The 53,750-nt window shown below is 40.9% G+C and carries 45 protein-coding genes (1 of these 45 only partly in view); 26 read left to right on the forward strand and 19 right to left on the reverse strand.

Features of this window, described 5'->3' with window-relative positions; translation table 11 throughout:
* Positions 1-124 carry the final stretch of an RNA polymerase sigma factor gene (locus tag BFP75_RS19760; protein ID WP_094998008.1) on the forward strand. The gene continues 371 nt to the left of window position 1, outside the view, so the window shows 124 of its 495 coding nt (coding positions 372-495); its start codon lies beyond the left edge, outside the window; it ends in the stop codon at positions 122-124.
* A gap of 3 nt (positions 125-127) precedes the next feature.
* Positions 128-778 (forward strand): hypothetical protein, encoded by a 651-nt coding sequence (locus tag BFP75_RS19765; RefSeq protein WP_099547049.1) that lies wholly within the window; start codon positions 128-130, stop codon positions 776-778.
* 1 nt (position 779) lies between these two features.
* Here the strand turns inward: BFP75_RS19765 and BFP75_RS19770 are convergent, their stop codons facing one another.
* Both BFP75_RS19770 and BFP75_RS19775 read right to left on the reverse strand, forming a co-directional pair.
* A complete protein-coding gene (locus BFP75_RS19770) occupies positions 780-1,586 on the reverse strand; it encodes a lysophospholipid acyltransferase family protein (RefSeq protein WP_099547050.1) in 807 nt (268 codons plus the stop codon).
* Positions 1,587-1,610: 24 nt separating this feature from the next.
* Complete coding sequence (locus BFP75_RS19775; RefSeq protein WP_099547051.1) at positions 1,611-2,252, reverse strand: NUDIX hydrolase; 642 nt, start codon at positions 2,250-2,252, stop codon at positions 1,611-1,613.
* Here BFP75_RS19775 and BFP75_RS19780 point away from each other — a divergent pair.
* Complete coding sequence (locus BFP75_RS19780) at positions 2,251-2,967, forward strand: peptidylprolyl isomerase (protein WP_099547052.1); 717 nt, start codon at positions 2,251-2,253, stop codon at positions 2,965-2,967. The genes BFP75_RS19775 and BFP75_RS19780 overlap by 2 nt on opposite strands.
* Positions 2,968-2,971: 4 nt before the next feature.
* On the opposite strand, the gene BFP75_RS19785 is transcribed toward BFP75_RS19780, so the two are convergent.
* Both BFP75_RS19785 and BFP75_RS19790 read right to left on the reverse strand, forming a co-directional pair.
* Positions 2,972-3,577 (reverse strand): trimeric intracellular cation channel family protein, encoded by a 606-nt coding sequence (locus BFP75_RS19785; RefSeq protein ID WP_099547053.1) that lies wholly within the window; start codon positions 3,575-3,577, stop codon positions 2,972-2,974.
* Between the two features lie 3 nt (positions 3,578-3,580).
* Entirely contained in the window at positions 3,581-4,297 is a 717-nt protein-coding gene (locus tag BFP75_RS19790) for an RDD family protein (RefSeq protein ID WP_099547093.1), read from the reverse strand.
* Between the two features lie 33 nt (positions 4,298-4,330).
* Here BFP75_RS19790 and BFP75_RS19795 point away from each other — a divergent pair, with 33 nt between their 5' ends.
* From BFP75_RS19795 to BFP75_RS19820, 6 genes are read left to right on the forward strand one after another with little or no spacing between them, the layout of a single operon-like run.
* Positions 4,331-5,308, forward strand: coding sequence for a stage II sporulation protein M (locus BFP75_RS19795; protein ID WP_099547054.1), 978 nt, complete (start codon positions 4,331-4,333; stop codon positions 5,306-5,308).
* Positions 5,289-6,170 carry a hypothetical protein gene (locus tag BFP75_RS19800; protein ID WP_099547055.1) on the forward strand — a complete coding sequence of 294 codons (882 nt, stop codon included), beginning with the start codon at positions 5,289-5,291 and terminating at the stop codon, positions 6,168-6,170. The genes BFP75_RS19795 and BFP75_RS19800 overlap by 20 nt, the downstream gene beginning before the upstream one ends.
* Position 6,171: 1 nt before the next feature.
* On the forward strand, positions 6,172-6,909 hold the full coding sequence (locus tag BFP75_RS19805) for a DUF4129 domain-containing protein (RefSeq protein WP_099547056.1): 738 nt from the start codon (positions 6,172-6,174) through the stop codon (positions 6,907-6,909).
* On the forward strand, positions 6,902-8,122 hold the full coding sequence (locus BFP75_RS19810) for a DUF4350 domain-containing protein (RefSeq protein WP_099547057.1): 1,221 nt from the start codon (positions 6,902-6,904) through the stop codon (positions 8,120-8,122). The genes BFP75_RS19805 and BFP75_RS19810 overlap by 8 nt, the downstream gene beginning before the upstream one ends.
* On the forward strand, positions 8,112-9,110 hold the full coding sequence (locus tag BFP75_RS19815; RefSeq protein ID WP_099547058.1) for an AAA family ATPase: 999 nt from the start codon (positions 8,112-8,114) through the stop codon (positions 9,108-9,110). The genes BFP75_RS19810 and BFP75_RS19815 overlap by 11 nt, the downstream gene beginning before the upstream one ends.
* Complete coding sequence (locus BFP75_RS19820) at positions 9,111-10,442, forward strand: DUF58 domain-containing protein (RefSeq protein ID WP_099547059.1); 1,332 nt, start codon at positions 9,111-9,113, stop codon at positions 10,440-10,442.
* 3 nt (positions 10,443-10,445) lie between these two features.
* On the opposite strand, the gene BFP75_RS19825 is transcribed toward BFP75_RS19820, so the two are convergent.
* Positions 10,446-10,913: a hypothetical protein gene (locus BFP75_RS19825; protein WP_123803515.1), complete on the reverse strand. Its 468-nt coding sequence runs from the start codon at positions 10,911-10,913 to the stop codon at positions 10,446-10,448.
* 229 nt (positions 10,914-11,142) lie between these two features.
* Between BFP75_RS19825 and BFP75_RS19830 the strand changes: the two genes are divergently transcribed.
* The 6 genes from BFP75_RS19830 to BFP75_RS19855 all read left to right on the forward strand — a co-directional run bounded on the left by BFP75_RS19830 (position 11,143) and on the right by BFP75_RS19855 (position 18,211).
* Positions 11,143-11,856, forward strand: a complete 714-nt coding sequence (locus BFP75_RS19830) for a pirin family protein (RefSeq protein WP_099547061.1) — start codon at positions 11,143-11,145, stop codon at positions 11,854-11,856.
* A 119-nt stretch (positions 11,857-11,975) separates the two neighbouring features.
* Positions 11,976-13,073 carry a Gfo/Idh/MocA family protein gene (locus tag BFP75_RS19835; protein WP_099547062.1) on the forward strand — a complete coding sequence of 366 codons (1,098 nt, stop codon included), beginning with the start codon at positions 11,976-11,978 and terminating at the stop codon, positions 13,071-13,073.
* Between the two features lie 164 nt (positions 13,074-13,237).
* Complete coding sequence (locus BFP75_RS19840; RefSeq protein WP_099547063.1) at positions 13,238-14,968, forward strand: tetratricopeptide repeat protein; 1,731 nt, start codon at positions 13,238-13,240, stop codon at positions 14,966-14,968.
* A gap of 29 nt (positions 14,969-14,997) precedes the next feature.
* Entirely contained in the window at positions 14,998-15,672 is a 675-nt protein-coding gene (locus BFP75_RS19845; RefSeq protein WP_099547064.1) for an SCO family protein, read from the forward strand.
* Positions 15,673-15,723: 51 nt separating this feature from the next.
* Complete coding sequence (locus BFP75_RS19850) at positions 15,724-17,919, forward strand: transferrin receptor-like dimerization domain-containing protein (RefSeq protein ID WP_099547065.1); 2,196 nt, start codon at positions 15,724-15,726, stop codon at positions 17,917-17,919.
* A 64-nt stretch (positions 17,920-17,983) separates the two neighbouring features.
* Entirely contained in the window at positions 17,984-18,211 is a 228-nt protein-coding gene (locus BFP75_RS19855; protein WP_099547066.1) for a putative signal transducing protein, read from the forward strand.
* Between the two features lie 138 nt (positions 18,212-18,349).
* On the opposite strand, the gene BFP75_RS19860 is transcribed toward BFP75_RS19855, so the two are convergent.
* Positions 18,350-19,279, reverse strand: coding sequence for a DUF1080 domain-containing protein (locus tag BFP75_RS19860; RefSeq protein ID WP_099547067.1), 930 nt, complete (start codon positions 19,277-19,279; stop codon positions 18,350-18,352).
* 226 nt (positions 19,280-19,505) lie between these two features.
* Between BFP75_RS19860 and BFP75_RS19865 the strand changes: the two genes are divergently transcribed.
* Positions 19,506-22,910, forward strand: coding sequence for a HEAT repeat domain-containing protein (locus BFP75_RS19865; RefSeq protein ID WP_099547068.1), 3,405 nt, complete (start codon positions 19,506-19,508; stop codon positions 22,908-22,910).
* An 81-nt stretch (positions 22,911-22,991) separates the two neighbouring features.
* Entirely contained in the window at positions 22,992-23,513 is a 522-nt protein-coding gene (locus tag BFP75_RS19870) for a DUF5004 domain-containing protein (RefSeq protein ID WP_099547069.1), read from the forward strand.
* 25 nt (positions 23,514-23,538) lie between these two features.
* Here BFP75_RS19870 and BFP75_RS19875 read toward each other — a convergent pair whose 3' ends face one another.
* Together BFP75_RS19875 and mnmA are read right to left on the reverse strand one after the other, a co-directional pair.
* Entirely contained in the window at positions 23,539-24,483 is a 945-nt protein-coding gene (locus tag BFP75_RS19875) for an NAD(P)H-dependent flavin oxidoreductase (RefSeq protein ID WP_099547070.1), read from the reverse strand.
* Between the two features lie 45 nt (positions 24,484-24,528).
* Complete coding sequence (gene mnmA, locus BFP75_RS19880) at positions 24,529-25,719, reverse strand: tRNA 2-thiouridine(34) synthase MnmA (RefSeq protein ID WP_099547071.1); 1,191 nt, start codon at positions 25,717-25,719, stop codon at positions 24,529-24,531.
* 344 nt (positions 25,720-26,063) lie between these two features.
* Between mnmA and BFP75_RS19885 the strand changes: the two genes are divergently transcribed.
* The gene (locus BFP75_RS19885) at positions 26,064-27,932 is read left to right on the forward strand and encodes a fasciclin domain-containing protein (RefSeq protein WP_099547072.1); all 1,869 of its coding nucleotides are present in this window, start codon (positions 26,064-26,066) and stop codon (positions 27,930-27,932) included.
* A gap of 303 nt (positions 27,933-28,235) precedes the next feature.
* Here BFP75_RS19885 and yidC read toward each other — a convergent pair whose 3' ends face one another.
* The 3 genes from yidC to BFP75_RS19900 form a co-directional block, all read right to left on the reverse strand.
* Positions 28,236-30,089 (reverse strand): membrane protein insertase YidC, encoded by a 1,854-nt coding sequence (gene yidC / locus BFP75_RS19890; RefSeq protein ID WP_099547073.1) that lies wholly within the window; start codon positions 30,087-30,089, stop codon positions 28,236-28,238.
* Positions 30,090-30,154: 65 nt separating this feature from the next.
* Positions 30,155-31,792 carry a CTP synthase gene (locus BFP75_RS19895; protein ID WP_099547074.1) on the reverse strand — a complete coding sequence of 546 codons (1,638 nt, stop codon included), beginning with the start codon at positions 31,790-31,792 and terminating at the stop codon, positions 30,155-30,157.
* Between the two features lie 50 nt (positions 31,793-31,842).
* Positions 31,843-32,085 (reverse strand): DUF3820 family protein, encoded by a 243-nt coding sequence (locus BFP75_RS19900; protein WP_099547075.1) that lies wholly within the window; start codon positions 32,083-32,085, stop codon positions 31,843-31,845.
* 127 nt (positions 32,086-32,212) lie between these two features.
* Here BFP75_RS19900 and BFP75_RS19905 point away from each other — a divergent pair, with 127 nt between their 5' ends.
* Complete coding sequence (locus BFP75_RS19905; RefSeq protein ID WP_099547076.1) at positions 32,213-33,082, forward strand: hydroxypyruvate isomerase family protein; 870 nt, start codon at positions 32,213-32,215, stop codon at positions 33,080-33,082.
* 116 nt (positions 33,083-33,198) lie between these two features.
* Here the strand turns inward: BFP75_RS19905 and BFP75_RS19910 are convergent, their stop codons facing one another.
* Genes BFP75_RS19910 through guaA form a run of 3 tightly spaced genes read right to left on the reverse strand, consistent with a single transcriptional unit; the run spans position 33,199 to position 37,537 of the window.
* Entirely contained in the window at positions 33,199-33,723 is a 525-nt protein-coding gene (locus BFP75_RS19910) for a DUF922 domain-containing protein (protein ID WP_240531852.1), read from the reverse strand.
* Positions 33,724-33,780: 57 nt separating this feature from the next.
* Entirely contained in the window at positions 33,781-36,003 is a 2,223-nt protein-coding gene (locus BFP75_RS19915; RefSeq protein ID WP_099547077.1) for a LysM peptidoglycan-binding domain-containing protein, read from the reverse strand.
* 1 nt (position 36,004) lies between these two features.
* Positions 36,005-37,537 carry a glutamine-hydrolyzing GMP synthase gene (gene guaA, locus BFP75_RS19920; RefSeq protein ID WP_099547078.1) on the reverse strand — a complete coding sequence of 511 codons (1,533 nt, stop codon included), beginning with the start codon at positions 37,535-37,537 and terminating at the stop codon, positions 36,005-36,007.
* Positions 37,538-37,611: 74 nt separating this feature from the next.
* On the opposite strand from guaA, the gene BFP75_RS19925 reads away from it, so the two are divergent.
* Positions 37,612-38,337 carry an SIMPL domain-containing protein gene (locus tag BFP75_RS19925; protein ID WP_099547095.1) on the forward strand — a complete coding sequence of 242 codons (726 nt, stop codon included), beginning with the start codon at positions 37,612-37,614 and terminating at the stop codon, positions 38,335-38,337.
* Between the two features lie 392 nt (positions 38,338-38,729).
* Complete coding sequence (locus BFP75_RS19930; RefSeq protein WP_099547079.1) at positions 38,730-39,272, forward strand: pyridoxamine 5'-phosphate oxidase family protein; 543 nt, start codon at positions 38,730-38,732, stop codon at positions 39,270-39,272.
* Positions 39,273-39,280: 8 nt separating this feature from the next.
* Here BFP75_RS19930 and BFP75_RS19935 read toward each other — a convergent pair whose 3' ends face one another.
* Entirely contained in the window at positions 39,281-40,651 is a 1,371-nt protein-coding gene (locus BFP75_RS19935; RefSeq protein ID WP_099547080.1) for a pyridoxal phosphate-dependent decarboxylase family protein, read from the reverse strand.
* 69 nt (positions 40,652-40,720) lie between these two features.
* Entirely contained in the window at positions 40,721-42,325 is a 1,605-nt protein-coding gene (bshC, locus tag BFP75_RS19940) for a bacillithiol biosynthesis cysteine-adding enzyme BshC (protein ID WP_099547081.1), read from the reverse strand.
* 259 nt (positions 42,326-42,584) lie between these two features.
* Between bshC and BFP75_RS19945 the strand changes: the two genes are divergently transcribed.
* The 4 genes from BFP75_RS19945 to BFP75_RS19960 all read left to right on the forward strand — a co-directional run bounded on the left by BFP75_RS19945 (position 42,585) and on the right by BFP75_RS19960 (position 48,974).
* On the forward strand, positions 42,585-45,035 hold the full coding sequence (locus tag BFP75_RS19945) for a M14 family metallopeptidase (protein ID WP_099547082.1): 2,451 nt from the start codon (positions 42,585-42,587) through the stop codon (positions 45,033-45,035).
* A gap of 18 nt (positions 45,036-45,053) precedes the next feature.
* Positions 45,054-45,248 (forward strand): DUF4177 domain-containing protein, encoded by a 195-nt coding sequence (locus tag BFP75_RS19950; protein WP_099547083.1) that lies wholly within the window; start codon positions 45,054-45,056, stop codon positions 45,246-45,248.
* A gap of 152 nt (positions 45,249-45,400) precedes the next feature.
* Positions 45,401-47,764, forward strand: coding sequence for a DUF2339 domain-containing protein (locus tag BFP75_RS19955; protein ID WP_099547084.1), 2,364 nt, complete (start codon positions 45,401-45,403; stop codon positions 47,762-47,764).
* Entirely contained in the window at positions 47,748-48,974 is a 1,227-nt protein-coding gene (locus BFP75_RS19960) for a DUF3999 family protein (protein ID WP_099547085.1), read from the forward strand. The genes BFP75_RS19955 and BFP75_RS19960 overlap by 17 nt, the downstream gene beginning before the upstream one ends.
* Before the next feature lie 63 nt (positions 48,975-49,037).
* Here BFP75_RS19960 and rimO read toward each other — a convergent pair whose 3' ends face one another.
* The gene (gene rimO, locus BFP75_RS19965; protein ID WP_099547086.1) at positions 49,038-50,345 is read right to left on the reverse strand and encodes a 30S ribosomal protein S12 methylthiotransferase RimO; all 1,308 of its coding nucleotides are present in this window, start codon (positions 50,343-50,345) and stop codon (positions 49,038-49,040) included.
* A gap of 126 nt (positions 50,346-50,471) precedes the next feature.
* Here rimO and BFP75_RS19970 point away from each other — a divergent pair, with 126 nt between their 5' ends.
* Complete coding sequence (locus tag BFP75_RS19970; RefSeq protein WP_240531853.1) at positions 50,472-51,584, forward strand: serine hydrolase domain-containing protein; 1,113 nt, start codon at positions 50,472-50,474, stop codon at positions 51,582-51,584.
* A 9-nt stretch (positions 51,585-51,593) separates the two neighbouring features.
* On the opposite strand, the gene BFP75_RS19975 is transcribed toward BFP75_RS19970, so the two are convergent.
* The gene (locus BFP75_RS19975; protein WP_206073585.1) at positions 51,594-52,721 is read right to left on the reverse strand and encodes a P1 family peptidase; all 1,128 of its coding nucleotides are present in this window, start codon (positions 52,719-52,721) and stop codon (positions 51,594-51,596) included.
* Between the two features lie 149 nt (positions 52,722-52,870).
* A complete protein-coding gene (locus BFP75_RS19980; protein WP_099547088.1) occupies positions 52,871-53,491 on the reverse strand; it encodes a DUF998 domain-containing protein in 621 nt (206 codons plus the stop codon).
* Positions 53,492-53,750 lie beyond the last annotated feature (259 nt).

The raw sequence follows: 53,750 nt of genomic DNA on the forward strand, positions 1-53,750 counted from the left end.
ATTTATGTATCTCGAAGACAAAAACTATACGGAAATCGCAGAAACATTGGGTATTACAGAGGTGAATGCCCGTGTAAAGATGAACCGTATCAAAACAAAATTAAGAACCATTTTGAACCCCTAGGTTATGACGGATGAGTTGGACTTATTAAAAAGGGATTGGCAGAAAAAGGAAGTAAACCTGCCCAAGCTTTCCTATTCAGACATTCATAAAATGATTTGGAAGAAATCTTCTTCTATCGTTAAATGGATATTGATTATCAGTATTTTGGAATTTGCCCTGCCCCATTTGCTGTATCTTCTTCCATCTATGCAAGAAGGAATGGAAGTTTATAGGAAAATTGGTGTGTCCAAGTATTTATTTTGGGCATCCGTAATAACCTATGCGGTAATTTTTTATTTCATCTTCCAATTCTACCAGAGATTCAAGGAAATTTCAGTATTGGATAGCTCAAAAAATCTAATGCGTAAAATCATAAGAACAAGAAGAACGGTAAAACATTATGTGATTTTTTCCCTTTCGATGGTACTGGTAAACGTTTTAATCATGGTCGTTGGAATTGCCCTGAGTGATAGCGTTCTCAGTGCTTTTCCAGAATTAAAGGATAAGCTTGGACACATCTCTCCAGACAATTTAAAAGTCACCTTGATGTTATCGGTTGGAATTTTTGGGATAGTATTGACCTTTTTTATGGGAGGTGTTTATTTTCTTCTTTACGGATTACTGCTAAGAAAACTGCACAAAAATTATAGGGAGTTGAAGCAGTTGGAATTATAAGCTAACTACTTTTCCAACGTCTTTGTTGGTTCTCTTCCTCATAGGCCAGCAACTCCTCTTTGGAAATGACTTTTAAGAAGGAAGGGTGCTGTTCAATGGCATATTCCAATTTCTCTATGATGGATTCCGTCGACTCGTTTTCATAATCGATTTCCAACGGTTCTTTGATGACCATGGATTGCAAAATCCCTTTCTTTTTGACCCGTAGCCCCTTTTTATCAAAGGAGCGTCTAAAACCATCGATAACTACGGGAACCACTATGGGCTTGTATTTTTTTATGATATGGGCCGTACCTTTTCTAAGGGGTTTCCAAGCAGTGGTGGTTCCTTGGGGAAAGGTAATGACCCAACCGTCCTTAAGTGCAATACCAATATTGGAAATATCGCTCATTTTTACCTGTCTGTTCACTTCTTTGCCCTCAGACCTCCAAGTTCTTTCTACGCTGATAGAACCAGCATAGGCCAAAATCTTCGTCAGTAGGCTTTTTTTCATGGTTTCCGCTGCGGCGATGTAATACATATTGAGCTTGGGCTGCCAAATATAGCCTACATTCTTTATCGAATCCTCCCTACCGCTTAAGCTAGCGTTAAAAACATGGAACATGGCCACCACATCCGCAAAATAGGTCTGGTGGTTGCTTACAAAAAGGACATTGGTATCGGGCAGGTTACGAATAATCTCCGATCCCTCTATCTCCAACTTATTAAATCGCTTATACCTTTGGTGGGACATGAGGCCTAATATCCGTATCAACCATTTTTTTAGATAAAGGTTATGCCCAAAAGGGTTTTTCTTAAACAATCCCATAGTCGCTAAAATACTAAATACTACTTATAACACTTGCTTTAATAAATCTTTAATCTCGCTCAACATCATGGCAGTGGCGCCCCAAATAATATAATCGTTTAATTTAAAGGCCGGTACGTCAATTTCCTTGGCGTACGAGGTACTCATTTTTTTTGTGGTCAGGTTGATATCCCCTAAAAAATCCGTCAAGGAAATCTCCAATAGGGAGGCTACTTCAGATTCCTGAATCTTGAACGGTTTTGGTTTTTTATACAGACCGATAAAAGGTTGGACCTCAAAATTACTTGGAGGAATATACACTTCTGAAATAGTCCGAACAATTTCCACATCCTTGGGATTCACCCCAACCTCCTCATAAGTTTCCCTTAGAGCGGTAATTCTTAGGTTCCCATCTTCCTTTTCCGCCTTACCCCCTGGGAATGCCACCTGATTGGAATGTACCCCTTCATATGTTTTCCTTAAAATACACAAAAGTTGTGTCCTATTTTCATTTCCTGGATAAAATAGGGCCATCACCGCCGCCTTGCGAGGATTGTCCCTAACCATCCTACCTTCCATTAACTCCCTTATCCTAAACTCTGGGGCCATTTTGTAATGCGAAATTTCGCCTGGAAGTGGTAAATCCTTTATTTTTGAAATCCGTTGCTCAAAAAAGTTGAAATCCATGCGTATAAAGACTTTCTACTATTTTTTCATATTCCTTACGGTACCATTCATCAGTTGTAAAGATAAGCCTCAAAAATCTGAAACCCCATTGAAAACCGAAATAAAAGAAGTGGATTCTTCTGCCCAGGCGACCCAAGAAACCAAGGAGGTGGAAGAAGATACCTTTGAACTCACGGAAGAGAACGCCATCGATTTTTTCTTCAATTACCAAAAAGACCTCAAGGTCAACAAGGTAAAAATGACCACGAATTTTGGAAGCTTTGTCATACAGCTCTATGACGATGTTCCCTATCACAAGGCCAATTTTATCTATTTAACGAGAAAAGGATATTTTGACTACACCCAATTCCACCGTGTCGTAAAGGATTTTATCATACAAGGGGGCAGTTCGGACGATCAAAAAACGGCCGACAAGCGATGGGACATTGGTAGATACCTGCTTCCACCGGATACAAAAAAAGGATACAGCCACCACAGGGGAACCGTGTCCATGCCCAGTAGTGAAATGGACAATCCGCACAAACTGGCCTCCCCTTATGAATTCTTTATTGTGGTCACCGATCCGGGTTCCTATCATTTGGATGGGGATTTTACGCCTTTTGGGAAGGTAATCGAAGGGATGGACGTTGTGGATAAGATTAATTCCCAACCCGTTGGCAAGGGAGACTGGCCCCAACAGAACATCTATATTACCAAGGCAGAGGTTATGGAGTAACGCATCATTTGGCGTAAATACTGGGCAGGGCTATCTTAAATTTCACTGCCAAGAGCCGCAAAACTATGATACAGATAATTCCCGTGATGTTCGCAACGTCTGGATTTACGGGGAATCGGAGCATCAAAAAATAGATACCGCCACCCAGGATACATACCGTCGCATAAATTTCTCGTCTAAAGATTACGGGGATTTCATTGCAAAGTATATCCCTAATTACCCCTCCAAAACAGGCGGTCATCGTACCCAAGGCAATACACATAATGGGCAATAAACCCGCATCCAGCCCTTTTTGTATCCCGATCATCGTATAAAGACCAATGTCGATGGTATCAAAAAGAAACAGGGATTTTCTAAAATACTTTAACCGTCCGGCAAAAAGAATGGAAAAAATGACGGTTACGATAATAATGATAGTATAGTTTGGCTGGGTCATCCAGCCAACAGGCGTGTTGCCGATCAATACATCCCGCAGGGTACCTCCACCAACTGCGGTCACAAAGGCAATTATGAAAACCCCAAAGACATCCAAGCGCTTGTCCATGGCCACCAGTACGCCCGATATGGCAAAGGCGATGGTTCCTAAAACGTCGATAAGGGAGTAGAGCATATACTAAAGTTGCCGCGTATAATAACTGTAATCCTTGATAACGATATCCACAAATTCTATGGGTTGCAGGTCGCTAGAGATTTCGGTTACTTTTTTTATGCGGTTGTTCAACGACAAAATTACACGATGGTTTCCATTTCTTCGGGCGTTATCGTACAAGTTTTTGATGGTCTGCATCTCATTGTCCTTAAAAACCGTAACCTGTGGAAATTTTGGTGTGTAATCCGAAGGTAGTTCACGAAGTAGCGTATCCCTCAAAAAAACCTTTCTTTTCTCGCTGATGACCGTAGTACCGGCAGCTATGTCGCCCACCCGTTGTCCTTTGCCCCGTATTAATATCGTAAAAACGGCTATGCCCCCTGATGTTAGGGTGATGTCCAACATCCGTAGGATCCATCGGATAAAATAACTGGAAAACCCCGGTTTTGTCCCATCCAACTTAACCACCCTTATGCCCAAAAAATTCTTTCCTATGGTCTTCCCGTCCATAAAGGTCTCCAGCAAAAAATAGTATAAGAAGGCAGGCAGGCTTAACAGCAAATAAATGGCCCAGGAATCACCTGGCTCCACATCCAGGGCCAACAGCAGCCAAAACATGAGAACGTAGTAAATAACAATGATGAGGGTGTCTATGATGTAGGCCAGGATACGGTCCCCAAGATGGGCCGTATTCTGGGCAATGCTTATATTTTGAGCTGTTTCTATTTGAAATTGTTCCATTCTTTTGTTTCTTTGGTATAAACCAAGTAGCCAATGCGCGAAGCCGCCTTTGTAAAGCAAAATAAGGACAAATGGTCAACTTTTGAAAGCGCCTTGGCTAACAAAACGAATCTGGACCCAAATGTATTGTCCGATTTATACATAGAGGTTACGGACCATCTAAGCTACGCCAAAACCTTCTACCCCAAAAGCAATACGGAGCTCTATCTCAATTCCCTCGCTTCCCAGGCACATCAAAAAATATACAAGACGAAAAGGGAGCCCAAAAGCCGCATCATTAGCTTTTGGAAAACCGAGTTTCCCTTGATGTTCAAGCATCATCACCGTGAGCTGCTCATCGCTTTATTGGTGTTTCTTTTTTTCTCCTTAGTAGGAGCCTATTCAGCAGCGAACGAAGGTGATTTTGTGCGGTCGATACTAGGTGACGCCTATGTGAACATGACCTTAGAAAACATTGAAAAGGGCGACCCCATGGCCGTTTACAAGCAAATGGGGGAATTTAACATGTTCTTGGGCATTACCATAAACAATATCAGGGTGGCCCTGATGGCCTTCGTATATGGAATTATGCTGGGCGTGGGTACTCTTGTAGTAATGTTACAGAACGGGATCATGCTTGGAAGTTTTCAATATTTCTTCTATGAAAAAGGGCTGCTCTGGGAATCTGTCCGTACCATTTGGATACACGGAACCATTGAAATATCCGTCATAATAATTGCCGGTTGCGCCGGGCTCGTCTTGGCCAATGGCATGTTGTTTCCCGGGACCTTTACCCGTTTGGAATCCTTTAAAAGAGGTGTTAAAAATGGACTTAAAATCATGGTAAGTACCATACCTTTCTTTGTGGTTGCGGGATTCTTGGAAGGCTTCGTCACCAGGCACACGGAAATGCCGGATTGGCTTGCCATTTTGATTATTTTGGCATCACTCGTACTAATACTCTTTTACTACGTTATATATCCATACCAACTCCATAAAAGACATAGATTAAATGAAGCCAAATTTCATTGAGTTCAAAAAACAACGTGACCTTGGGGAAATTATATCGGACACGTTTGCCTTTCTTAGGGCCGAGTTCAAACCCTTTTTTAGTACTTTTTTCAAAATCGTAGGCCCCTTTCTTGCCGTGATGATCGTAGCCCTTGTGGCCTACCTCTATTTTATTGGAAATAGTTTCAACTTTTTAATTCAGACAGACAATGAGGCGGCCGGCTTTGCGACCATTTTCGTTGTCGTTATCGCATATTTAGCATCGGTAATAACGGTCTATACCATGTCCCAATCCACCGTATTGCACTATATAAAATCCTATACTCAGGGTCAGGGCACTACGGATTTTAATACCATACGAAAAGAGGTTTATGGAAGCTTTGGGAGCTTTATAGGACTCGGTATCATGGTAGGGCTCTCAGTAATGATAGGCCTTATGGTCTGTATACTGCCTGGCGTATATCTTTATGTTCCTTTGGCATTATCCTTTAGTATTATGGTGTTTGATAAAATGGGCGCATCGGACTCCTACAGCTATTCCTTTAAGTTGGTAAAGGATGAATGGTGGATATCCTTCGCGACCATCTTCGTCATAGGGATTATACTTTATATAGCCGCCTTGGCTTTTTCATTGCCTACCGTAATATACCAATGGGCAAAAATGGGCATCCTTTCTGGGGAGGTAGATGCGGAAAATGTATTTGAAATCACCACGGATCCCGTGTACATCCTATTCAATATCATTGGAACCGTTGCCCAGTTTTTGCTGAACCTTATTAGCATTATTTCTCTGGCCCTTATTTATTTCAACCTGAACGAAAAAAAGAATTTCACCGGTACTTTTGAACAAATAGAAAATCTGGGGAAATCAGTCGAAGAATAATATGCCAAAATGGGTCCTATTGGTGTTATCTGTATTCCTGTCCAATTTCATGTTGGCCCAACAGGATTCGTTGGCCGTAAAATATGACACTACGGAAATAACGCCTGTATCCATTAGCGATTCCGACTTGGAATCCTTTCGGAACGACCCTAAGTTCGACTATGAAATCGTGGAGAAAAATGCGCCGGATTGGTGGATTTCCTTCAAGAATTGGCTTGGGGGCATTTTTATGAAAATTTTCGAGTGGATTTTCGGCATCGAAAAGGCTACAGGGGCCTTCAATTCCTTTCTTCAGGTTTTACCGTATTTTTTATTGGGAATCCTGATATTTATCTTAATCAAGTTCTTTCTGAACGTGCACGCACGTTCCTTGATGAATACAAAAAACAATAAGTCTTTGGTGCATCTGTCCGAAGAGGAGCATATTATGAAGAATGAAAATATTGAGTCTTTGATAGAGGAAGCCCTGGCCGGGAAGAATTACAGGTTGGCAATCCGCTATTATTATCTTTTGATTTTGCGCTTGATGACCGATAAGGAAATCATACAGTGGGAACTACAGAAAACGAACGAAGACTACCTTTCAGAAATTATGGTGCCCCATTTAAAGGAAACTTTCAAAACCACCACCTTATTTTACAATTACATCTGGTACGGTGATTTTCCTATGGACGAACCCAAATACCAAAGCGTGGCCAACTCCTTCATTATGTTTAAAAAACAAGTGGCCGGTGCGTAAAAAAGGAATTTCCTATATCGTGACGGCCTTGATACTGATTGTGGGCTTGTTGATTTTACAGTACAGCAAACCAAGGACCATCAATTGGTTCGAGTCATACGTAAGTACCCACAAAATACCGTATGGAACTTTTGTGGCCAATGAGCTATTGGAAAACAGACTATACGATGAAAAAGTACGGCAAATCTATGTTCCTCCTTTTGAGTTCCTTTCGGGATCCGATTCCATAAAGGGGATCTATGCTTTCGTGAATAACCGGGTCGATTTTGAGGAGGCCGAGTTAAACCAATTGTTGGAATGGACGGCTGAAGGAAACACCTTGTTCATTGCCTCGGAAGGCTTTGAGGAAACCTTTAGGGATACCTTGGGGTTCGAGATCAGAACCCGCTATGCCGGTTTTGAAGTTTCCCAAAACCAAGAGCATCAGTTGGTAAACCCCTATTTAAAATCGGATAGGCGCTATACCTACAATAAGGAAAGCCTTATCACCGTTTTTGAAGAATTGGATACCATCAACGCATCGGTTTTGGCTACCGTTAAAGTGCCAAATCAGGAAGGTGATGGTAGTGTACAGGACGTTACTGCCATAAAAAGTCCGTTCGGTAAAGGGGAAATTATACTGTCCACCTTTCCAAAAGCCTTTACCAATTATTTTGTTTTGGAGAACGACAATAGGGACTATACCGCCGGTATACTTTCCTATTTTGGTCGATCGGAGAACATTTATATGGACAACTATTACAAAAGCGGAAAGAGCTTCTATACCTCGCCCATGTATATCTTTTTAAATACGAAGGAATTGAAATGGGCCTATTATATGGTACTTATTGGCGGGCTGATCTACATTGTTTTTGAAGGCAAAAGGAAACAACGCCCCATTCCCGTTGTGAAACCGCTTCAAAACCAAACCTTGGCCTTTACCAGAACCATTTCAGACATGTATTTTGAAAAAGGGGACGGTAAATCCATTGCGGAACATAAAATCAATTATTTTCTCAACTATATTAAGACCCGTTACTATATTGGAAACATTACCAATGAAGATTATTTTTACAGTAATGTATCGGCCCGCAGTGGAAACTCCCTTGAGGAAACGAAAATACTTTTCAAGCTGATGGACGAACTGAGGTCACAAGACCAAGTATCCGAAGATCAACTCAAAAGACTTAATAACTTGATTCAAAAATTTAAATCCCAGCGCAATGGAAAATAACGAGGAACAAAAAGACAACCTTGGTTTTGACAGTAGGATTCCCTTGGCCGATCTACAAAAAGCCGTCGCCAACATAAAGCAGGAACTCTCAAAAGTGATCGTAGGCCAGGAAAACTTCATAGAATTGTTGATCGTGTCGCTATTGGTGGATGGCCATGTATTGATAGAGGGAGTCCCGGGAGTGGCCAAGACCATTACCGCGAAGCTCTTTGCCAAGACTTTGAAAACTGATTTTAGTCGGATTCAATTTACACCGGACCTAATGCCAAGCGACATTCTTGGAACTTCCGTTTTCAATGCAAAGACTTCCGACTTTGAGTTTAAAAAAGGTCCCATATTTTCAAATATCATCCTGATCGATGAGATAAATAGGGCTCCGGCAAAGACCCAAGCTGCCATGTTCGAGACCATGGAGGAAAAACAGGTAACCATGGACGGTACCACTTATCCTATGGCGGCCCCGTTCATGGTGCTAGCCACCCAAAACCCCATTGAACAGGAAGGAACCTATGCCCTCCCCGAAGCCCAATTGGACCGTTTCCTTTTCAAGATAAAAATTTCCTATCCGGAAACGGACGAGGAAGTTATGATCCTAAAAACACACCACCAACGAAAAGGTTCTCAACCACAAACCATGATAAAGGAGGTTCTAAATCCAAAAGAGTTGCTGGTATTCAAAGGACAAATTCAAGAAGTATTGGTAGAGGAAAAGATCTTCAAATATATTGCAGAAGTAGTGGCCAAAACCAGAAACCATCCCCACCTTTATTTGGGCGGGTCACCAAGGGCCTCGATCGCTGCCCTGAACAGTGCAAAGGCATTTGCGGCCATAAACGGAAGGGACTTCGTAACCCCTGAAGATGTCAAAAAAGCCATGGTGCCCGTGCTAAACCATAGGGTCATCCTAACACCGGAACGGGAAATGGAAGGCATGTCAACGGAGAATGTGATCCAAATGATCATGGAAAGTGTAGAAATACCAAGGTAAATGAACTTTATAAGGTCGTTTTACATAAACAATATTTTCTTTAGGTACATCGCCGTGCTTGCGAGCTGTTTTGTACTCTCCTATTGGTTCAAACCACTGTATCCTATTGCGTGGCTATTGACGCTGATACTTATTGGTCTATTTCTATACGATATTTTTTTATTATATGCCACAGGCCATAATATCATAGCAACAAGAAAGCTTCCCAAAAAACTCTCCAATAGCGATATCAACCCTATAGCAATCACATTTGAAACCAAGTATGGGTTTAGGACTTATGTTTCCCTTATTGACGAATTGCCAGTTCAGTTTCAAAAACGGGACTTCGATTTTAAGACCTCGCTTGTTAAGGGCGAAAAAAAACAGTTCGATTACGGGGTACGCCCCGTAGACCGGGGCGAGTATGTTTTTGGAAACCTGATACTATTTGCTTCAACGCCATTGCGGATCATCAAAAGAAAATATACGTTTCAAAAAGACCAAATGGTGCCCGTCTATCCTTCCATAATCCAAATGCAGCAATATGATTTTTTGGCCATCAGCAAAAGACTTACGACCATCGGCCTAAAAAAGATCCGGAGAATAGGGCATACCCAGGAGTTTGAGCAGATAAAGGAATATGTACAAGGGGACGATGTTAGAACCTTGAACTGGAAAGCAACGGCGAAACAGCATCAATTGATGGTAAACCAGTATCAGGACGAAAAATCCCAGCCCGTCTATTCCATCATTGATACCGGAAGGGTGATGAAAATGCCTTTTAATGAACTAAAGTTGCTGGATTACGCCATTAACAGTTGTTTGGCATTTTCCAATGTAACGCTCAAACGGAATGATAAAACCGGGTTGATCGCGTTTTCAAAAAATATTGAAACCTATGTACCGGCCGTTCAAAAGATTACCCACCTCAACACCATACTGGAAAAACTGTATAATATTGGCACCACTTTTACGGATTCTGATTTTGGATTGCTCTACGGACACATAAAACGAAAAATAACCCACAGAAGCCTTCTTTTGCTGTATACCAATTTCGAACATATTTCAGCCCTAAAAAGACAACTACCCTACCTTTTGGCCATGGCCAAAAAACATGTGCTGGTGGTCATCTTCTTTGAAAACTCCGAATTGGACAAACTCATAAATACCGATGCTGAGGATATGCGGGCCATTTACCATAAAACGATTGCGGAAAAGTTCTCCTTGGATAAAAAATTGATGCAGAAGGAACTTGAAAAGTATGGTATACAGACCATTTTGACCAAACCTGAAGAATTGACGATTAAGACCATCAACAAATACCTTGAAATCAAGGCGAGGGGAATACTATAAAACTTATTCCAAAAAGTAAGAGACTTGAATTTCAGATTGGATGTTTCCTGAGCTTTTATCCTTTACGATAGGTATAAAAATGGGGGTTGTATAATTGGTACCATCGGCGACCAAACAACCACATCCCTTTCCGGAGCGACCATTTCTGCGATACGTATTTTTTAACAAGAGTTCCAAAGCCAAGCCAGAGATAACCCCTCCAAGTGTGGTATACAGAACATCATCTGTCTGCCACAGCCCGGAATAGGTTTTGTCATACGTTTCCTTTGCCAATCCGGCGGCCAAACTCGACCCAACCGCACCTGCCCAGGTCCAGCCCCTTTGGCCAGGAAAGATCTTACTTGCCGCGTAGCCTCCCACACCGCCAATGACCACTCCGGCACCTACATGTTTTGCCGCATTGTTAAAATCTTGGCCTTGTAAAGCACAAAGGTTCATGCATAAAAAGAATAGAAAAAACCTTAATTTCATAATGGTCAATTTTTGATTCTATTTTAAGTGCTTCAACGAAAAAATCAACTATTAATTTCATGGAAAACACGAATATTTAGCAAGAAAACAATCCGTACTGAGCACACCCTACCTAAAAAATCATTTTTTTGACCGAATACAAAAAAAGGAGTTGAAAGGCAAAGATGGTGCATGGAGACAGTTGTAAAAAAAGAGATACTTTTCCGACTAAAGGGAAAAACTATTAGATATGCAGACGATACTACATAAAGCAGAAAGCAGAGGCCATGCGAATCACGGCTGGTTAAATTCGTATCACAGTTTTAGCTTTGCCAATTATTTTGACCCCAAGCGCATGAATTTTGGGGCATTAAGGGTCCTGAACGATGATACCGTTTCGGCGGGACGAGGTTTTGGCAAACACCCGCACAGCAATATGGAAATCATCTCCATACCCTTGGAAGGCGATTTAAAACATATGGACAATATGGGCAACTCCACGGTCATCAAGGAAGGTGATATTCAAGTGATGAGCGCAGGAACAGGTGTTGAACACAGTGAATTCAACAATAATATGAATTCGCTGGTCAAATTCCTTCAGATTTGGATCATTCCAAACAAAGAAAACGAAGCACCCAGATACGACCAGATTTCATTGACGGACTTAAGGGTAAAAAACAAATTGTATCAAGTACTTTCCCCAAATCCGCAAGATCAAGGGGTCTGGATACATCAAAATGCATGGTTTCATATGGGTGATTTTGAACAGGGAATCTCGGAAACCTATAGTTTAAAAAGACAAGGAAATGGTGCCTATGTTTTTGTTTTGGACGGTGAAGTAGATATCAATGGTACCGTTTTGAATCCAAGGGATGGTTTGGGTATTTGGGATGCGGAATCCTTTACAATTAATAGTAGCACGAATGTAAGGTTCTTGATTATGGAAGTCCCCATGGAATTTTAATTTAGATTGGATTTCAAAAACCACCATTTCAGTTAGTATTGACAGGTTTTATAAACCTGTCAGGTCTGTTAATTAAACTCAATTTAAGTTTGGTATCTTTATGGAAAAGCCATACCTCCATGAAAACCATTTTAACCATATTTTTTGTACTGACACTTTCCATTTCTTCATTGGCACAGGAAGAACCCTTAAAATTAGGTATCGCAGGACTGACCCATGGCCATGTTGGATGGATTTTGGGCAGGGAACATCAATCGGATATCAACATGGTGGGCATCTATGAGGAAAATACGGAATTGGCCAAAAGATTCTCCGAACAATATGGTTTTTCCATGGACATAGTATTTAGTAGTATGGAAGAAATGCTCCAAGCCACCAAACCGGATGCCGTTGCGGCCTTTGGGAACATCAAAGATCATTTGTCTGTGGTACAGTGGTGCGCTCCAAAAGGGATTCATGTAATGGTAGAAAAACCATTGGCAGTTAGTCTAGAACACGCCTTGGAAATGGAAAAACTGGCGAAGGAAAACAATATACATTTATTGACGAATTATGAAACTTCTTGGTATCCTACCAATGAAGAAGCAAAAAATCTTTTGAATAAGGGTACCATTGGCAGCCTTAGAAAAGCCATTATACGTGACGGACATAAAGGGCCAAAAAAAATTGGTGTGAGTTCAGAATTTTTCGAATGGCTTACAGACCCGGAATTAAATGGCGGTGGTGCCATAATGGATTTTGGTTGTTATGGAGCAAATTTAATGACATGGTTATTAAAGGGAGAAAGACCAAAAACTGTAACGGCAGTAACACAACAGCTACAACCCCAAAATAATCCAGAAGTAGATGATGATGCGACCATTATATTAAAATACGATTCTTCCATGGCTATTCTAGAACCCTCATGGAACTGGCCTATTGGCAGAAAGGACATGGAACTTTATGGAGAAACAGGAGCGATTTATGCTGAAAATAAGACAAATATGTCCATTCGGATTTCGGAAGGGTATGATGGTTTTAGCGAAGAAAAGATTATCCTTTCCGATAGGGCAAATCCTTTTGATGATCCCTTTTCCGTATTTGCTTCCGTAATTAATGGCGAATTGAGGCTTGAACCTTTTGACCCCTACTCTTTGGAAAATAATATGATAACCATGGAGATCCTTCAAGCGGCGCTTGAAAGTTCAAAAACGAATAAAACCTTTATTTTGAAGTAAATAGCTCATACCAACACTACAAAATAAATTATTAACATAGAAAACAAAACGTATACTCTTCTTTTCATTACTTTTAAACAAACCGAATTAAATTCCCCTTTTCGGTATTTACCAAAAAGTCCCCTCATTAGTTTAGTTTTAGAATCGACCTAAAAATACATATAATGAAAACAAAAAAAGGACTGGCCGTTATTGCGGTTACACTAATAACTCTAATTTACTTCTTGATTCCCAACACTACGGAAAATAGTTTGGACAATACACAGAATGCTTCCTTCTATTCAATTAAATGCACTGTTGCCAAATTTTTACTTACGGATGTAGATACAACGCAGCAGATTTCGCCTTTGTTCGAAAATTTAGGGAATCTTAATTTCCCTATAAGCACCAATGAGGAACTTGCCCAAACATTTTTTAATCAGGGTTTAAAATTAACCTACGCTTTTAATCATGCCGAAGCGCATCGTTCTTTTATGGAAGCGTCACGTCTAGACCCAAATTCGGCCATGACCTATTGGGGACAAGCCTATACATTAGGTCCAAATATCAATGACCCTATTCCCCTTGACGACCGAAAAGAAAAATATAATGAGGCAATCGCTAAAGCTATTGCATTAGCTCCTAAAGCAACTAAAAAAGAGCGTGCGCTTATAAATGCTTTGACACATAGATATAGCGAGGATTTAACCAAGGATGTCTCCGAACTTAATATGGCGTATATGAATACCATGTCCAAAGTAGCAAAGCAATTTCCTGAAGACGCTGATGTTCAAATTTTATATGCAGCCTCCGTCATGAATACCGTTCCTTGGAACTATTGGGATAAAGATGGAAATCCGTCACCCAGTATTCCCGAGGCCAAAATTGCCCTGGAAAAAGCAATAAAAATTAACCCAGAGCATCCCGGTGCCCATCATTACTATATTCACATGGTGGAATTACCACAGCCAGATCTGGCGGTCGCTAGTGCAGAAAAGTTAGGTGGATTAATGCCTGCTGCCGGTCATATAGTACATATGCCCTCCCACATCTATATTCGGGTGGGTCGCTATTTGGATGCCGTAAAAGTAAATCAACAAGCTATTTTGGCAGATGAGGATTATATTTCTCAATGTTATTCACAAGGAATGTATCCATTGGGGTACTACCCTCATAATATTCATTTTTTATGGTCTGCTGCTACTTTATTAGGGGATAGTGAACTTGCTATAGATGCCGCTAAGAAAACAGCCGAGAAAGTTCCCCAAGGAGAATTGATAACATTACCTTTTCTTCAAAATTTTGCATCAGTTCCTTTATTGGCTTATACCAGATTTGGAAAATGGAACGAGATTCTAACCACTCCAAGTCCAAATGAGGAAATTAAGCATCTAAAATTAATTTGGCATTATGCCAGAGGTATTGCCTTTGTAAGGAAAAACAATGCTAAGGAAGCTCAAGAAGAATTGGATGCTATTCAAAACATGATTAACGACCCGGAACTTGAAAATTTAATCGCTGCTGGCTTTGATAGTAGCACATCTATTGGCAAAGTTGCATATGAAGTCGTTGCTGGTGAACTTGCCAGTCTTAATGGCAATATACCAAAAGCAATAGAACACCTGAAAAAAGCGGTGGAACTCGAAGATGGTTTAATTTACACAGAACCAGCAGCGTGGTATATCCCTACAAGGCAAAATTTGGGGGCAGTATTGTTAAAATCAGAAAAATATGAAGAAGCAGAAAAAATCTACACAGAGGACTTGAAATTGTTAAGGCAAAATGGGTGGTCTCTAATGGGGCTTCATAAAAGTTTAAAAGCCCAAGGTAAAGAAAAGGAAGCGCAAATCATAAAGCAGGAATTTGACAAAGCTTGGGAGCATGCAGATATCGCAATAGATACCTCTATTCTTTAAAAGAGAAACTTAATTTATCCTTTTAAACAATGACATCGCCCAATAATAGAAATTTAAAATTTGGAGTGTTTACAGTTTTGGTGGTGATCATACTGTCGGTAGCCTATTACAACTTCATATATTCGAAAGAAATACCCATTTACAATCCGGCCGATTTGAATCCGGAACTGGTCGATTTAAGATTGAGAGGAGTTACGGAGAACCATAAGGTATCCGATTTTCATCTGATTAATCAAAACGGAAAAACCATTTCACAAAACGATTACAAGGATAAAATCTATGTAACCGATTTCTTTTTTACCCGATGCCCAAGTATATGTCCTGTCATGGCCAACAACATGGAAAAGCTACAGGAACGGTTCATGGACACGGAAGAAGTAATGCTTTTATCACTATCCGTTACGCCAGAAATGGACAGTGTCCCATTGCTCCTATCTTATTCGCAAAAGTATAATGCAAAAGACTCCAAATGGAATATTACGACTGGTGATAAAGAACATATTTATGAGTTGGCAAGAAAGAGCTATTTCGCAGTAAACGATTTTAGCGATGGTCTTTTGCAAGATTTCATACACACTCCCAATTTTATTTTGGTAGATACAAAGAAGCAAATTAGGGGAATTTATGACGGCACTAAAGATTTGGAAATGGAACGACTAGTAAAAGATATTGAAACGCTTTTATCCGATACAAACCAGATGTAAATCATGCTTTCAAAACAAAAACTCGTTAACTTCCTTACCTAAACTGATACTATGTTACGGAACTTTTTTACCCTATTTTTTATTGTAATCTTTATCTCCTTAAACGCCCAAAACTCTATAATTGGGTTTACGCCGGAAAGTGCAATTGAGCAGACCAAACTAGAAACTGCTTTTGAAAGCAAGTTAGATGCCAGCAATTTGGATAAATGGATGCAAAAAATGGCCGCAGAACCCCACTGGGTAGGGACAAAATTTGGCGAGGAAAATGCGAAATGGATGCGATATCAGTTTAAATCTTGGGGCTATGATGCAAAAATTGAAACCTACCAGATTCTTTTTCCTTATCCCATTGAGAGAGTGTTGGAGTTGACCGGTCCAACCCAGTATAAAGCAAAACTTACGGCTGTACCAGTAGAGGGCGACCCGTTTACTGCCCAAGGTGATGCCCTGTTACCAAGTTACAATGCGTTTTCAACCGATGGTGACGTTGAAGGTGAACTTGTATTTGTGAACTATGGTATTCCAAAAGATTATGAAGAATTAGAAAAAATGGGAATCAGTGTGAAAGGTAAAATTGTAATTGCCAAATATCAGGGTAGCTGGAGGGGTATAAAACCAAAATTGGCGGCTGAAAACGGTGCAATAGGATGTATTATTTATTCCGACCCACAAGATGATGGTTATGGGCGTGGGGATGTCTATCCAAAGGGTGCCTTTAAAAACAAGACTGGGGTTCAGCGGGGCTCCGTGATGGATATGCCCACCTATCCCGGTGACGTTTTAACTCCCGGTTATGGTGCTACTAAAGATGCCAAAAGGCTTACGAAAGAAGAGGCCCCTACCATCACTAAAATTCCCGTTTTACCCATTTCCTATGAAGATGCACAACCCTTATTGGCAGCTTTGGACGGTCCTGTGGCCCCGGAATCTTGGCGGGGAGGTTTACCTATCACCTACCATATTGGCCCAGGAGCTGCGAAGGTACATTTGAAACTGAAATTCGATTGGAAACTTGTTCCAGCCCACAATGTTATCGCCACCATGAAAGGAACGGAGTTCCCTGATCAATGGGTGGTGCGGGGAAATCATCATGATGCCTGGGTACATGGCGCAAATGACCCTGTAAGCGGTATGGTAGCACTTATGGAAGAAGCCCGTGCCGTGGGAGAGTTAGCAAAGAAAGGTCAAAAACCAAAAAGGTCATTGGTCTATTGTGCTTGGGATGCCGAAGAACCCGGACTCATAGGTTCCACGGAATGGGTAGAAGATCATAAGAAGGAACTTCAGGAAAAAGTGGTAGCTTATATAAATACCGATGGGAACGGTCGAGGTTTTTTAGGGGTTGGTGGATCGCATTCCTTGCAAGCTATGGTTAGTGAAGTTGCAGGAGCGGTAAAAGATCCACAAACCAAAGTTTCTGTAAAGGAACGCAGGATTGCCAGGGATATGGTAAATGGAGGTGATGATTTCTTTGGGCTTTACGCACTTGGTTCGGGTTCGGATTATACGCCTTTTATCCAACATGCCGGTATCGCTTCGTTGAATTTAGGTTTTGGTGGGGAAAACGAAGGAGGCGAATACCATACCATTTACGATACCTATCCACACTACAAAAGATTTAAAGATCCTGAATTTGCTTATGGGGTCGCACTGGCCAATACTGCCGGAAGGATTACCCTAAGATTGGCCAATGCGGATATCATTCCGCTCGACTTTTCACAATGGTACGATACGGTATCGGGTTATTTGGATGAAATCATGGAAGAAACCTCAAAAATGCGCACATCCGTAGAAAAGCATAATAAGTTAATAGACCGAAATGCCTTCGAACTTGCATCGGACCCAAGGGAAAAAATTAAAACTCCGGAACGTAAGGAGCCTGTTCCCTACTTGGATTTTTCACCCTTACAAAACGTACTTAGCAAACTCAAGTCGACCATTGAAATGTATCATGGGCTCGATTTAAGTAATCTTTCCAAAACTCATAAAGAAAAGCTAAATACGCTGTTGATGGATGCCGAACACAAGCTTACTTCGGATGACGGATTGCCAAGAAGACCCTGGTTTAAACATCAAATTTATGCACCGGGATTTTACACGGGGTACGGGGTGAAGACCCTTCCAGGTGTACGGGAAGCAATTGAACAAAAGAATTGGTCCGAGGCCAAGGAACAGATAAAAGCGCTTAGCGAAACATTAGATAACTTTGATGGTCACCTTAAGGAAATTATCAGTAGTTTGAAATAGGTTTCAAAGGGAGGTTTCAAAGTCAAATGGGGCTTTCCTTTCTAGAATTTAATACTTAATTATCATGAAATCGGATTATATAAAAGTTTTTGGAGGCAACGTTACGGAAAGCGATCGGGTAGAACAACTATTGAAAGATAACGATATTAGCCCGATTGTTAAAAGCGAAAGTGAATCGGCAAGATTGGCCGGTTTTGGGACTCCTTTGCCACATATATCGGAAATATATGTCCATAAGGACGAAGAAGCACAAGCTTTAAGGATCATATCCCAATTGGATTGGGACGAATAAAAAGAGGCTGTCTAAAAAGTCATTTCTACTGTCAATTCGAGCGGAGTCGAGAATTATAACTTACTGGTTTTTAACGCATCTCGACTGCGCTCGATGTGACATGTGAATGGAATTGTGACTTTTTAGACAGCCTCTTTTTTATTTCTGGCTGATTGGTGTTATTTCGATAGCCCGAAATTCAACGGGACCATGGTCTCCTTGAATTAAGATGGGACCAGGTTCTGCTTCATGGTTATCCAAAGCACCACCCGTCATACCCAGGATATTTTGTCCGTCAATAACCGTTTTGCCATTGGCTACTATGGTTACTCTTCTTCCAATCAATGTGATGTCAAAAGTTTGCCATTCACCTGCTCTCATGGCAACGTTTTCATTGGGTGCGAGAAGTCCATAAACTCCTCCAAAATAAATGGATGCAGGAGGCAGTCCCACGTTGTCTGCAATCTGGACCTCATACCTTCCCCTTAAATATAAACCACTATTACTTCCTTTTGGATACCTGAATTCAACATGAATTTTAAAATCCTTGAATTTTTCATCTGAAACTAAATTCACACCGGATTTGTCGCTGGTCAAGATACCATCCACAACTTTCCATTGGTTGCCTTCCTTAATCTCCCAGCCTTCCAAGTTTTTTCCATTGAAGAGGTCGATTTTCTTTCCTAATTTATAATCTTCATAGTAGGGTAAATCAGGTGCTTTCTTCCCTGTCCAAGAATATGTTTTTCCATTGGTATAGACCATAGTTCCTTCCAAACCATCGCCCACCATTTTAAATTGAAATTCCATATCTGACGCACCCGGTTCCCATTGAGGTGGTATTTCAAACTGAAAAACTTCATCAAACTTTTTGACCTCAGCGACAGGTCTCGCACTACCAAATGCATAGGTAAACCTACCTATCAAGGTGTTGTTACCGGAATGCATAATCTCCAACCAACTTGGTAAATCTTTACCTTCTTGTGAAATTGTCAAATTCCACCGCCCTTCTAAAAGATGGCCTTCTTGACCTCTCACTGTTAAAAACCCAACAACAAGAATCAGGGAATAAAATACTCTTATTTTCATAAATCTATTTATTAATTCATTCTAAATGTAATTTCAAATATAGTCGATGTTCTACTTAAACCATTCACGCTCTTTGTGGAAAATTCATGTATTTAGGCAAAAATGAATGTTCATTATTAATAATTTCAAATTTTAATAGGATTTAATTTTTAAATCGGTATAAATTCTTGTCTGATTGAGTTTGATAATTAGTATTTTTAAAACTTCTAAATTCCTAAATAAGATTATGCGATTCGTAATTAAATCCCTGCTTTTACTTTTCTTATTATTAATTATTTCTTGTAAAGACAAAAATCCCGTTGAGATACCTGTGGTGATTTATGAGGACAGTACGGCCATAGCAGATAAAGTAGAATCCGCTCGGGCTGGGGTCTCCGCTATAGTAGCCGATGGACTAAAGTTAAGCCTATGGGCCACCGATTCCTTAGCACCTGATCCTATAGCCATGGATGTTGATAACGAGGGGAGAATATACATAACCAGGTCCAATAGGAACAAAAATTCCGAATTTGATATCCGCGGACATCGAGATTGGATGACAGCCTCCATAGGTCTGCAATCAGTTGAGGATAGAAGAGCCTTTCTTAGAGAGACCTTCGCTCCGGAAAAAAGCAAGGAAAACCAGTGGTTTCCAGATTTAAACAACGATTCCATCCACGATTGGCAGGATTTGGCCGTACAAAAGGACGAAGTTTGGATGTTGGAAGATTCGGATGGAGACGGTATCGCCGATAAATCCACCCAAATACTCAATGACTTCAATGATGAAATCAATGATGTTGCCGGGGCTCTTTTAGTTCGGGACGAGGATGTATTTGTAGGGGTAGGTCCAGACATGTTCCGGTTAAAGGACACCAACGGGGATAAAATCCTTGATGAAAAAACCAGTATTGCCACTGGTTTTGCAGTACATATTGGTTTTGGCGGACATGGTATGTCTGGTGCCACACAAGGTCCCGATGGTAAAATATATTGGGGCATTGGTGACATTGGCGCCAACATTACCACCGTAGATGGAGTCAACCATAAATATCCAAATCAAGGCGTCATTGTAAGAAGCAATCCAGACGGAAGTGATTTTGAAGTGTTCGCAAGGGGATTGCGCAATACCCATGAATTTGTTTTTGATGCCTACGGAAATATTATTTCCTCGGATAATGATGGGGACCACAAGGGTGAGAGCGAGCGATTGGTACATATTGTAGAAGGCTCCGATGCCGGATGGCGTGCCAATTGGCAATATGGAAAGTATACGGACCCGAACAATAATGGCTATAATGTGTGGATGGACGAAAAGTTGTACGTACCAAGATGGGAGGGTCAAGCAGCGTATATCATTCCCCCAATCCAGAATTTTCATAATGGCCCAACAGGAATGCTCTACAATCCGGGAACGGCACTTGGAACAAAGTGGTTGGACAAATTTTTCTTAGTGGAGTTTGTTGGCGATCCAAGCAGGTCCCACATTTGGTCCTTTGATTTAAAACCGAAGGGCGCCTCATTTGAGTTGGGCTCGGATGAGTCCATTTTGACCGGTGTGCTACCCACGGGAATCGCTTTTGGACCGGATGGGGCATTATACTTGGCCGATTGGATCAATGGATGGGGATCCAAGGATTTTGGGCGTGTATGGAAAATGGACGTTACGGAAACCGAAAACGATTTGAAAGAACAACGCTTGGAGACTCAGAGGCTAATGACCCATAATTACAGGGATGATGACACGGAAAACCTCATCAAATTATTGAGTTATGGGGATATGCGTATACGCTTAAAAGCCCAATTTGAACTTGCCAATAGATCTTTTTGGGGATATAGGGCCTTGGAAAAAGCCATCGTAAAGGAAGAAAACCAGTTTGCCAGAATCCATGCTATTTGGGCCATAGGACAAATAGCCTCTGACAATCCAGGAAAAGCGGATCCTCTTGTCCCTTTACTTTCTGACGAAGATCCAGAAATCATTGTCCAGGTTGCCAAGGTGTTGGGAGACATTCGATATCCAGATGCCTCTGAAACATTGGTAACATTATTGAAACATGAGAACGACAGGATAAAATTTTTTGCCGCGCAGGCCTTGGGACGTTTGGCCTATGAACCGGCTATAGGACCACTTATTGAAATGTTGGCCGCGAACAATGACATAGACCTTTATTTAAGGCATGCCGGAGTACTTGCCCTTTCCAGAATTGGAAAAGTAGCCCCAATGGTGGCCCTGGCAGGCCATGAAGATAAAAGCTTGCGAATAGCCGCCGTACTGGTTTTAAGAAGACTGCAAAGTCCTGAAGTAAGCGTATTCCTTTCAGATACGGATACATATATTGTCACGGAAGCCGCCCGAGCCATTAACGATGATTGGTCCATAGAAGCAGCCCTGCCAGCGCTCGCCTCTTTATTAAGAAATGAAAAGTTCAATTCAGAACCTTTGCTAAGAAGGGCCATTAACGCGGCTTTGAGGGTAGGAAATGATGAAGCTTTGCAGAATCTTATCGATTTTGCAAAAAGAGAGACCGTATCCAATGTTTTAAGGGGTGAAGCACTATCGGCCTTAAGTACCTGGAACAAACCTTCCGTTCTGGACCGCGTTGATGGAAGGTATAGAGGGGAAATCATTAGGGACAGCAGTCAATTAAAATATAGATTGGAGAAAGAAATCCCCATTTTTCTGGAGCAAAAAAATCCCGAAATCCTCATTGGGGTGGCAAAGGCCGTTAGTGCTGTGGGCATCGACAGTTACAATGACAAACTCTTCACTATTTTTAGAAATAGCAAAAATCCCAAAGTTAGGGCGGCCGTTTTAGCCGCATTGGGAAATCTAAACTATGGGAGAATGGAGGTAGCCATGACTCTGGGCATGAAGGATGCCAACGAGGAAGTGAGAACCGTGGCAGTGGGTTTATTGACACAACTGAACCTGCCCAAGGAAAAGCTTCCATCCTTGGTCGATCCCATTTTTCAAAATGGATCAACGGGAGAACAACAAAGCATGTTAAATGTGCTTGGTGATCTCCCAAAGGACAAAACGAATACCATCTTAAATAGCCTCATTGAAAAGGCAAGCAAAAATACCCTTGGGCAAGATATTATCTTAGATTTGATGGAATCCGTGGAAGCTACTGAGGATTCCGTTTTAATTGCAAAAATGGACAAGCTTAAAGAGGCGGGGTACACCGCCGATTCATACCTTGAAACCCTTTACGGCGGCAATAGATGGAACGGTAGGGATGTTTTTAATAGCAACCCAACGGCTCAATGCGTCCGTTGCCATGCAGTGAACGGTTCTGGAGGAGAGGTAGGTCCCCCACTTGATAATATCGCGAATATATTGACACGTGAGCAAATCCTAGAGTCACTAATCGAACCTAGTGCGAGATTGGCACCAGGTTATGGCACCGTGAATCTTACACTCACGGACGGGCAAAAGGTTACCGGTGTACCTCTTGAAGAAAATAGTAAAGAACTTCTTTTACGTACTTCGGAAGCGGAACCCATGCGCGTTCCAAAAGGCAGAATAAAAAAGAGGGAAAATTCGGTATCGGCCATGCCTCCTATGGGCAGAATGATTACGAGAAGGGAACTAAGGGATTTAATGGAGTATCTGGGTAGTTTAAAACAACAAGGTAAGGGAGCTTAAAGAAAAAAATGCTTCATTTAAAAAGCCATACATTTAAGGCAACCTTTTTCTATAAGCGTATCTTTTCTTAAAAGAAGCCTTATGAACTTAGATGTTTTTAAAAAATTGGGATTTGTCCTGCTGTACATGTTATTTGTTAATTGTAATCTAAACGAGGACCCCGTAGCATGTCCAACGCCTTTAACAGGAGATTTGTTGGAAACTGAGGTGACACTGGTGGGTACATGGAAAATAAGCGGAATAACGGCGGACACAGAGGTTGATATTAGCAATGATTCCGAAGACAATCCAAGCACGGATATTTACAATCAATCCAGCGATTGTTCCAAGGATGCATTTTACACTTTCAACGAAAATAGGACATATACTTATAACACTGGTAGTCAAACGGATGGCTGCACAAAGAGTACAACATCCGGGACTTGGCAATTGAGTCAAAATGATCTTTTGTTGGTTGTGTCCTGTGGCTCCAATGTTTATGATGTCTCCTTTAACGAGGATGATTCACAATTTTCATATACCCTATCACTGGACGTTCAGGAAGTAAACGGTTTGTTGACCAGCGCAAGGATAACGTTCACTTTTTCCAAGGAAGAAAATTAAATGAAGTTCGTTTTAGGGAGGATTTCTATTTACCTTTGCAAAGAAGGTTAAGACGTTCATTGTATTGATGGATGATTTCCTCCATGATTTCCTTAGCCGGTTTTATTTCATGGATAATCGACGATACCTGCCCTATTTCAAGCTCACCTTCTTGTAGGTCGCCCTCAAACATTCCCTTTTTGGCCCTACCCCTACCTAGCAGCTTTTTAAGTTCTTCGTGGGAAGCCCCCTCTGCATAGGCCGATTGCACTTCCAAGTAAAATTTATTCTTTAAAAGTCGCACAGGAGTTAATTCCTTCAAGGTCAACAGAGTGTCCCCTTCCTTGGCCTTTACCACCTCTTCCTTAAAACTTGAATGACTGGAAGCTTCTTCACTCGCTACGAACCTACTTCCTATTTGAACGCCATCGGCACCAAGAACCATGGCCGCGATCATCCCCGCGCCGGTTGCAATTCCGCCGGCAGCAATAATCGGTATATGGATTTTCTCCTTTACCATGGGGATAAGTACGAAGGTTGTAGTCTCGTCTCTTCCGTTGTGACCGCCCGCTTCAAAACCTTCTGCAACAATGGCATTGACTCCGGCCTCTTGGGCCTTTAATGCAAATTTTAAACTACTTACAACATGCACCACCGTTATTCCATTATCCTTTAGATAGGGTGTCCATATTTTTGGGTTACCGGCGGAAGTAAAAACAATTTTAACCCCTTCTTCTACAATTATCTTGAAAATCCCGTCAATCTCCGGATATAACATAGGAACATTGACGCCAAAGGGCTTATCCGTTGCCCTTTTACATTTTCGAATGTGCTCCCTTAAAACTTCCGGATACATACTTCCTGCCCCAATTAGCCCCAATCCACCGGCATTGGAAACCGCCGATGCCAATTTCCATCCACTGGCCCATACCATTCCTGCCTGAATAATTGGGTATTTCACACGGAATAATTCTGTAATCCTATTCTGCATTGATTCAAATTTTGGATGTTTTGACTTTGATAATCCCAATAACCTTTATGAAATAACCCCGGAACCTAGAAGCTCATCATCCTGATACCAAGCCACAAACTGGCCTTCCGTTATGGCCGATTGCTCTTCCTCAAAATCCACATACAATCCATTTTCAATTTTATAAAGAATGGCATTTTGAAGTTCTTGGCGATACCTGATCCTTGCCTTAACGGATAAGCTTTCATCGGTTTTTAAGCGTAAATCTGGTCTGACCCAATGTATTTCCGACTCCTGAACGAACAAAGTTCTCCTATAAAGTCCAGGGTGCGATTTTCCTTGTCCTGTATAAATCACATTCTCGTCAACATCGGTTTCAATAACGAACAACGGCTCTTTGGTCCCCCCTACATGTAGCCCTTTACGCTGCCCTTTGGTAAAATAATGGGCTCCCTGGTGCTCCCCTACCACTTTACCATCCGATAGGGTGTACTTGGGCTTTTTTGCGAAAAACTCAAGTTCGGAAACCTTATCATAAAAGTGCGGTACAACCTGATTATATTTACTTTCTGTTGAGGCAACCTCTATAATTTTACCTTTTTTGGGTTTTAATTGTTGCTGCAAAAATTCGGGAAGACGAACTTTTCCTATAAAACACAGGCCTTGCGAGTCTTTTTTATCGGCCGTAATCAAATCCATTTTAGCGGCAATTTGCCGTACTTCGGGTTTGGTCAACTCCCCAATTGGAAACAATGTCCTTGACAATTGTTCTTGGGAAAGTTGGCACAAAAAATAGGACTGGTCCTTGTTTTTATCCTTACCGGCCAAAAGCTGATAGGTTTCCGTACCATCGGAATTAACAAGCGTACCTTTTCTGCAGTAATGGCCCGTTGCAACATAATCCGCACCTAACTCCATGGCAATTTTGAGAAAAACATCGAATTTGATTTCCCTATTACAAAGTACATCCGGGTTAGGAGTGCGTCCCATTTCATATTCACGGAACATATAGTCCACAATCCTTTCCTTGTACTGGGCACTCAGGTCCACAGTTTGAAAAGGAATACCCAGTTTTTCAGCAACAATAAGTGCATCATTGCTATCCTCCAACCATGGACATTCTTCAGAGATAGTTACGGAATCATCGTGCCAATTTTTCATAAAAAGGCCAATGACTTCATAACCCTGTTCCTTTAAAAGGTAGGCAGCCACGCTGGAATCTACTCCCCCGGAAAGTCCAACTACTACTTTTTTCATGATGACCTATTTGACGTAACAAAAGTACAAAATTAGAATACCGGATTACTATTATAATAATTCAGGGAAGTATATTAAAATGTCTTTACATGTTAGTCAGAAAGCTCTAAAATTTTGAAACCGATACCATAAGCGCATTTTAAATCAAAGGTTTATGTTAAAGTTTAATAAAAAATATTATTGATAAGACAGAAAAGAAGAAGCCAAAAACACCCCAAATTATGTGCGTTCAAACCAAAAAAACAACCTAAACCATGTTAATAACCAAGTCAATTTTAACAAATCTTTAATTTCAACAACATTATATTGTTTAATTTTGCATAAAAATACTTAAACAAATTGATATGAAAACTTTTAAAAGATTTATGAAGCCCTCCATTTTGCTCTTGATGGTGGCATTTTTCCTTTCATGTAGTGACGACGATCAACCAGGTCCAATTATAATTGAAAATGACAACATTGTCGAAACTGCACAAGCAACAAGTTCCTTAAGCTCATTGGTTTCTGCCTTATCCAAAGCAGACGAAAGTGCCAATAATGACTTGATTACCACCTTAAGCAATGAGGACATTGATTTTACGGTACTGGCACCATCAAATGAAGCTTTTACGGATTTGTTGAATCGATTGGACGGATTTGATTCCCTTGATGATTTTACTAGCGAACAATTACAAGATTTATTGGCCACTATACTAACGTATCATTTGGTTTCAGGAGCGGCGGTTACTTCCGATCAGCTTCAGGAAGGCCAAACAATCACCACCGTCCAAGGCGAAAACTTAAGCGTAAGTTTAGTTGGAGGTGTTTCTTTTACAGACGCGGCGGGAGAAATGGCAACAGTTACTACTGCTGATATACAAACTGAGAATGGTGTTGTGCATATTATTGATAAGGTTCTAATACCCCAAGCTGCTTTGGACGCGTTAAGTGACGTTTTATTAAGCTCCATTACGGATTTGGCAATCTCGGTACCAAACCTAAGCATTTTAGTGGACGCGCTAGTAGCCGCTAATGGTGATTTACCCGCCGTATTGGCCGATGCAGGTCCTTACACCGTTTTCGCTCCTACCAATGACGCCTTTGAAGCTTTCTTGACCGCAAACAATTTTGCCAGTCTTGACGACGTACCTGTTGAAGTTCTTACACAAGTGTTATTAAACCATGTAGTAAGTGGCACCAATTTATCTACAGACCTTACCACGGGTTATGTTTCTTCACTATCAACAGCCGGCCCTAATGATAGTAACCTTAGCCTTTTCATAAATACCGAAGGTGGTGTTGAAATTAATGGGATTTCAGAAGTAACCTCTGCGGATAACAAGGCAATTAATGGTGTGGTACATATTGTAAATTCGGTTATTGGCCTACCTAATATAGTCGACCACGCAGTAGCAAATCCAAACCTATCTTCATTAGTAGGAGCTCTTACCACAGATGGAAATACAACTTTTACCAACTTACTTTCCGATTCTGAAACAGATTATACTGTTTTTGCACCTCTAAACACGGCATTTGCCAGCTTTATCAATCCAGATGGAAATGATTTAAATGCGATATTATCCAATCATGTAATTTCAGGGACCGCGGCAGCTTCTGGAAGTTTGACCAATATGTATGTGAATAGTTTAGCTACCAATATGGATGGTGATAACTTAAGTCTGTACATTAATGTAGATGATGGTGTACAGATAAACGGTACAAGTACAGTTACTGCGGCCGATATTGTAGCGACGAACGGAATAATACATGCCGTGGATGCCGTCATAGATTTACCTACCGTAGTTACATTCGCAACGGCCGACCCTAACTTTAGCTCGTTGGTTGGCGCACTTACCAGCGAAGGCCAACCTGATTTTGTATCCGTATTAAGTACCTCTGCTGAGGCACCGGCCCCTTTCACGGTCTTTGCGCCAGTGAACGATGCTTTTGCCGCACTTTCCGAAGTACCTAGTGGAGATGTTTTAACCGCTGTACTAAACCATCATGTCATTGCTAGAGCAAATATTGTTTCCGGTGATTTGAGCGATAGTTTGGTTTCTCCCGCTACTTTGGAAGGGGACACGCTTTCCTTTAGTATTGATTCTGAAAACAACGTGACGATAACGGATGGGTCAGGTAATACCGATATTGGAATTATTGCCGTGGACGTACAAGCCAATAATGGTGTTATTCATGCCATCAATAAAGTGTTGATACCGGACACCAGTAATTAAAAATATATCAAAGTTTAAAAAGCCGCATGAAGCGGCTTTTTTTAATTTATTGGGTTTCTAAATATGACGGCATTACGATCTAAATATCCAATGGGAACCTAATTAAACGAATCCTTTCATTTTTAACATCAGCTTATTATTCATTAGCATACAAATAACCCTACTTGACAACCCTTTTTTTTTTTTAGGAAACTAATACGCCATATTTACATCCCCAAATCTTACCAAACCAAACCTTAATCAATGGCAAAAGCCTCTACTATTTTAGTAGAGGCTTTTCATTTTATACAATTTAAAGGAAATCTATTTCTTTTTTTGGGCTTCTGCCTGCTCCATCATTTCCCGCATTTTACGTTGAAACTTATTTTCTTTCTTAGGTTTCTTTTTGTTTTCCTGAATCTGGGCATGGATTTTATCATTATCCAATATAAAGTTCTTAATGACCAACATGATTCCAATGGTAATCAAGTTAGAAACGAAATAATATAAACTAAGACCACTGGCATAGTTGTTAAAGAAGAACAACATCATAAAAGGCATTAAATACATGATGAACTTCATATTGGGCATTCCGGGTTGGGTGGGCATGTTCTGACCTGTGGTCATCATCATATAAAAGAATATAGCAATAGATGCCAAAATAGGGAAAAGGCTCACATGATCACCATAAAAAGGAATGGAGAAACCCTCTGGGAATTGGTAAATGGTATCAAATGAGGATAAATCATCCGCCCATAAAAAGGATTTTTGCCGTAATGCAAAGGATGTTGGGAAAAACATGAACAGGGCGTAGAAAATGGGCATTTGCAAAAATGCCGGGACACAGCCGCTCATGGGACTAACCCCGGCCTTACCATATAATTTCATGGTTTCCTGCTGCTTTTTCATGGCATTGTCCTTGTACTTCTCGTTCAATTCATTGATTTCCGGTTTTAATACCTTCATCTTTGCCTGGGACAAATAGGATTTATAGGTCACAGGTGACATGGCCAACCGCACTAGAATGGTCATGATGATAATAGCAATACCATATGGAAAATAGGTGCTCAACCATGAGTAGAACGGAGTAAAGAAATATCTATTTATCCATCCAAAAATTCCCCAACCAAAAGGAATGGAATCCGCCAACTTCAAATCTTTGTAATTGGAGAGTACTTCTAAATCCGTTGGGCCATAGTAGAGGTACATATTTTTGGAGATTTCCCCTCCCTTAATTTCCAAAGGTAGTATTGACGTATAATTCTTGGTAAAACCAAAGGTCCTGCTTTCTTCCTTCACCAAATCTTGGGATTTCAACTCCCCAGTTTTAAAAGGTTCGTCCGTTCCCAGAATAGAGCTAAAGAAATGTTGTCTGTAAGAAATCCATTTAATGTCCTCTTCTGTTTCCTCATCATCGCCGCCGGCAGAAAGTTTGCTTAACTTACCATCTTCGTGGTTATAGGTCAAACGGGTATACCTGTTTTCATATTCAATACTTTTGGAATGTCTGATACCCTTCATCCTCCAATCAAATGTAACAGGTTTGCTACTGTTCAGGATTCTATCCAAACCTTGGGTACGTACAGAAAAATCTACCAAATATTCATTTGGCTTCATCTCATACCTATATTCCAAAAATTGGTTATTGGCAGTTTTGGCTTTCATGGAGAGAACCTGGTTTTCTCCCGATTTGGTCAACGAAGGTTCAAAGAATAAGTCCTTAGTATTTAAGACCCTATTATCCGTAGTAGAAAAATCAATGGCATAGGCAGAATTGCTATCCTTGACCAAATAAACGGGAACAGAATCATAGGTGACGAAGTTTTTCATTCTGGCCTCCACCACATGACCACCTTTATTACTGATTTCCAAATATAGGACCTCGTTCTCCAAGACGGTAGTACCCCCTTTTGGTGTGGTAAATCCAAAGGCCCCAATTTGACTTTTGTATCCGGCAATCGCTGTGGAATCGTTCAAATCTACAGTAGGCGTATCGTCTACGATTTGGTTTTCAGGGGATGTTATCTCCTCGGTCGCAGCATCTATCTGCTCCTGTTTGGCTTTCTGCGCCTCAAGTTCTTCTGGAGTAGGTTTGTTTTGATAGAACATGAAAATCAAGATCCCGAAAATCAGTACAAAACCAATGATAGACTTTACATCTAGTTTCTTCTCTTCCATTTAAATATAATATGTGCAGTAATTTTTTGGTTATCAAGGAGCAAATATATGCCCAATTATGTAGTTTATGCCATACTGGCATTAGTTTGTGACTTTTTGTGTACCAAAGCGGCCTTTACGAAACCAACGAATAATGGGTGTGGACTGGCTACGGTACTCTTGTATTCCGGATGATATTGAACTCCTATAAACCATGGATGGTCCTTCAACTCCACAATTTCTACCAGATTGGTTTTGGAATTGGTACCCGATGCAACCAAACCGGCAGTTTCCAGATCCGCTTTGTATTTATTGTTGAATTCATACCGATGGCGATGTCTCTCGTAAATTTCGACGGCACCACCGTAGACTTTCTGTACCAGACTTCCTTCTTTTAATTGACAATCCCATGCTCCAAGTCTCATGGTTCCGCCCTTATCCGTAATGGACTTCTGTTCCTCCATGAGGCTGATTACAGGATCTGGTGTATCCAGATTCATTTCGGTAGAACTGGCTTCTTTAAGACCCAGCACATTTCTGGCATATTCAATAACTGCCATCTGCATGCCCAAACAAATTCCCAAAAAGGGAATTTTATTGGTTCTGGCATAGTTTACGGCCTGTATTTTCCCTTCTATCCCACGCTCTCCAAATCCTGGAGCAACTAAAATACCATCAAGGCCCTTTAGTTTACTTTCAATATTCGTGGCCGAAATATATTCGGAATGGACGGACCGCACATTTACTTTCACCTCGTTTTTGGCACCCGCATGTATAAAGGCTTCCAAAATCGATTTATAGGAATCTTGAAGTTCTACGTATTTACCTACCAAACCTATTGTTACTTCGTTCTTTGGGTTTTTATGTCTCTCCAAGAATTCCTTCCAATTGGTAAGGTCCGGTTCATTGGTGTTGGGCAATGCCAATTTTTGCAGCGTGACCGTATCCAGTCCCTCCTCTTGCATTAATATGGGAACATCATAAATGGTGGAAGCATCAATACTTTGAATAACGGCCTCTCGTTTTACATTGCAAAAAAGGGCCAATTTATCCTTTATATCATCGGAAATTTTGTGCTCTGTCCTGCAAACTAATATATCGGCCTTTATACCACTTTCCATCAAGGTCTTTACTGAATGTTGCGTGGGTTTGGTCTTTAGTTCCCCTGCGGCCGATAAATAAGGTACCAAGGTCAAATGAACCACTATGGCATTGTTATCGCCCAGCTCCCATAACAATTGACGTACCGCTTCGATATAGGGCAAGGACTCGATATCCCCAACAGTTCCCCCAATTTCTGTAATAACGATATCATATTCACCACTGTTTCCCAGCACTTGTACCCGCTCCTTGATCTCGTTGGTGATATGTGGCACTACCTGAACGGTCTTCCCTAAAAATTCCCCTCTTCGCTCTTTCTCTATGACGCTTTGGTAGATTCTTCCCGTGGTCACATTGTTCGCCTGGGATGTTCTCACATTTAAGAAACGCTCATAATGGCCAAGATCTAAATCGGTTTCCGCGCCATCATCCGTAACATAGCATTCACCATGTTCGTAAGGGTTGAGCGTACCGGGATCCACATTGATGTAGGGGTCTAATTTTTGAATGGTTGTTTTATATCCTCTGGATTGAAGCAGTTTTGCCAAAGATGCGGCAATGATACCCTTTCCCAGGGATGAAGTAACGCCTCCCGTAACGAAGATGTATTTGGTTTGTGCCATTTTGCGATTTCTATGTTACGGGACACAAAAGTACAAATTGAGAATAAAACTTAGGGACTTTCCTTTGGAAAATGTTTTTGGATTCCCCTAATTAAGGTTTCTAAACTATTTGTTTTGATTTCCAGCATAGAACGCAATAATTCTCCCAATTTTCCGTCAGGAAACCCTTTTTGTTGGAACCAAACCAGATAAGGCTCAGGCAAGTCCACCAAATAGCGGCCTTTATATTTTCCGTAGGGCATTCTATAATGTGCCAATTCAATTAATTTTTGGTTATCGGGTTTTAATTCCATTTTTTAAAGCTAAAAAAATTATCTTTAGAAAATCAACTTAAATAATCAATATGAAATAGGCTTTTTAAAATCTTTTCATTGAAAGGATTTTAATTGCCTATTGCATCTGCACTTTAAAAATTAACAGATGAAAAGACGAGACTTTATAGGTACATCTGCTGCCGCTTCCGTTGGTTTTATGGCTTCTGCCAAAACAGTTACGGAAACCAACCTTTCTGAAAAACCTTTTAAGCTTAAGCATAATATCAACCATAGTGCTTGCTATTGGTGCTATGGCTCTATCCCTTTCGAAACGTTTTTACAAGAGTTGAACAAACTGGATATTAGGGCTATAGATTTGGTGGATGCGGAACAATTTCCATTGCTAAAGAAATATAATATCCATGCCTCTATGTGTTGGGGAGCAGGTCTTGGTATCGAAAAAGGATGGAACGATCCGCAATACCATAAAGAACTTATAGAAGATTATAAACGTGTCATTCCCTTGGTCGCCGAAGGAGGCTACACCAACCTTATTTGTTTTAGCGGAAATAGAAACGGTATGAACGACATGGTAGGTCTGAGAAACTGCGCCAAAGGACTTAAGGAAATAATCCCTATGGCAGAGGAACATGGTGTGGTCATTCAAATGGAACTTTTAAACAGTAAGGTAAACCATAAGGATTACATGTGCGATAAATCTGAATGGGGCGTATCACTGTGTGAGACTATTGGTTCGGACAATTTTAAGTTGCTTTATGATATTTACCACATGCAGATCATGGAGGGTGATATTATTCGAAACATACAGGATTACCATCAATATTACGGTCATTATCACACGGGTGGGAATCCAGGAAGGCATGAAATTGATGAAACACAGGAGATATTCTATCCCGCGGTCATGAAAGCTATTTTAGAAACCGGATATACCGGCCATGTGGCACAGGAATTCGTCCCTAGCTGGGAAGATAAAATAGCCGCATTAAAGCAGGGTGTTACTATTTGTGACGTCTAAAAAACTTCAAAACTAATTTAAAAGCCCTTACTGACCGTAAGGGCTTTTTTAGTCCAAAACAAAAAAAGGTCCGTTTTCAATTTACGGGTGGCCTGTTTAGGCAATTAAGGTATTTCCTAATTTCCTAAGAAACTACTTATTTGTTTTTGCCAGAGTTTTTGTTTCTCGATGTTTCGGGAAAAATCGGTTTCCAAATCATACCGCCTTTGAAATGCATCCAACTCCTTTAAAATCCGTTTGTAAAGTAGCCTAACTTCTTGCTTGATGTTTTTTGTGAACTCTGTTTCGGACATTTCTTTGGCCATTTTTCTAGCAAATACCTCAGAGATATCAAAATGTAATTGTTCGTGAAGCAAGGTCACATCGTTGCAAATTTGGGGCCTATACCAAGATTTAGTGGGGTAAAAAAAGGATTGCACCCTGTAATTCACTACCATTTGCCCATTTTCGTAACTAGAGGAAAAATTATAACTGATTCCACTCGCCGTGGTAGCAGCGGCATTTGCCCCTGTAGGGATTTCCCCTTTAAAATCTTTCCATTGCAACCTAAAATTGGACGACCAAGGAGTTTCTTCCTGAGCCCATATAAAAGAGGGGGAAAAGGTGAATAGAAGGCTAAGTACCAATATGCATCTCCTCATTTCCAAATGGATTGGGGCATTAATGTTGGAAAGACAACGAAGCACTGGCAAGTTGTACTACTCCAATTCCTTAATATACATATTTTCATACCCCATGATATAAGAGGCCTTGTTAAAATATCCGGATGAAATATCCTTCTCGTAGTCGAATTTGCTACCACTGTATTGGGTTTCCCCAATAAACTTGGAAACATCCAACAAATCGTTCTTATAAGCCAGTTTTAGAAGAAGGTCAAAAGTCACATCAAAACCCCTGACCGCAAATCTATCTGGCACAACACCAAAACGCGCCTTGTATCTTTTTTCAAAGGAATCCGACGGAGCTTCCCTATATACGGATGGATAGGTAAACCTTAGATTGGACAGGTGTGTGCTTGAAATAACATCGTTGTCAAAAGCATTGTTCTTATCCGTAGTAAACATGCGTACCCGAATCTTTTTGGCATTAGGCTCCTCTATGTCCAAAACGGAATTATGAAAGGAATTCAGAATGGAAACCACACTGGATATCAGTTTAAAATTATCCGATTCCACAAATACCCAATTCTCGGTTTCCTTGGACAATTGAAGCTCCAACTTATCTCGATTGATACCAATGTTTTTTTCCTCTTCCTTAACCGTAATTATTTTAGCAGTTGGGAATTTTCTTAAAATGGAATCCTTTACGACCTTGTGTTTTGCATCTGCGATGATGATGATATTTTCATCCACGCGTTTTTCAAGAACAAATTTGAGCATGTGCTCCCTTAAGGTCTGCTCTGGCGTGTAGGAGAAAAAAACGTTTCCCAAACTGATGTCGCTATTGGCAGGGACTGGGGCAATAACGGGCAGGTTGTAGCCTGCAGCCTGCGTTGAAGCCTCTTTAAGGGAAAGCACATCCAAAGGGCCAAAAATAGCATTGTAAGACCCTAAGTTTTCCCGCTGTAAAAGTTCCTTTGTTCTCTGAAGATCTAGACGATTGTCAAAGGTTTTCACATCAACGGACACACCCAAGGATTTAATGGAATCCAACGCTATCAATGCGCCCGAATAGAGACCTAGACTGTATTTTAGACTGTTTCTGTTTTGTATGGTCCACTCAACCGTTTCGGTATCGTTCAAATCCAATTTATCCAACCTAAACGGCAATAGAAACATTATCTTGGGCCTGTTTTCAACATTGATGCTATCCATAAGGTTGATCTTGTCCAATACCAAGGAATTCCGAACCTCAAATTCTCCCACTTGATTTTTGGGTAGTTTAAGGACCATTCCGGCTTTGAGACCATCCCTAAGTTCCGGGTTAAGCTTAATCAATTCTTCCCAGGACATACCAAACTTTCGTGTCAAACGAAACTCGTTCTGCTTGGGTTTTACTTCGTAAAAAATATAATTATCGGTATTAATTTCCCCGGGATCTAATCTTTTTTCGGGCAACCTTATTATCATGCCTTCCTTGAGTCCCCCACGTTCGGTTATCTCTGGGTTCAATCGCACCACTTCATCGGATTTTACCCCAAATTCCTGCTCAAGCCTGTAAAAATTCATCTTTGGGGGAACCGTATAGGATATAAATAATTGCGTTTCCTGATTTTCTACCGTGGAACCCGCAATCTTTGGAAGTAATAGCTCGTAACCTTCCTGAAGGTAATTCGAAGTTTTTGAAAGTGACGGATTTAATACCAAGAGGCTATCGATGGTAATCCCGTATTTATTGGCAATGCTCCACCGCGTTTCCTTTGACTCTACGATGTATTTCTCATAATCTCCTACATCAATGGTGTTCTGAGGTTCCTTTACCTTCCTATATTTAGGAATTTTAATCACCATTTTGCGATCCAGTTGGGCGGCATATAATTGTGTATTGTATTTTTTTATTTCCTCTTCCGTTACGCCATATTCCTTCGCAATACCGTACAAGGTTTCCCTTTTCTTCACCTTATGTTCCACGAATCCAATGGGCTCCCTTTTGACAACGGAATCGTTCATGATCCTGTTGACAAGTTCTGCTACTTCACCATTTGCCGGTTGGCCCTTTTCGGGTCCCTTTGGCTTTGTATCGACCACCTTACCGTTTGCACTTGGAATTACCAATATGGTGTTGATTCCCAAGGACTCCCCATTTTTAAGTTCCTTGTTATATTTTAGAATTTCGTCCTGGGAAACACCGTATTGTTTGGCAATACTGTATAACGTTTCGTTCTGCTTTACAGCATGGGTCGTAAATTTTTGGCCTAGGGCCTTGCATCCCAAAAAAACACTAAAACAAACGGTAAAAAATATCTTGACTACATTTTTCATATTATTCCCATTCTATGGTCGCCGGCGGTTTAGAGCTTATATCGTACACCACCCTATTTACACCGGGCACTTTGTTTATAATATCGTTCGAAGTCTTTTGTAAGAACTCATACGGTAAATTTACCCAATCCGCGGTCATACCGTCCGTACTCTCCACGGCTCTCAAGGCAACGCACTTTTCATAGGTGCGCTCGTCTCCCATAACCCCTACACTATTTACGGGTAAAAGCATGGCTCCGGCCTGCCACACCTGATCATAAAGTCCCCATTCCTTTAAACCTTGTATAAAAATATGGTCTACTTCCTGTAAAATTGCCACTTTTTCCCGAGTTATATCTCCCAAAATTCGTATTGCCAATCCTGGACCGGGAAATGGATGTCTTCCCAACAGGTTTGCTTCCAATCCCATACTTTTACCTACCCTACGAACTTCGTCCTTGAATAGCATCTTTAAAGGTTCGACCACCTTCAATTTCATAAAATCTGGCAAACCTCCCACGTTATGATGACTTTTGATCGTTGCCGAAGGTCCCCCTGTGGCGGAAACCGATTCAATCACATCTGGATAAATGGTTCCCTGCGCCAACCATTTGGCATTTTCAACCTTATGGGCCTCATCGTCAAAAACCTCTATAAATACCCTACCTATAATTTTTCTTTTCTTTTCCGGGTCACTTTCCCCTTCCAAGGCGTCCAAAAAGCGTGCCGAAGCATCGACCCCCTTTACATTTAGGCCCATATCCTTGTACTGATGCAGTACATCATCAAACTCGTTCTTTCTAAGAAGGCCGTTATTTACGAAAATACAGTGCAAATTGTCACCTATAGCTTTGTTCAACAGCACCGCAGCTACGGAAGAATCCACCCCACCGGAAAGTCCCAGAATCACCTTGTCATCCCCAATCTTGGCTTTTAGTTCCGCAACCGTGGTCTCTACAAAGGCGGCGGGCGTCCAGGTCTGTTCTACTTTGGCAATGTTCACCAAGAAGTTTTCTAGGATCTGTTTTCCGTCGGTGGAATGATATACCTCTGGGTGAAATTGTATTCCGTAGGTATCCTCCCCTATAAATTTGTACGCAGCGTTTTCAACATCGTGTGTACTGGCCAATAAAGTCGAGTTCTCCGGGAGGCTTTTTATCGTATCTGCATGGCTCATCCATACTTGGCTTCCAACACCAATATTGTTCAAAAAAGGATCCTTTTCGTGTATTTTGGCCAAATTGGCCCTGCCATACTCCCTTGTATTGGATTTTTCAACATTGCCGCCATTAAAATGGGCAAGGTATTGTGCCCCGTAACAAACCCCCAAAAGTGGCTTTTTCCCTTTTATGTTGCTAAGGTCAGGGTGCGGGGCATCCTTCGCCCTCACGGAATGGGGTGAACCTGAAAGTATGACCGCCTTATATTCGGATAAATCATCCGGTGGCTTATTGAAAGGCTTTATTTCACAGAAAATATTCAGTTCCCTGACCCTTCTAGCGATGAGTTGTGTGTACTGGGAGCCAAAATCTAGTATCAGAACATTATTTTGCATGGGCAAAAATAGTAATTTGAAGTTTTTTGAAAACTATCTTTTGGTATATTTATCATTATTTAAAAACAATTGATTTGAAACATATTTCAGCTATAATTTTTGGGGCCGCCATCGTAATCGCCGCCTATTTCCTGGGCAATGCCTATGTTAGGCGCGCCAGCCCTGCACAGATAATTTCGGTTACAGGTTTGGGCAATGAAAACTTTACATCGGACCTTATTGTATGGGAAGGCCATTTTTCAACAACCAATACCGTATTAAAATCGGCGTTTGACCAACTGAACAGCGATAAAAACATTGTAAAGGAATACTTGACCTCAAAAGGTATCAAGGCCGAACAGATTATATTCAATAGCGTCCAGACTACCGAGCTGAGAGACAATAAATATGAAAATGGCAATTATGTAGGAAGTATCTTTAGGGGTTATCAACTTACCCAAACGGTCAAAATTGAGTCCCAGGATGTAATTCTGGTGGAAAACGTATCAAGGGAAATAACCGAACTTTTGAATAAAGGGGTGCAGTTCAACAGTTACCCGCCAAGATATTATTACACCAAATTGGCCGATCTTAAAATAGAAATGATTTCCAAGGCTACCGAGGATGCCCGGTTGAGAGCGGAAAAAATTGCGGAAAATTCAGGTAGTACTTTAGGCGATTTGGTATCGGCCAAAATGGGGGTCTTTCAAATTACCGGACAAAATTCCGGGGAGGATTATTCTTGGGGCGGCGCGTATAATACCGACTCTAAAAACAAGACTGCGTCCATAACGATGCGTTTGGACTATAAAGTACAATAATTCAATTACCACTTTATATAAAATATTTTAAAATACTGGAAATAAATATTTTAAATACATTCCTACAAATTGAATTTGTAACCAATATTTTGAAATAAATCAACAAAAGCCCGGCGAATACCGGGCCTTTTCAACCAACCTAATTGGAATACAATACTGAAAAATTTCTTTTTCATAGCATTTTGCATTCCTGATCAATTGGTCGATATAACCTCTAAAACCTTACATTAATAAAAAGAAAAGCTCGGGAACCACCCCGAGCTTACTAATTAAAATCAAAAACCAACCTAAAAATGAATCATCAACTAAACTTTCTTTTTCATAGCAATTTGTATTAATAACAACCAGGCCCTAAAAAACCCTACCATGTTTTTGTATTTTTATAAATAAAAATGATGGACAGTTTTTGGAACGAACTTCAAGGAGAACTGAAAAAAGGTGTTGACGAAAAAGGGCACCCGTTTAGATTTGGGACATTTGCCACGGTTGGAGTTGACAAATTACCACGATTACGGACCGTGGTCCTTAGACATGTATTTGAAAATGGACATCTTTGTTTTTATACGGATAAGCGTTCCAAAAAGGTGATACACATTACCGAAAACCCCAATGTAAGTCTTTTGTTCTATCATCCCGATAAACTATTGCAAGTGAAAATTGAAGGACTTGCTTCGGTAGTAACCGATGAAAGCAAACTTCAAACCATGTGGAAGGAAATCCCCGAAAGCAACAAGAAGGACTACACAACGGAGACCGCTCCGGGAAGCACTTTAAAAAATCCCGACAACTTGGAATATCTAACGGGTGATCATTTCTTTTGTATGATTGAAATTGAGCCGTTCAGAATCGAATACCTAAGGCTAAAAAGACCGCATCACTTACGAATAGCCTATGCAAAAGAAGATGATTGGAAGGGTGAGTTTTTGGTTCCCTAGTTTCCCCGCTACTCCATACTTTTTAAAATATCCTCAATATCCTTTTGCGTTGTATCCGGATTGATAAAACAAAATCGGGATACGGTTTCGTAGCCGTTGGCAGACTTCCACTTGGTAGGCGTCACCAATGCAAAGCCAGCTTCGTGGTTCCTATAGGTCCAGTTTCTATAATCTTCTGCGGACCAGCCAATTCTCCTATACAATACACAGGAAAGACTGGGTTCCCTGACCAATTCCGTTAATGGATTTTTTTCTATGAGCTCTCCAGCTATTTTTGTTAATTTGATGCCCTGCTCTACAGCCCACTCATATTTTTCAGTACCATGAGTCGCCAAGGAAAACCAAAGCGGTAGACCTCGCAAACGTCTGGTCAATTGGATTTGATAGTCGGACGGATTAAATCCATGCGCACCTTCATCCTTAAAAATTTCCAAATAGGAACCTTCTTGGGCATGGGCCTCCTTTGCCTCTTCGGGATTCTTATAAATGACCGCACCACAATCATAGGGAGAAAACAACCACTTATGGGGATCAATGGTAACACTGTCCGCCCGTTCTACTCCTTTGAACAAATGACGAACCGATTTTGAGGCAAGCGCACCACCACCGTAGGCCGCATCCACATGAAACCAGAGGTTTTTGGAAAGACAGAAGTTTGCAATTCCATCCAACTCATCGATAATTCCGGCATTTGTAGTTCCCCCTGTGGCCACAACGGCAAAAACCCTTGCTTTTTCGGTTACCGTTAATTTGTCGTAAAACGCTTCCAAGGCCGATTGACTCATGGCATCTTCGGACGCTACCAGCAAAACATCCGCATCGATCACCTTGGCCATGGCCTTGATAGATGAATGCGCTCCTATGGAAGTAATTAAAATTCCCTTTTGATGTATGTTTCTTGGATTCTTTCTCCATTTTTCCCTCGCCGTGACTATAGCCGATAAATTGGCGGCAGTTCCCCCACTGGTGAAAACGCCAAAAGCAGGTTCCGGCATACCCGTAAGTGAAACCAACCACTTCATGGCCTCGTTCTCACAAAAAATTCCACCTGCACCTTCCATCCAATAGGCCCCGTGGATGCTCGACGCCGATGTCACCAAATCGAACAAAATAGCGGCCCGGGTTGGTGATGCAGGAACAAAAGCCAAATGTCTAGGGTGGTCAATAGGCACCGTAGCTTTTACCAGAACTTGCCTAAACAGCTCAAAAGCCTTCTCCCCTCCTATTCCCTTATTGGTGACTGTTTCCCCAACCAATCTCCGAAGTTCGGCCTCAGTTTTTGGTTTACCCAACTCTGGATTGGTCTGGGTGATTCTGTTGATGGCATATTTGACCACGTCAAGGGTCATTTCAACCATATCTATATCTATATCGTGCATTTCTTTAATTTGGTTTGCCGCAACTTTCTCGAGCCATTATTTTCTAATAATTCTGTGGAAAGTTAATTGTCAAACGATTTTAATCACCATGAAATTCAAATCCAAAGGATTCAAGTTCTTTAGAAGCATGGGAATCAATTCCTCTCCGTATTCCAAATAGAGTTCGGAGAAGTTCAATTGTCGTTCCTGAAGGGACTGACCGGGAAACAGTTGATTCTGAATATCGGTCAAACGTACCACATGGTCTTCCAATTTTCTTTTTTGGGCCTTAAGCAATCGCTTTTCCAAATTATCAAGCCCCTTCTTTTGTTTCACCTCCTGTGCCTTTACCGCACCTAAAAAGGACTTGTCCGTTTTTTCGGCAAGTTCGTACATACCCTTAAACTGATTCTCCAATAGTTGTTTTTGAGGCGTAAAATCGATATCGATATTGGATATTTCCCTGATTTTCTTATTGATCAAACTATGTTGCTTCAAGAAAATATCGCTATGGGAAACATGCAGTTTTTGCAACTTTTCGTTTTGTTTTTTGGTGATGACCAAGGCCGAATTACGAAGTAAAAGTATGGGAAATGGTACGTTCATCGCTTCAAAGGACGATTTTAGCTCCAGCCAATAGGCCAATTCCCCGCCTCCGCCTATATAGCACAAATTGGGTAAAATAACTTCCTGATACAAAGGTCTTGCAACCACGTTAGGGGAAAACCGATCCGGATGCTCTTCCAACTCGGCAACCAATTCCTCCTTGGAAAACGATAACTGGGTATCGTTTACAAAATAAGTACCCTCCTGTTCTATTATTCTTTCGCGAATATCGTCTTTCAAATAAAAATAATTGATTTCCCTAGGGTTTACCTGAATAGGATAATCCGCATCAATTTGCAGAATTTCCTCTATTTTATCCGATACTTTCTCAAAGGATACGTGGTCAAAAATGTCCTTTTTTACGTAAGGAACCAACAGTTCCTTAAGGCTTTCATCATCCCCGTCTATAATTACCAGGCCTTGTTCCTTAAAAAGTTCATTGGCCAAAAATCTAGTGGCTGCGGTCAATGTTTTATGCTCCAAGTACGCCTTAGCGAAAAGCTCCTTTAGATACGTGGCATTTTTACTACCCCCAACGCCGAGCGAAAAAATTTCAAATACTTCATCCAAACCCTCCGTTGACAATCGGCCTACAGCTCCAGAGACCTCTTTGTTCCATTGAATTTTCTTACCCCGAAAATTGAAGTAGTTTATTTCATCAAAATCATGGTCTTCCGTTGCCATCCAATAAACCGGAACAAAATGGTAATCGGTATAGTTCTCCTTTAAAACCTTTGCGAGGTTGATCGTGGATACGATTTTATAAAGAAAATAGAGGGGTCCCGTGAATAGGTTAAGTTGATGCCCCGTAGTGACTGTAAAGGTATTATCGGAGCTTAATGATTGTATGTTTGCGGAAGTTGGCTTGGAGATTTTTATATCCTTATATTGATCCTCCAAGCTTTTTACCAAGGTCTTACGCTTGGCCGCGGAAAAACTTGCCTTCTTACCCCTTATTTGGGTTTCAAAATTTTCCAGTTTGGGAAATTGATCGTATAATGGTGTAAGTGCTTCTTTTTCCTCAATATAATCACAAATTAATTTAGAAAAATAGCCTGTTTTTCGAAAAGGCAAACAATCAATATCCATATAAAAAAGTTAATCCACGTAAATATAAAACACTCCTTCCTTACAGTTCCTAAAAATACGTTAATTAGCCTAGATGAAATAGTTTATATAATCGTCGAAAACCCCATTTAGCATGATAAAAGTTATCAATAATTTGGTAGATTTGAGACTTTTGAACATTATATCGACACTGTATGAAATGAGCCCTATCAAATCTTGATTTCTACCAAGATGATTTTGGCGAATTGCATCTGACCCGATAAAAACTAAATAGTATCAGATGAAAAAATTTCTATCTTCTTTATTCCTATTGCTTCCCTTCATATTGCTTGCCCAGTTAAAATCACCCTCTGAGTTTTTGGGCTATGAATTGGGTACCCAGTTTACCAGGCACCATCAAGTCGTGGACTATTATCAATATTTGGCACAACAAGAACCAAGCAGGCTACAATTGATGCATTATGGCGAGACCAATGAAAGGAGGCCCTTACTATTGGCCTTTATATCGACGGAATCCAACATGAAAAATTTGGAGGAAATCAGGAATGCGCATCTAGATAACGTTAAAGGGGAAGGAGCTCCAAACATGGCCATAGTTTGGCTTAGCTATAATGTACATGGCAATGAAAGTGTTAGTACGGAGGCATCCATGCAAACCATTTATGACCTATTGACGAGCAAAAAGGACTATCTGGAAGACTTAGTAGTAATAATGGACCCATGTATAAATCCGGATGGTAGAGACAGATACGTAAACTGGTACAACCAATATAAAAATACACCGTACAATGTGGACCCAAATAGTAAGGAACACCACGAGGGTTGGTGGAGCGGAAGAAGCAACCACTACATGTTCGACCTCAACCGCGACTGGGCCTGGCTTACCCAAGTGGAAAGTCAGCAACGATTAAAACAATACAATAAATGGCTACCGCATGTACATGTAGATTTCCATGAGCAAGGCGTGGACAATCCGTACTACTTTGCACCTGCGGCGGAACCTTATCATGAAGTAATTACGGATTTCCAACGCGAGTTCCAGGAGACCATCGGTAAAAACCATGCAAAGTATTTTGATGCCAACGGCTGGTTCTATTTTACCAAGGAGGTTTTTGACCTGTTATATCCCAGCTATGGCGATACCTACCCAACCTACAGTGGAGGTATTGGTATGACCTACGAACAAGGGGGTAGCGGCCGGGCCGGATTGGGAATTATAAATAGTATTGGCGATACCCTTACCTTAAAGGACCGTATCGCCCACCATCATACCACCGGACTCTCTACTGTGGAAGTAGCAAGTAAAAATGTAGGGAGATTGAACACCGAATTCAGAAAATTCTACCAGCAAAAGAATTTTAGACCTCAGCATTTTATCCTCAACGGCAATCCCGATAAACTGGAAGCGCTGGCTAATTTATTAGATCAACACGGGATAGAATATAATACGGGGAGCAACGCCAGTTATAAGGGTTTTAATTATACCACCTCCTCTTCGGGCAGTCTGAGGGCTTCAAAAAATAGCCTAGTGGTTTCTACGGACCAGACAAAGGGAACACTGGCAAAAGTTTTATTCGAACCCAAGGCCAAGTTAAGCGATTCCGTCACCTATGATATTACCGCATGGTCCTTGCCCTATGCCTATGGTCTGGATGCCCTGGCTACTGAAAGCAGTGTTCAACAGTCACCGTATGAATCCTCCAAAGAGACCTATGGTATAGCAAATACTAACAGTTATGCGTATTTAGCGGATTGGAACAGCATGAAGGATGCCAAATTCCTAGCGGAACTTCTAAACAAAAAAGTTCGCGTAAGGTATGCCCAAAAGCCTTTTAGTCTGGACGGCGCCAACTATGACAGGGGCAGTTTGATCATTGTAAGGGCAGACAATAAAAATTTAGGGGACTTCACCCAAATCTTGGATAATGCCTCCAAAAAATATACAAAAAAACTTACCCCGGCCAATACCGGTTTTGTGGATAACGGAAAGGATTTTGGATCTAGCTATGTTGAAGTGCTCCAAGAACTAAAAATTGCGGTCTTATCTGGAGAGCCTACCTCAACGTTACGATTTGGCGAAATATGGCACTTCTTTGAGCAGCAATTGAACTATCCTATTTCTGTATTGGACGAGAGCTATTTTAACCGGGTAGACCTTTCAAAATATGACATCCTCATTTTGCCCGATGGATGGGGATATTACAGTTTTATGACCGAAAAAGTGGCCGAAAAAATTAAGGACTGGGTAAACAAAGGTGGTAAATTGATCGCCATGGGCGGCGCCGTGGACGGCCTGGCGAAACAAAAAGGGTTTGGCATCAAGGAAAAGGAACAAAAAAAGGATTCAACCAGCAACTTACAGGCATTCGACACCTCTGAACGTGAGTATATAAAATCCGCCATTACAGGTGCCATATTTAAGACCACCGTTGATACTACGAATCCCTTGGCCTATGGATATGAGGAACCCTATTTTACACTTAAATTGGGAGACCGTTCCTATAATTATCTAGAAGGTGGAAATGCCGTGTATCTTGCTGAAGGCCAAAATACTCCCGTATCCGGATTTGCGGGTAGCGACGCCAAGAAGAAAATTGCGGAAACCCTTATCTTCGGTACAGAACGAATGGGCAGGGGCCATGTGATTTATATGATAGACAACCCTCTTTTTAGAGGTTTTTGGGAGAACGGCAAATTATTTTTTGCCAATGCATTGTTCATGGTGAATTAGTCCAAAAACAAAACCAGTATGGCTGAATATAAGGTTGAGACCCTCATTTATTACAGTAAGCTGACCTTGGACAGCAAGCATATCGTAAAGTCCTCACAAAAGGAAATTCAGGAAAAATTGAATGAACACGCAAAAGAGGGTTGGCGACTCGCTTCTACGGATGCCGTTAGTTTTGGGGCCGCGATTTACATCTATCTTTATTTTGAAAAGTAATATGCTATTGAAAGCTAACTCATTAATAAGTAGGAATTGGAAGGCCCAAAAGGGTTGCTGAAAATTTAAAACATCCTTTAAGCCAACAAATTGCGCCTAAAGACGTTCTTTTACAGCCAGTTTGAGCTAAGAACTGGCCAACAACATGAAACATGGCTGAAAACAATGAGCAAATTTCCAGACTCTTAGAAAGACTTGAACTGTTGTTAAGACGTCAACAGGATTTTAATCTGGAAGTAGAACAACTGCGAAAAGAAATCCAAATACTTAAAAAAGAACAGACAGAATTTGTTGTTCGGGAGGTTTCTCCAGAAGAAGTTGAAAAAGTGAGTCCACTTGCGCCAATGCCGCCTCTTTCAACACAGATTGCATCTAAAGAGACTGTTTCCCATATTGAACCGCCAAGAAACAATCCGTCACCGCAAATAAAAACACCAAAAGGAAAGTCCAATCTTGAAAAGTTCATTGGTGAGAATCTTATCAATAAAATCGGGATTCTTATTACGGTAATTGGGGTGGTTATCGGTGCAAAGTACTCGATTGAAAACAACCTGATCAGTCCTTTAACACGTATTATTTTGGGTTATTTGGTCGGTCTAGGGTTGATCGGATTTGGTATCAAACTAAAGGCAAAATACACCAGTTATAGTGCTGTTCTTATCAGCGGCGCATTGGCGATCCTTTATTTCATCACTTTTGCGGCCTATAGTCTTTATGGATTGTTTCCGCAACCCATAGCTTTCGGAATCATGTTGATATTCACTGTTTTTGGGGTAGTATCGGCACTTAATTACAATAAACAGATCATAGCTCATATAGGATTGGTAGGAGCCTATGCCATCCCCTTTTTACTAAGTAACGATTCCGGAAATGCCCAAGTGTTGTTCGCATATATCACCATCATCAATATTGGAATTTTAGTTATTTCCCTAAAAAAATATTGGAAAGCATTGTACTACGTCGCTTTTGCGTTTAGTTGGCTTATTTATGCGGCATGGGCAGCATTCTCTTATCAGCGCGAAGCGCATTTTACATTGGCCCTTACAGTCATTTTTATATTCTTCGCTACTTTTTATATAACATTTTTGGCCTACAAGCTGATTCAATCTGAAAAGTTCAAAGCTTCTGATGTCATGATGCTCGTGCTCAATTCTTTTCTTTTTTATGGCTTAGGTATTGGATTGCTCTCCTTCCACGAAACGGGAAAAGAGTTTTTAGGACTTTTTACGTTAGTCAATGCGCTAATCCACTTTGCGGTGAGCCTGGTACTGTTCAAAAGAAAAATGGCGGATAGAAATCTATTTTTCCTCATCGCCGGACTTGTGCTCACTTTTATCACCATAGCCATTCCCGTGCAGCTGGACGGTAATTGGGTTACCTTGCTATGGGCTTTGGAAGCAACCTTGTTATTCTATATCGGTCGTACAAAAAAGGTACCCACCTATGAGTACCTTTCCTATCCCCTAATGATATTGGCATTTATAAGCCTTATTCAGGATTGGTCCGAAAGCTATAGTACCTATTATTATACCGCAGATACCCAACGATTAATTCCATTATTTAATACTGCCTTTTTAACATCGATGGTTTTTCTTATCACGTTTGGGGGTATTAATTGGATCAATAATAAATTCGAACATAAGTCATCGGAAGGTAAAAAGGGGGTGTTTTCAAAAATCATGTCCTTCGCCATTCCAGGGGTATTACTTCTTGTATTGTATTGTTCCTTTTATTTAGAAATAGAATATTATTTCGATGGTTTATTTCAAAAGTCGGAAGTAATGATTACCGATGAAAGTTCCTATACCTATCCCCAAAACAATTATAACATTAGGGACCAGGGCGATATCTGGCTTTTAAATTATACCTTATTTTTTATAACCACTTTGATATTTATAAACAGTAAGCGATTAAAAAACAGGGTGTTGGGCATTATTTCTTTAAGCCTTGGAATACTGGTGGGCGGTGTTTTCCTTACAGCGGGACTATATCTGGCAAGCGAACTCCGAGAGAGTTATATCTCAAAACATCTTGCCGAATTCTATGAGGTGGGCCATTTTAACCTGTATATCAGATATGTAGCCATAGCGTTCTTTGCCCTTTTGGTTGTATCACTTTACCGCTTGATACGGCAACCTTTCATGCGGGTGAGGTTTGAAATACCGTTCCATAGTTTGTTGCATGTTTCCATTTTATGGATTCTTAGTAGCGAACTCTTGCATTGGATGGACCTGTTTGGGTCCAACCAATCCTATAAACTGGGATTAAGTATTCTCTGGGGCAGCTATTCCCTATTCCTGATTGCTTTTGGCATCTGGAAAAAGCAGAAATACCTTCGCATTATTGCCATAGTCTTGTTCGGTATAACCTTGATAAAACTATTCCTCTACGATATTGCATCGTTGAATACCATTTCCAAGACCATTGTTTTTGTTTCATTGGGTATATTGCTGTTGGTTATTTCATTCCTGTACAACAAATACAAACAAATTATCGCCGATGAGAACGAGAACTAAAATAGCAACCATAGCCTTACTAGGGTTTGGTGTTGCTTCCTTTGGACAAATTCAGAATTACGATAAACAAATTAGGTTGTCAGGGATTACGGAGCAATGGCATTCCATTGCCCTACCAGACACTCTTTTTGCGGATGTACAGAACGGTCTAGCGGACATTCGAGTCTACGGAGTTACCGAAATTGATACCTTGGAAGCACCCTATTTGCTTCAGGTTTCGCATTCAAAGGGCGATCTATCAAAAATCGATTTTAAGTTGATCAATAGCTCCTCCAATAAAAATGGGTATTATTATACGTATGAAATACCTACTTCTAAAAGTATAAATGAAATTCAGCTCAGTTTTAAGGACGAGAATTTTGATTGGAACGTAACGCTGGAAGGAAGCCAAAATCAGCAGGAATGGTTTACCGTTTTAGAGGATTATAGAATTCTATCCATAAAAAATAATCAAACGGACTACAGTTTTACCCACCTCAACTTTCCAAACGCAAAATACAGGTATTATCGCCTATTGGTGAAGAGCGACTCACAACCAAACTTGGTCCATTCTAGTTTGAATTTGGATAGTATCATTCCCGCAAAATATCGAGATTATGCAATTGAAACGTTTGACGTTATCCAAGAGAACAAAAATTCCGTCATTACTATCGATTTAAAAGCCCGACTTCCCATTAGCTATATAAAACTTGATGTTTCGGATAAGGTAGACTACTATCGACCTATGGAAATAACATATGTTTCCGACAGTGTTAAAACCGAAAAAGGATGGAGATACCGTTACAGTGCGCTTACCGCCGGAACCCTATCCTCGTTGGAGGATAACACTTTTAAGTTTAAAACGGTATTGGCGCAAAGATTACAGGTTCTTGTACATAACTATGACAACGAGCCATTGGCCATTTCCAAACCTGAGGTAAAAGGATATACCCATAAACTATTGGCCCGTTTTGACAAACCTGCTACCTACTTTTTGGTTTATGGCAACCAAAATGCCCGAACCCCAATTTACGATATTTCAAAAGGCGGTTTTAAACTTCCAGAGAACGTAGCTGCTTTGATTTTGGATAAACCGGAACCCATTTCAAAAAACACTACGGTTGAAGCATCACCCTTATTTGAAAACAAGTGGTGGCTTTGGGGCATTATGGGGATTATCATGCTGGTGTTAGGGGTGTTTACCCTTAAAATGGTACGAAAAGAAAATTGAGCCAGCCTTAGTTCGTAAATCAATGCCTTAGTAGGAACCTATAAAACCAAGGTCCAAATGCGCTCACACAGAGAGGGGCTCCCCATAAAGGTCAAAATCTGCCGCTTCGGTAATTTTGATAGTTACAAACTCGCCTTGTTTTAGATAATGCTTGGTAGCATCTACCAACACCTCATTGTCCACATCCGGGGAATCGAACTCCGTTCTGCCCACAAAGTAGTTTCCTTCCTTACGGTCAATAATGCATCGAAAGGTTTTGCCTATTTTTTCCTGATTCAGTTCCCAAGAAATTTGGGACTGTATCTCCATGATTTCATTGGCACGTTCCTGTTTCACTTCTTCGGGAACATCATCGACCAAATTGTAGGCATGTGTATTTTCCTCGTGGCTGTAGGTAAAACATCCCAAACGTTCGAACCGCATCTCCTCCACCCAGGATTTCAAGGTTTCAAAATCTTCCTCTGTTTCACCGGGATACCCTACGATCAAGGTGGTTCTAATGGTCATTCCCGGAACGGCCTTCCTAAAATCCTGAAGTAATTGGGTCGTCTTTTCCTTGGTGGTACCCCTGCGCATGCTCTTTAAAATACTATCGGAAATATGTTGCAAAGGAATATCCAAATAATTGCAGACCTTGGGTTCGTCCCGCATTACCTCCAATACATCCATGGGGAAGCCTGTTGGGAAGGCATAATGGAGCCGTATCCACTCGATACCCTCTACCTGTACCAAAGCCCTTAAAAGCTCGGCAAGGTTCCTCTTTTTATATAAATCCAAGCCATAGTAAGTAAGGTCTTGGGCTATCAGAATAAGTTCCTTGACCCCTTTTGCCGCTAATTTTTCAGCCTCCGTAACCAAATCCTCTATGGGTTTGCTTTTGTGTTTTCCGCGCATTAAGGGGATGGCACAAAAGGAACAAGGGCGGTCACAGCCTTCGGCAATCTTTAAATAGGCATAATTTTTTGGTGTAGTTGTTAGTCGCTCCCCAATTAATTCGTGCTTATAGTCCGCACCTAGGGCTTTTAATAAATTAGGAAGTTCGCTCGTACCAAAATACTCGTCCACATTGGGAATCTCCTTTTGCAGATCCGGCTTATAGCGCTCGCTCAAACACCCGGTAACAAAGACCTTGTCCACAACTCCCTCTTCCTTCTTTTGAACATATTTCAAAATGGTATTAATGCTCTCCTGCTTTGCATTGGCGATAAAGCCACAGGTATTGATGACCACTACGTTACCCTCCTCTTCATGCACCACCTCCTTATCATTGGCACGCAACTGTCCCATAAGCACCTCAGAGTCGTATACATTTTTGCTACAACCCAAGGTAACCACATTGATCTTATTCTTTTTGAGCGTTTTTGTGCGCATATGATACCCTGCTTTATTGTTCTCTATTAGGCGGGTGCAAAAGTACAATTTGAGAATCGAAATGTTTCCTATAACAGACTATTTCTTTGGTTTTTACGTTAAACCTCTGGCCAAAACTACAGTCTTATGCAAAAAAATTATATGGACCGATTTCTATTTGCATCCATTTTATTCGCACTACTATTTCAAGCATGTTCCACAGACCAGATCAACCAGGAAGAAGAAATCCTGGATACCAATGAATCCGCATCCCTGTACTTTCCCCCCTTAAATTCCGATAGCTGGGAAACCCTCTCACCATCTGAACTGAACTGGAACGAAGGGGCCATCCCTGAACTTTATACCCTGTTGGATGATAAGGGAACCAAAGCTTTTATCATCCTAAAAGATGGGAAAATTGCCCTAGAATGGTACGCAACGGATTTTGACAAAAACACTTCATGGTATTGGGCCTCGGCCGGAAAGACTTTAACGTCTTTCGTTACCGGTATTGCCGTTGAAGAAGGTTATTTGGAATTGAACGACCCAACTTCAACATACTTAGGGGCAGGCTGGACCTCCCTCCCTACGGAAAAAGAAAATTTGATTACCGTTTGGAATCAATTGACCATGACCACAGGTTTGGATGATACCCAAGGAGATTGCAAAACCCCCAATTGCCTAACCTATATAGCGGATGCAGGAACACGATGGTCTTATCACAATGCCCCTTACACGTTAATTCAGGAAGTTATCACGAATGCGACCGGTGAGGATTTCGAGATTTATTTTGCCGATAGATTGAAAGAAAAAATTGGTATGAACGGCACCTGGCTCTCCAGTAATGGAGACAATAATGTGTATTGGAGCACCGCAAGGAGCATGGCGCGGTTTGGACTCCTAAACTTGAACAATGGTTTCTGGGAAGACACAGCGATATTGGGGGACAGTGCATTTCTAGAAAATATGAAAAATACCTCACAAAACCTCAATAAATCCTACGGTTATCTTTGGTGGCTCAATGGTAAGGAAAGTGCCATGGTGCCGCAATCCCAAGTAGTTTTTAACGTTCCATTAATGGCCAATGCACCAAATGACCTTTATGCAGGACTTGGAAAAGACGACCAAAAACTGTACGTAATTCCCAGTGAGAATATGGTGGTCGTACGAATGGGAATGGATACCGGGGAAGCTGCCTTGGGCCCCTCTAGTTTTGATAATGCCCTTTGGGAGGCGATCAACAGGGTCATTGAACCTTAAAAATAATCCCTACTTTATTTTATTGTATTTTTTAAGTATTGGCAGTATCTCCTCTAGCGGTAGTGACTTAATTTCATGACCATCCCTACCGATCATGGTCTCGCCCGCAAATAAAGAATTCAGTATAGCTTCTTCCGTTGCCTCGATGGCGGCCAAAAATAAGGGCGACATTTCATCGTTCCGCAACAATTCCATGGTATTGAACTTTTGCTCACTGGTATGGGCAATTCTAACAGCTTCGTTTGTGGAAACTGCGATGACATAATCCCCGCTTCCGTTGGAGGCGATACCTCCGGTTTTAGCCAATCCCATTATTCCTCTTTTGGCCAAACGCTCCAGGTTTCTGGCATCCAGTGGCGCATCGGTCATAATGACAATCATACAGGAACCATCGGCATTGTTCAGAATTTTATCCCGATACGGATATGTATTCAGTTCCTTCCCTATAGGTACTCCATTGATTTCAAGCACTCCTCCAAAATTCGTTTGCACCAAAACCCCAACGGTGAATCCGCCCAAGGATTTTGGAAGTACCCTTGAAGAAGTCCCGATTCCGCCTTTATATCCAAAACAAATCGTTCCTGTGCCGGCACCCACATTTCCCTCCTTAACCGGGCCAGAAGATGCGTTTCTTATGGCACTCATTACGTGTTCCTGTTTTACATGTCTACCTCGAATGTCGTTCAACCAACCGTCATTTGTTTCCCCTACTACCGAATTTACGGAGCGTACGTCCTCATTGCCGGGCAAATCCAAGGTATAGGAAATCAAGGCTTCGGAGGCTGCAGGAACGCTCAACGTATTGGTCAAAATGATCGGGGTTTCAATAGTCCCCAATTCCTTTACCTGACTATATCCCGCCAATTTTCCAAAACCATTGCCAATGTAAATCGCTGCGGGAACCTTTGATTGGAAGATGTTCCCGGAATGGGGAAGAAGGGCCGTAACTCCGGTCCTTATACTTTCACCTTCCACCAAGGTTTCGTGCCCCACTGAAACACCCTCAACATCCGTAATGGCATTGAATTTTCCAGTTTTCAAAACCCCGATCTGGATTCCGTAATCCCGTATTCTTTTTTGTGCATTCATGATGCCGACTTGAATTAGAAAAAGTAGTATAAAAATCCTGAGGTTCATAAAGAGGTCTGTTTAATGATACCAACGCTGTGCGAAGTTTGAAACTTCGTACATATCGCTTTATCGTATAGCTCCGAAGTCGCAGACTTCGCAGAGCGCGATTTTTTTCCGTTAAATTTATTTCTGTCACGCCTATTTGCTATACATTTTTACCTGCTGGCTTTTCTTATTGTAATTGCGCATAGTACTATCCATAAGATGAATGTTAATTCCACTATTCTTTGAAGCAGTCCAACGTAATCAGAATTGGTATTCATAAATAAAACAATTACAAATAATAATCCAATTCCACCAAGTACAAATGATTGTAAAGAGAAAGAGTTAAAGTCAGACCTTTGCATTCCAAATCCAATTAGAACTATAGATAAAGGAACGATAATATAAGTTAACAGCCCAGTCAAATTATGAATCAGTTGAGAATTACTTGGGTTAATTAATTCTCTGTTACAACCGCTATCACAGGGAAAAATTGACACGACAATAGTCGCCAATCCATAAAATATTCCTACTCCATAAAAGCCAATTTTGGTCAATTTTGAAGTTTTGAAATGATGTACTGAAAGAAAGCAGAATATGGTAAATAGGACACCACTAGGAATATACCCGAAAAATCTTAAAATCAATCCATATTCAGTATCAATAGCGTAAGTTTCGCTAATAAACTGTTTAAAAATATCAAAACCGTCAATTAGAAATCCTCCAATAAGGGAAGTAGAAACAAATAATAATACTCCGAGTATTCCAACATAGAAAATAAGATTATTTTTCATCAATACGCTTTAATTTAGCTTGCAGTTAACGGTTTGGCTATGAGCAGTCCCGCCTGTGCGGGATTGCGTATAGGTTTTGTGCCTGTTGCACAAGTTATAAAAAAAGGGGCATTTCGATCTTGCCGATCCGTAAAAGGATCGTAACTTTAGGTATGCAGGGTAAAAAGGATTATCAAGAGAAGCTTTTCAATAATTTCCAATTAAGTGACCGGGTACCGCAGACGAATTTCTACCGTCGTTTAAAAGGCGTTTTGGATCT

The sequence above is a fragment of the Maribacter sp. 4G9 genome (assembly GCF_002742265.1).
GTDB lineage: Bacteria > Bacteroidota > Bacteroidia > Flavobacteriales > Flavobacteriaceae > Maribacter.

Bases quoted from the DNA above. Each gene is read 5' to 3' on its own strand.
- BFP75_RS19765 (WP_099547049.1), top strand. From the start codon at position 128: ATGACGGATGAGTTGGACTTATTAAAAAGGGATTGGCAGAAAAAGGAA.
- BFP75_RS19770 (WP_099547050.1), bottom strand. From the start codon at position 1,586: ATGGGATTGTTTAAGAAAAACCCTTTTGGGCATAACCTTTATCTAAAA.
- BFP75_RS19780 (WP_099547052.1), top strand. From the start codon at position 2,251: ATGCGTATAAAGACTTTCTACTATTTTTTCATATTCCTTACGGTACCA.
- BFP75_RS19775 (WP_099547051.1), bottom strand. From the start codon at position 2,252: ATGGATTTCAACTTTTTTGAGCAACGGATTTCAAAAATAAAGGATTTA.
- BFP75_RS19785 (WP_099547053.1), bottom strand. From the start codon at position 3,577: ATGCTCTACTCCCTTATCGACGTTTTAGGAACCATCGCCTTTGCCATA.
- BFP75_RS19790 (WP_099547093.1), bottom strand. From the start codon at position 4,297: ATGGAACAATTTCAAATAGAAACAGCTCAAAATATAAGCATTGCCCAG.
- BFP75_RS19795 (WP_099547054.1), top strand. From the start codon at position 4,331: ATGCGCGAAGCCGCCTTTGTAAAGCAAAATAAGGACAAATGGTCAACT.
- BFP75_RS19800 (WP_099547055.1), top strand. From the start codon at position 5,289: ATGAAGCCAAATTTCATTGAGTTCAAAAAACAACGTGACCTTGGGGAA.
- BFP75_RS19805 (WP_099547056.1), top strand. From the start codon at position 6,172: ATGCCAAAATGGGTCCTATTGGTGTTATCTGTATTCCTGTCCAATTTC.
- BFP75_RS19815 (WP_099547058.1), top strand. From the start codon at position 8,112: ATGGAAAATAACGAGGAACAAAAAGACAACCTTGGTTTTGACAGTAGG.
- BFP75_RS19820 (WP_099547059.1), top strand. From the start codon at position 9,111: ATGAACTTTATAAGGTCGTTTTACATAAACAATATTTTCTTTAGGTAC.
- BFP75_RS19825 (WP_123803515.1), bottom strand. From the start codon at position 10,913: ATGAAATTAAGGTTTTTTCTATTCTTTTTATGCATGAACCTTTGTGCT.
- BFP75_RS19830 (WP_099547061.1), top strand. From the start codon at position 11,143: ATGCAGACGATACTACATAAAGCAGAAAGCAGAGGCCATGCGAATCAC.
- BFP75_RS19835 (WP_099547062.1), top strand. From the start codon at position 11,976: ATGAAAACCATTTTAACCATATTTTTTGTACTGACACTTTCCATTTCT.
- BFP75_RS19840 (WP_099547063.1), top strand. From the start codon at position 13,238: ATGAAAACAAAAAAAGGACTGGCCGTTATTGCGGTTACACTAATAACT.
- BFP75_RS19845 (WP_099547064.1), top strand. From the start codon at position 14,998: ATGACATCGCCCAATAATAGAAATTTAAAATTTGGAGTGTTTACAGTT.
- BFP75_RS19850 (WP_099547065.1), top strand. From the start codon at position 15,724: ATGTTACGGAACTTTTTTACCCTATTTTTTATTGTAATCTTTATCTCC.
- BFP75_RS19855 (WP_099547066.1), top strand. From the start codon at position 17,984: ATGAAATCGGATTATATAAAAGTTTTTGGAGGCAACGTTACGGAAAGC.
- BFP75_RS19860 (WP_099547067.1), bottom strand. From the start codon at position 19,279: ATGAAAATAAGAGTATTTTATTCCCTGATTCTTGTTGTTGGGTTTTTA.
- BFP75_RS19865 (WP_099547068.1), top strand. From the start codon at position 19,506: ATGCGATTCGTAATTAAATCCCTGCTTTTACTTTTCTTATTATTAATT.
- BFP75_RS19870 (WP_099547069.1), top strand. From the start codon at position 22,992: ATGAACTTAGATGTTTTTAAAAAATTGGGATTTGTCCTGCTGTACATG.
- BFP75_RS19875 (WP_099547070.1), bottom strand. From the start codon at position 24,483: ATGCAGAATAGGATTACAGAATTATTCCGTGTGAAATACCCAATTATT.
- mnmA (WP_099547071.1), bottom strand. From the start codon at position 25,719: ATGAAAAAAGTAGTAGTTGGACTTTCCGGGGGAGTAGATTCCAGCGTG.
- BFP75_RS19885 (WP_099547072.1), top strand. From the start codon at position 26,064: ATGAAAACTTTTAAAAGATTTATGAAGCCCTCCATTTTGCTCTTGATG.
- yidC (WP_099547073.1), bottom strand. From the start codon at position 30,089: ATGGAAGAGAAGAAACTAGATGTAAAGTCTATCATTGGTTTTGTACTG.
- BFP75_RS19895 (WP_099547074.1), bottom strand. From the start codon at position 31,792: ATGGCACAAACCAAATACATCTTCGTTACGGGAGGCGTTACTTCATCC.
- BFP75_RS19900 (WP_099547075.1), bottom strand. From the start codon at position 32,085: ATGGAATTAAAACCCGATAACCAAAAATTAATTGAATTGGCACATTAT.
- BFP75_RS19905 (WP_099547076.1), top strand. From the start codon at position 32,213: ATGAAAAGACGAGACTTTATAGGTACATCTGCTGCCGCTTCCGTTGGT.
- BFP75_RS19910 (WP_240531852.1), bottom strand. From the start codon at position 33,723: ATGAGGAGATGCATATTGGTACTTAGCCTTCTATTCACCTTTTCCCCC.
- BFP75_RS19915 (WP_099547077.1), bottom strand. From the start codon at position 36,003: ATGAAAAATGTAGTCAAGATATTTTTTACCGTTTGTTTTAGTGTTTTT.
- guaA (WP_099547078.1), bottom strand. From the start codon at position 37,537: ATGCAAAATAATGTTCTGATACTAGATTTTGGCTCCCAGTACACACAA.
- BFP75_RS19930 (WP_099547079.1), top strand. From the start codon at position 38,730: ATGATGGACAGTTTTTGGAACGAACTTCAAGGAGAACTGAAAAAAGGT.
- BFP75_RS19935 (WP_099547080.1), bottom strand. From the start codon at position 40,651: ATGCACGATATAGATATAGATATGGTTGAAATGACCCTTGACGTGGTC.
- bshC (WP_099547081.1), bottom strand. From the start codon at position 42,325: ATGGATATTGATTGTTTGCCTTTTCGAAAAACAGGCTATTTTTCTAAA.
- BFP75_RS19945 (WP_099547082.1), top strand. From the start codon at position 42,585: ATGAAAAAATTTCTATCTTCTTTATTCCTATTGCTTCCCTTCATATTG.
- BFP75_RS19950 (WP_099547083.1), top strand. From the start codon at position 45,054: ATGGCTGAATATAAGGTTGAGACCCTCATTTATTACAGTAAGCTGACC.
- BFP75_RS19955 (WP_099547084.1), top strand. From the start codon at position 45,401: ATGGCTGAAAACAATGAGCAAATTTCCAGACTCTTAGAAAGACTTGAA.
- BFP75_RS19960 (WP_099547085.1), top strand. From the start codon at position 47,748: ATGAGAACGAGAACTAAAATAGCAACCATAGCCTTACTAGGGTTTGGT.
- rimO (WP_099547086.1), bottom strand. From the start codon at position 50,345: ATGCGCACAAAAACGCTCAAAAAGAATAAGATCAATGTGGTTACCTTG.
- BFP75_RS19970 (WP_240531853.1), top strand. From the start codon at position 50,472: ATGCAAAAAAATTATATGGACCGATTTCTATTTGCATCCATTTTATTC.
- BFP75_RS19975 (WP_206073585.1), bottom strand. From the start codon at position 52,721: ATGAACCTCAGGATTTTTATACTACTTTTTCTAATTCAAGTCGGCATC.
- BFP75_RS19980 (WP_099547088.1), bottom strand. From the start codon at position 53,491: ATGAAAAATAATCTTATTTTCTATGTTGGAATACTCGGAGTATTATTA.